Raw genomic sequence first — 57,671 nt, forward strand, 5'->3', positions numbered from 1 at the left:
GCTGAATGTTGCACGCGGCTCCCTGCTGGATGAGCGCGGAAAACGGCTCAAAGGCAAGGGCGATAGCGATGCCGAGGCAATAGAGCATGTGGCGATGGGCGGCTGGATGGTCGCATTCGAGCGTAACCACCGGATCATGTATTACGCAGATCTTGCGTCTTCCGGCACCACGGTAAACGAGAGCGAAGCGGGTGATGCGGTGTCTCTGGTGGAAAACGCTGAACCAAACGCTGGCCTTGAAACTCTCAGTTTCACAACAGATTCCTTTATCGCATGCGGAGAATGGGCCCGCCCCGGCGAGGCGAATTGCGTGCGATCAACAAACAAAGGCACTGCTAGGTTCGAACTCTCAGCCCCGCCATCCCTTGCTGAACATGGCGGCGCACCCACAGACGCGGCCTGTCTTGAGAATGGTGATTGCTTTGTCTTATTCCGCAGCTTCACTCCCGGCGAAGGCAACCGCGCCGCGGTCGTAAAGCTACCCTTTGAAGGCGAGCCTGAGACCCTAGCGGTCCTCGCACCTCCAATGACCCTCGACAATTTCGAAGGGCTCGCGGTGCGCAGTGAGGCTGGGAAGACATTCCTTTATATCGTTTCAGACAACAATTTCTCCAAGGACCAGCGCACGCTTCTCATGAAGTTCGAGATTAAGGCGCCTGAACCCGTCATCATTCCCCCGCCATCTGAGCCAGAGATTGTCTACGAAACGCAGGACGTCATACTCGAAACCAATAAAGGCGCGATCACCATCCGTCTTGAAATGGAGCGGGCACCCATCACCGCCGCCAATTTCCTCGCCTATGTCGATGAGGGGCGCTTTGAGGGCACCAAGTTTTACCGCGCAATCAAGTTCGAAGTAGAGCCTACACCCCACGGTCTCATCCAGGGCGGTACGCAATATGACCGCAAGCGGCTTCGCCCCGATATCGCGCATGAGGCCACCTCTGAAACCGGCCTTAGTCACACCCACGGTGCGGTCTCCATGGCGCGGCTGGCCCCCGGGACGGCTAATGGTGACTTCACGATTATGCTCGGCAATCTGACCAGCCTCGATGCAAAGCCTGAGGCGGCCGATCCAAACGAGCGGGCCGGCTTTGCTGTGTTTGGCTATGTGGTGGAAGGCATGGATGTGGTTGCCGCAATTCACGCCAGCGACATTGACCCGGCTGAGAATGAAGGCACGTTTGCAGGTGAAGTGCTCGCAAAACCGGTTGTCATTTTGAAAACACGGCGCGCTGATCCTGACCCAGACGCCGAAGAAGGCGAGTAATCACTTTTCTATCGCTGGACGTCCTACAGGTTGGCTTGCATCCTGCGGCATCCGAGCCTCAAGCTGGGGCAACCATTGGTCCACCCCTACGCCAATCGCGTTCTGGGGCAGCGATGCAAGAAGACGTTGCTGACTTTCCCATCCGGCGATCTGAAGCGCTGCGGCGTTGGCGGCATCCAAAAGCGTTTGCGGTTTTCGAAGCTCGCGATTGATCAGCGCGTCGCCGAAAAGCGTCCAATCGTTCTCAGGCTTGCAGCCGAATGAATTGCGCTCAGCCGCTGAAGCGGTGAGTATCGCTGTATCGCGCGCAGCGAGTGCGGGCACAAACACACCCGAATGACACGCGCTGATGATCAGAATGCGGCGTTCGATCCCCAGCTCTTCCAAGGCAGATTTAAGCCGCGCGGGCGAAAGAATGCCGTAACCGCTGTCGCCGTAATGATAGGCAAGACCAAGCTTATTGCCGTGGCTGGTGGTGTAGAGCACGAGAACGTCTTCGCCCGTGTCCATAATCTCTGAAATACGTGCGAGCGATATCAGCAAGCTTTCGATCGAGCCCTTTGGCAGATCATCGCGTGCACCGTCTGGGCCGGCAAGTGTGAGGGTGCGCCCTGCTCCATCGTATCTCCGGCCCAAAACCCGCCCTGCCTCTCGCGCTTCGCGGGCAAACACAGGATCGCTGTCGAGTGCAATGGAGATAACATAGGCATCAACGGTCCCCGGTCTTTGAGCTTGCAAATTTGCAAGAGAGTTGTCCAATCGGCGCCTCTGAGCCACCATCTCGCGAACAGGAACACCGCGGTTAAGTTCCGGCGCGCCTTCCATGCTTTGGGCAAGCTCATCTGGTGATTGGCCAGCTGCGATATTGGGCCAAGGCTGCGTGTGTTCGGGCGGCTGGTTGGGATTTTCCTGCGAAAAAGCGGTTACCGAAATCAAAAGTGACGCGCAACACAGCGCGGCGAGAGAGACGGTGCTAAACGCTTTTTTCATAAAGTAACTCATCACGAAGTGCGTTTGCCGCGTCAAGGCCCAGCATCGCCGCCAAGCTTGTTCAGCTGCACCGGTCTGCCAATCCTGCATTGTGTCGCACGGATACAATGCAAATGGCCGCGGAGGACTTACACACGCTTTGGCACGAACGCACTGGGGCCGATGTGCACGCACCATTTGGGGGAATGGTCATGAATGACGATCCACGAAACACTCACCGTGCCGCCGACCTGGCGGCACCTGCGCAAAATCTGGTATACGGCCTTTTTGGCAGAAGGATTGCGCCTGTTGGCGCGGCAAAACTGCAATCCGCTGGTTCAGATGAACCCACCGACAAAGCCGCTTAAGGATGGCTTCCGGCTAAGTTTGTGTGCCTGTTGCGGGCAAGGTCACTCGCCATTTGTGAAGGCCGAAATCCGCGCCCTGTGATCAGCCGATTGAAGTCGCCGGCATGATCAAAGTGCTGCAATTGCCGGTGGTAGTAATTGATATATTCAAGGATCGTGAGGACGGCTGCGACGGTGATCGAAACCTTGTCCGCCGTTGATGCACCAATATGAAAGAGCCAAACGGCGGAAATTAGCCCAAGCGACAAGACACTCGAGATGGCAAACGCCCGTTGGAGTTTGTGAGCCCAAGGCAAAAAATTTTTGAGAGTTTGCGGCTGCCCCTCCAACTGATGCAACTTAGCCCGCCAGTAGAGGCCGCCCAGCAGCAGAAGCCCGCACATAGGCAAACACGCTAAGACCAACCAAAGACTCGCGTCTTGTTCGAGCCAGATGCTGGCGAATACCATGAACGCTGGCACAAGCACCGCATTGCCCATCTCCATCTTCCAATAGGAAGAAAGGCGGGAGCGGAGGCGACACTTGATACTATCCATCAGAATTCAAAACAAAGTCATCTGCTCCCGTTTTCTAGGAGCACTGGGGTCATTCAATTTGCTCATCGGCATTTTTGCGAGCTTCAATTTCTGAAGTTGATCTTTACCGAGACCACCTACAAACTTTGCGAACTGCTCCCGATGAAATTTCTGTTCAGGTTCAACGTGTCGCACCCTAAGCAAGTTGGCTAACTTGCCCAAAACCTTCACCCGCTCGGGCGATTCGAGAGAGTCGATCACTCCCACTTGGATCGCGACCACATGCTTTTCTTTGTTTAGATAAACAAGAGCTTCAACATACTCATAATAGTTCACCGAATGCGCGATGTGTTTGCTGGATATGGAAAAAAAGTAGTCGTGCATTTCTAGAAATGCCTTTGCATGTCTTTCGACATCCTCCCTAGTGAGGTTCAACCTCTTCCCTTTATTAAAACATCTACGGTATCTTATCAGCGCCGAATCAAGAAGTGCACGGTCAGTATCAAGACGGCTGTTACCTTCCCTTGAGCCGTTGAAATTAGCACAGGCGACCTCTACCGCCTTCAAATCATTAGCTATTCCGACAAAGTCTGCAGCCTTATCACCGGCCCTAGACCGTACTTGATATGCATCCGCTATGACCTCGCCAGTCTCTTCGGATGTAAGGCACATGATCGGGTCTTCAATCAAATCAATAAACTCGCGCTTTCGGCTCGATATAACTCGTATCCTCAGTGAGCGTGTACTCATGCACAGGACGGTAATCGATGCGGATGTTGGAGCCTTGACCGCCCCAACCCTCGAACCATGCCACCGTGTGCTTCATCCATTCCGCATCGTTGCGGTCGGGGAAGTCCTCGTGTGCGTGTGCGCCGCGGCTTTCTTTGCGGTTTGCAGCAGAGGCCATGGTGACATTGGCTTGGCTCATCAGATTGTCGAGCTCTAGCGTCTCGATCAGGTCCGAGTTCCAGATGAGCGATTGGTCGGTCACATGAATGTCTTCCATGCGTTTATTCTGCTCAGCAAGCAGTTTTACGCCCTCATCCATCAGCTCGCTATCGCGGAAAACGGCGCAGTGTTTCTGCATCGCTTTCTGCATATCGCTGCGGATTGCTGCGGTGGGTGAACCGCCCTTGGCATAGCGGAAATGGTCAAGACGGGTGAGCGAGAAGTCTGCGCTGTCGGTTGGCAGCTCAGGCTGAGCTGCGCCCGGTGTGAGCGTCTCTTTAAGGTGAAGACCAGTTGCGCGGCCAAAGACCACAAGGTCAATGAGCGAGTTTGAACCGAGACGGTTCGCACCGTGGACCGACACACAGGCCGCTTCGCCAACAGCATAAAGGCCCGGCACAACCTCATCAGGATTGCCATCCTTGCCGATGGTCACAACCTGACCGTGATAGTTACACTGAATACCGCCCATGTTGTAGTGAACGGTCGGCGTTACCGGCAGAGCCTCTTTGGTCAGGTCCACGCCTGCGAAAATCTTGCCGCTTTCGGTGATACCCGGCAAACGCTGAGCCAAAACGTCTGGCGCAATGTGATCGAGGTGCAAGTGAATATGGTCGCCGTCCGCGCCGACGCCGCGTCCTTCGCGCATTTCGAGAGCCATCGAACGGCTCACAACGTCGCGCGATGCGAGGTCTTTTGCGGAAGGCGCATAACGCTCCATAAAGCGTTCGCCTTCGGAGTTGGTCAAATAACCGCCCTCACCCCGTGCGCCCTCTGTGATCAGCACGCCCGCGCCGTAAATGCCGGTCGGGTGGAATTGCACAAACTCCATGTCTTGCAGCGGAAGACCAGCGCGCAGCACCATGCCGCCGCCATCGCCAGTGCAAGTGTGCGCAGAAGTCGCAGTGTAATAGCAACGGCCATAACCGCCGGTTGCGAGCACCACGGATTGCGCGCGGAACCGGTGGATCGTGCCATCATCAAGGCACTGCGCCATAACGCCAACGCACTTTCGCACGCCGTCGACATCCGCCATGATCAGATCGAGCGCAAAGTACTCGATAAAGAAGTCGGCATCATACTTCAGGCTCTGCTGATAGAGCGCGTGAAGCATTGCATGGCCGGTACGGTCGGCTGCGGCACAGGTGCGCTGCACTGGCGGACCATCGCCCATGTTCTGCATATGGCCGCCAAACGGGCGCTGATAGATGGTGCCGTCTTCATTGCGGCTAAACGGAACGCCTGCATGCTCGAGTTCGTAAACCGCCTGCGGCGCTTCGCGAACGAGATATTCGATAGCATCCTGATCGCCCAGCCAGTCTGACCCCTTCACGGTGTCATACATATGCCAGGTCCAGTGATCGGGCGTATTATTGCCAAGCGAAGCCGCGATGCCGCCCTGCGCTGCAACCGTGTGCGAGCGAGTCGGGAAAACCTTGGATATGTTCGCAGTGCGCAGGCCAGCTTCGGCAGCACCAGTGGTCGCGCGAAGGCCGGAGCCCCCTGCACCAACCACCACCACATCGTAAACGTGGTCGATGATTTTATAAGCGTCGTTTGCGGGTGCAGTTGCCATCAGGCAGCTCCTGTCAATGCGAGGCGGGCAATGCTAAATAGAGCAAATGCGCCGCCGCCAAATGCGGCAAGGTTGAGAGCGGTCAGTGTGCCAAATTTCAGACCCGCTTCGTGAACGTAGTCCTCAACCAGAACCTGAAGGCCAAGCTTCGCGTGGTAAAACACGCTGATAATCAAAAGCATCATAGGTACAGCGGCAATCGGCTGAGAAATCCAGCCGCTGACCGTTTCATACGAATAATCGGTGAGAAGGACGAAGCTTGTGATGAGCCACGTCATCAAAATGAGATTGCCAACCGCTGTCGTGCGCGCAATCAACCAGTGATGCGCGCCCTCATGCGCAGAGCCCAATCCGCGAACGCGGCCGATGGAAGTGCCGTTACCCATGGCTTACGCTCCTTTTCCAAAGAGGAGAAAACCCCAAAGGGCAATCGTCAGCAGAATTGCTATGATCGGCGAAGCGATCGACCAAAACTTATTCGTATCAAGCTCGTAGCCGGCGCCAATATCGAGAACAAAGTGCCTCAGTCCGCTCATCATATGGGTGAAGAACGCCCAAGTGAGCCCGACAAGCACAACATATCCAATCGGAGAGCTCGCGGCGGCAAGAAACGTCTCATACGCCTCTGGCCCGCTCGCCAGCGCGCCAAGCCACCAAACCAGAACACCAAGGCCAACCAAAGCCATACCATCGCCAGTTGCGCGGTGAAGGATCGAAACCAGCATATGGGGTCCCCACCGCCATATTTGAAGGTGCGGCGAAAGCGGTCTTTGGGTCATACTGGTCTCATATCGATTGTTTATCCCACACTCACTTAGCGAAGTGGGCCACGGGCGCAAGCCTGCATGCGCTCGACTTTACTTGCAATTTTCCCGATAGGTGGTTGCATGAGTTACATCCTCGTCACTGGAACAAGCCGCGGGATCGGCCGCGCAGCCAAAGAAGCGCTGGAAAGCCGCGGGTTCACTGTCATTGGTCACGCCACCCGCGCTGGTGGTCCTGATACTGTCGCTGCAGATTTTGCAGACCCGCTTGCTGCACAAACCCTGTGGAATGAAGCACTTGAGATAAGCGGCGGCGACATATTGGCGGTCGTGAACAATGCTGGACTATTCGAACACAACTCGCTTGATTCTGTCCGACATTGAATGGCTCGACCGGTGGGAAGACACCATCCGCATCAATCTCACAGCCGCCGCGCAGCTCAGCCGATATGCCGTGCGCCATTGGCAAAGCCGGCTGGCCGGCAAGAGCGGAGAGCGCGGCCGCCTTGTTCATGTGGCTAGCCGGGCTGCCTATCGCGGCGACTCGCCGGCTCACTGGCATTACGCTGCGGCAAAAGGCGGAATGGTGGCGATGCACAAGACCATCGCGCGCGCTTATGCAGCAGAAGGCATCTTAAGCTATGCGATCACACCGGGCTTTACCGACACATCTATGGCAGGAGACTATTTGCAAAGCCGGGGAGGTGCTGGGCTTTTGACAGACATTCCGCTTGGCCGAGTAGCGCAGCCAGCGGAAATTGCCTCAATGATCACCTACTGCGCTCTTGACGCACCGCCCAGCATGACCGGCGCAGTTCTTGATGCAAATGGTGCGAGCTTTGTGCGGTAGATATCGCACAAAGCTCGCAAAAAGCACTTTGGTTTCATAGGCTAGTTACTTACAGTTCGCTGAGTGATGCGAGCGCCCAGTAGCTGAGATGGCGCATGCATGCTGCAATAAAGAGGAAATTCCCGTGGCTCTTTCCGCTAGCTGGAAACTTATCGCTTACGCTCCAAAGAAAATCGTTCAGGCGGCTCTTCTTGCCCATGATAAAATCGAAGACTGGGACATTAATCTCGTTATTTCGGGCCACGAAATCAGCGAAGACCGACCGCAGGATTGGGTCCTTGAAGGGTGGTGTCCGTCACGACCTACCAACACTCAAATATCAGCGATCACAGGCCTGTTTGAAGGCGTCCCCCCCGCGATAGAAGTCGAGGAAATCCCTGCAACGGACTGGGTCGCGGAGAGCCAGCGCGGCACACCGCCAATCCGGGCGGGCCGCTTTTTCGTGCACACACCCGATTATGATCCTGATCCAGACCTGATCAATTTTGCCATCCCCGCAGCTCAGGCATTTGGGACAGGTCAGCATGAAACCACCGCTGGATGTCTCGAAGTATTGAGCACTATGAAAGCGACCGGTATGCGCGTCCGGCGCATTGCGGACATAGGTACAGGCACCGGGCTTCTTGCCTTTGCAGGTGCCAAATTATGGCCGATGGCTCAGGTAACTGCATCCGATATTGACGCTGTGTGCGCAGACGTCGTCCATTTCAATGCAACGCTCAATTCGGTTCCGATCGGTCCCATGTCAAGCGAAGTCACAATGGTGATCGCCGACGGTATGGAAGACCCGCTCTTGCGCCTTCGCGGGCCATACGATCTGCTTATTGCGAACATTCTGGCCGGGCCATTGGTCGACTTGGCCCCTGACTTTGCGAGCGCGGTGGCACCAGGGGGAAGCGTGCTTCTTGCAGGTCTTCTTACAGGAAAGCAGGAAAGCGCAGTGCGCAGAACCTATCGCCGCGTGGGTTTCCGCCTAGCCGGAAGGTTGGAGCGCGGAGATTGGGCGATCCTGTGGTTCCGCCGCCGCAAAGTGATCTGAGGGCGGTCTAAGGGCCTTTGACCTCCGCTAGTTTCCGTTCAAGAAACAACCGCTCAGCCCTAGGGGGATCAAGCGCGATTGCCCGTTTGTACATCTCTTCGGCCTCTGGCGGTCTCCCAAGTTGCAAGAGCAGTTCGGCGCGCGCTGCATAGTAAGGCCGCGCGGACTGAAGCTTGGCGCCGTCGATGGCGTCCAGGGCAAACAAACCCGCCTCGGGACCCTGCGCTTTAGCCAAAGCCACCGCTCGATTGAACTCAGTGACGGGTCCAGGCCGCAATTTCACAAGAGCATCGTAGAGCCTGACAATAGCCTCCCAATCCGTCTGCCCATCAGATCCGCGTCCCAACAATCCGCGTTTGGCATGGATGAGTTGGATCGCTGCCATCAATTGATAGGGGCCAATCCGGCCAATTTGGGCTGCGTCCTCCATCCACGCCCTCGCCTGTTCAACCGCGCGAAAGTCCCAAAGCGCGGTGTCTTGCTGCGACAAAGGCACCATCGCACCGTCGCTATCCACCCGGGCAGCAGCGCGCGAATCTGCAAGCACAGTCAATGCGGCACACCCCAAGACCTCTGGCTCTTGTGGTAACAACTCCGCCACAAGCGAGGCTAAGCGTGCAACCTCTTGCCCTGCGTGGGCACCGTCGATCTGCGAGCGTTCACCGCCCGCGTCTTGGTAAGCGACCGTGTACGCCAATTCGAGCGTCAGCAGCACCGCATCCAACCGCTCACCCCAGGCAGAACGAGCGGGCATCTCAAAGGGAATACCGGCTTTAGCCACTTTTTGTTTGGCGCGTGTGATGCGCTGAAACATGGCGGGCTCGCTTGTGAGGAAAACGCGGGCAATTTCGGAAACCGGCAGCCCGCAAATCACTTTGAGCGCCAAAGCAGCCCTCGCCTCGGCCGCGATGGCTGGGTGGCAACAGATGAAGATGAGCCTCAATCGCTCATCCTGAACGGGGTCCGGGAAAGCAAGCACTTGCGCTGACATTTCGCTGATTTGCTCCCCTTCCTCGATTAAACGGGCCTCGGTCTGGCTGCGCCTGATGGTGTCGACAATCACCCGCTTTCCCGCAGCAATTAGCCACGCCGCCACATTGTCGGGAGCCACCTTCTGTTTCAGACACCGGGCTGCGCTTTCAGCAAACGCGTCTTCCGCCAAATCCAAGTCGCGGCAGTGCACGGCAAGGGCGGCGACCACTTTTGGCCGTGCATCGCTTATCGCAGTGGCAAAGGCGCGATCAGCCCCGCTCACCGGTCACCCCATTTCCTCTTCGGGAAACACAGGGCGAATTTCGACCGCACCGTTGCCGGGAATGGGAATGAGCTTCGCCCACTCGATCGCAGCATCAAGGTCGGGCGTATCGACGATGTAAAAACCGCCAAGCTCCTCATGCGTCTCAGCAAAAGGCCCATCATGCACTGCGGCCGCGCGCCCACCTTCATAACGCAAAGTGGTCGCCGTGTGCGCCTCGCGCAGCCGTTCACCCGACCATTGCACGCCGGCTTCGTTGAGCTTCTCAGCTAGCTTCATATGGCCCGCAATCGTTGCTTCCATCACGGCCGCAGCGTCCTCGCCGGAATAGGCGTCTTCGCTTTCATGGATCATCAAGATGTATTGCATTGCGTTAGTCTCCGTCTGTGGCCCACGCCGTTTCAGCGAGGCTCTGACAGGAAGACGAATGGAGCAAGCGAGTTTCGACACGCCCACTTAAATTTTTCGCTAGGAAATTGTCTTTTCCATAAAATTCAGTGCATTGCGAGTGAATGCGTACATGTTTGCAATCCGGTCATCGCTGTCAGTCTCAAGCACAGTGTGCGCAACGAAATCATCAGGCCCCGCAATCGCGACCACGCTGAGACCCGAAGGTGCGCCTCCGGGATGCTTTGATCCCCCGACTGAGCCGCTTTCCGCCAATCCCCACTCAGCGTGCATATTGTCTCTGATCGAGCGCGCCTGAAGTTCGGCATATTCCTGGCACGGCCCACGAATGCCTTTATACGCCTCGCGTGGTTGGTCGAAGAGGACATCGCGCGCGCGAAAGGAATAGACAACGCCGCCGCCTACAAAGAAATTGAGCGCACCCGGAACGGTGAGCAAGGTGGCCATGATCATCCCGCCCGTCGCCCCATCAGCCACCGCGATTTTCTCACCGCGCGCGCGCAAATGCCCCGCAATCCGTAATGCTTGCGGGTGCAGTTCGCGCAATATGTCCATCGGTGAACGTTAGATTTTGCCGTAGAAGGATGTCGCGGTTTCGCGCTCTTCGCCTTCGACGCTCGTGGCCATGCGCCAGAAAACGCCAAGGAAAAAGCCCATCAGGACGCCGAGCCCCGGATAACCGGTGGCAAGGCCAGCAGCCGCGCCTGCAAGAACGCAAAAGCCGATTTTGCTCATCAGAGCGTCGGTCATGCGATCTTTAGGCTCTGTGACTTGTTTTGCCAGCATGTAGAAAGCACCGGCGATCACGCCGTAGACAATGCCAAGCTCAAGATAGCCAGTGACCGAACCGACGACAGCGCCCCAAAGCGCCCCGTGAATAAGTTCGCTGCGAAAGAGATCGTTGTTCATTGCGTTTTTCCTTCTTACCCACTGGCCGCCTGAACAATCTCAGCCCAACCCGCTTCGTCCAACACTTCGATCCCTAAATCTTGCGCTTTTTTCAACTTTGATCCGGCGCCAGGCCCCGCCACTAGCATATCTGTCTTAGCACTAACAGACCCTGATGCCTTTGCGCCCAATCTCTCCGCCTGAGCCTTGGCTTCATCGCGGCTCATGGTTTCGAGTTTACCAGTGAAAACAATAGTTTTGCCTGCCACACGGCTTTCGACAACTTCGACCTCATAACGCGGTGGCGACACTTGCGAGAGCAGATCTTCCCATACAGCTACGTTGTGCGGCTCGTGGAAGAAGTCGCCGAGCGCCTCGACGACGCTGGGCCCGATGCCGTCAATTGCAGTAAGTTCACTTGCAGCATCCTCATCACCAGAATGCGCCTTTTGAGCGATTTCGCGCAAAGCAGGAAGCTCATTGAGGTGCTTCAACAGGTCGCGCGCCGTTACCTCGCCTACGTGGCGAATGCCTAGCCCGAACAGCAGCCGCGCCGCATCAGGTTCGCGCTTACTATCCACAGCGGCCAACAGGTTATCGACAGACTTATCCTGCCACCCTTCAAGCGCCAAGATATCCTCGCGCCGCTGCCGAAGCCGGAAGATATCAGCGGGGCTTTCAAGCCAGCCAAGCTCAAAAAACTGCGTGATCGTTTTGGTGCCGAACCCATCAATATCCAGCGCCTTGCGGCTCACAAAATGTTCAAGCCGCTGAGTGCGCTGAGCCCCGCAGATAAGCCCGCCGGTGCAGCGCACATCGACATCATCGTCCTGCGCCACAGCCTCGCTGCCGCAAACCGGGCATTGTTCGGGGAAGACAAATGGCTCGCGCTCTTCATCGCGGGTGAGGTTTTCGACCACTTGCGGGATCACATCGCCCGCGCGCTGGATCACTACGCGGTCGCCGGGGCGCACGCCGAGACGCTCGATCTCATCTCGGTTGTGCAAGGTCACATTGGTGACCGTTACCCCGCCCACCAACACCGGAGCGAGACGGCCCACAGGTGTGAGCTTGCCAGTCCGTCCCACCTGAATATCAATCGCCTCAAGCGTCGTTTGCGCACGTTCTGCCGGAAATTTATGCGCCAGTGCCCAGCGCGGGGCCTTTGACGCAAACCCAAGCCGCGCCTGATAATCGAGCCGGTCGACCTTGTAGACCACCCCGTCAATCTCATAGCCAAGATCAGGGCGCTGCTGGCCGATCTTGTCATAATGCGCGATCATCGCATCGACGTTTTGCGTGCGCGTGAGAAACGGAGAAAGCGGGAACCCCCAGCTTTCGATCACCCGCATCATCGCTTCTTGCGTTTCACACGGGACTTCGGAAGCCGCGCCCCAGCCGTAGGCCCAAAATTTAAGCGGACGCTTTGCCGTGACGCTCGCATCTTTCTGGCGAAATGACCCAGCAGCCGCATTGCGCGGGTTCGCAAACAGCTTTGCGCCCGCCTCCTCCTGCGCGGCATTAAGCGCCGCGAAATCAGCGCGCGACATATAGACCTCGCCGCGCACTTCAAAAACGTCTGGGACGCCTTCTGGAAGCTCTTGCGGAATATCAGAAACATGCCGCGCATTGGGCGTTACATCCTCGCCCACTTGCCCATCTCCGCGCGTCGCTGCGCGCACCAACTTGCCCTTTTCGTACCGAAGCGAACACGAAAGGCCGTCGATCTTATCCTCGGCGGTGATCGCCACCGGGTCATCCTCACCAAGGTTGAGGTAACGCCGAACCCGGGACACCCACTCGGCCACCTCCTCACGATTAAAGCCATTGTCGAGGCTCATCATGCGAACCTCGTGGGTGACCTTGCTCAACGGCGATGCCGCGACTTCATGCCCAACCTTCTTTGACGGGCTGTCAGGCCGAATCAGATGCGGAAACGCCTCCTCAAGCTCACGATTGCGGCGCGTGAGCGCGTCATATTCCTGATCGGTGATCTCAGGCGCGTCGTCCGCGTGATAAAGCTTGTCATGGTGCGCGATTTTCCTCGCGAGCCGCATAAGCTCATTTGCGGCTTGGGCTTCGGATATTTGGGCAGGATCAAGTGACATTCGTGGCATTCAGAAAGATTATAGCTGCAATGAGCGAAGCTATGGACTGGATCATCCATCGCTTCCACCCTCCTGCTAAAAATTCTCTAGCGCGCACGGCCAGCAAAAGGTTGAGGAGGCCCAGCACGGTGATCGCCGCCATCAAGCCAAAGTTGAGAATTGTCGTGTCTGCGAAGAACACGCTCAGCCAATCAGGCGCATCGCTCGTCCCGGGGATCATCACATCCGCTGCGCGAAAACCCCACATAAGAAGCCCGGCAAGGCCAAATAGAGTACCGCCAAGGGAAAAGACCATCGCAATCCCCACAAGCATTGCGGAGGCTGAAGTCATCTCCTTAGCTTGTCTGCCAGTCCCCATCTTGCCCCCAACAAGCTCTAATTTTCGGGGGGATTGTCGTCAGTGGTGATCTCTACACCCTCAGGCAGCTCAAGCGGTACACCGCTATCGCTGTCCCCGACGACAACACCGTCGCCGTTCACGTCGATGCCAATCCGTAGATCCTCAAACTCGCTAAAGATCTCGCGAACGCGGGCCTCTGCCTCTTCCTCGGAAAGCTCGCCGCGCTCGGTCGCCTCGCCGATTTCGCGCAGCCGCGGCAGCGCCTCGCTCCATCTCTCTCCTGCATCCTCAGGCAATTGAACCACATCGGCAAGCTCATCGCGAATATCGCTCTCGATGGAACCGTCCGCAATCGCGCCGGATATCGCCAGTCCCAAGAAGATAGGAGCGAGCAATCCGATGCCGGCTGAGATAAAGAAAACGCGTCTGAAGCTCATCTGCGTCAGGAAATGGAGCACCACCATCGACGCCAGGGCCAGTAATGCGGCAAGGCCAACACCTGCCAAGAGAACCAGCGCCGCAAACGCCGCCAAAAGCCCACCCAGAAATTCCATGCTTAGGTCCTACCTTTAGACTGTGTTTGGATTACGGTTTGAGACAAAATTCGTATCTCACGAGAAGTGAAAGCACAGGAAGTGCAGAGCACTTTCAAGCTTTTGCGACGCTGCGCGGGCGAATTTTGGCCAAATCCCTGAAGGGACGGGCCAAGAATTGGCCAGCTATGCGTCTCTCGTCCTTGAATATGCCAAGCATTTCCTACGTCCTCACTCCTGTATCTGGCCAATTCGTGGCCCGCCGTGACCGAACACAGTCTAAAGGTAGGACCTAGACGTCCTCCAGCAGCCGATCGGCCTGCGCGCGTGCCTCTGACGTGATCTCTGCGCCTGAAAGCATGCGGGCAATCTCTTCCTGCCTGCCTTTTGGATCGAGCTCAACCACGCCCGTCTTAGTGACTGTGCCATTGGACGATTTGGCAATAAGGTAATGCTGAGAGCCGCGCGCAGCCACTTGCGGACTGTGCGTGACGGCGAGCAATTGACCCTCTTCACTGGCAAGTCGTGCAAGGCGTTCGCCTATCGCGCTGGCCACCGCGCCGCCGACGCCCCGGTCGATCTCATCAAAGATAATCGTGGCCGCCCCGCCCTTTTCCGCAAGAGCCACCTTCAATGCGAGGATAAAGCGGGAGAGTTCGCCGCCCGATGCAATCTTGGTGAGCGGCGCAAAGTCGGCGCCCGGATTGGTCGAGATAAGAAACTCCACCCCGTCCATACCGGATGCGCCCCAGCGATCTTCGGCAAGCTGGGTGACGTTCGTCTGAAAGCGCGCAGCATCAAGTTTCAGAGGGGCAAGTTCACCGGCGACCGCTTTATCAAGCTTCTTCGCCGCCTTCACCCGGGCCTCATGCGTTTTCTCAGCGGTCTTAAGATAGGCCTCTCGCGCCTCAATGGCGCCCGCTTCAAGAGCATCGAGTTGTGCCTCCCCTCCCTCAATCGCATCTAACTTCCCGCGCATCTCGCGCATCAATTCTGGTAGAGCGTCCACTTCGCAGCGGTGTTTGCGGGCCAGCGCGCGCAGTTCAAACAGACGCGTTTCGGCTGCATCCAAGGCTTGCGGATCGTGCACGAGCGCAATGGCGGCCGCCTCAAGTTTTTCCTCCGCCTCGCCTGCCTCGATCACCGCACGGTCGAGTGACGCCAGCGCTTCGGTCAAAAGCGGATGCTCCTCGGCAATCCGGTCGAGCTTTCGCGCCGCTACGCGCAGATTGGCCAGCGGACTATCGGAACCTTCCCATAGGTGGCGCAGCTCCTCAAGATCGCCCGAGAGCTTCTCACCTTTTTGCATATCCGCTCGGGTGGCGGCGAGCCGTGCCTCCTCACCTGCCTGCGGTTCAAGCGAGGTCAGCTCCGCCAAATGCGCAATCAGGAGATCCTGATCCGCCTTTGCTTGCTCCACCTCGCCGCGCGCTTCTGCCAATTGCGCCTCAGCCTTGGCCCATGCTTTCCAGCGGCGGTTCAGCGCATCAAGATCAACCTCTGCGAACCGATCAAGCAGTGCCAAATGCCCGCGCGGGTTCACAAGGCCTCGGTCATCGTGCTGTCCGTGCAGTTCGACCAAGGACGCGGCAAGCTCGCGCAGCAAAGCAACGCTGGTGGGCTGGTCATTGATAAAGGCTTTGGAGCCCCCGTCTGCTTTGACCTGACGGCGGATAATGAGCGGTTCGCCCGGCTCAATCTCAATATCCGCATCATCAAGGGCAGCGATGATACCGCTTGGCAATTGCGCAAACTCAAAGCTGGCCGAAACGCTCGCCTTTGGTTCACCTGCACGAACCAAAGCGGTCTCTGCTCGGTCACCCAGAACAAGACCCAGTGCATCCAGCAGGATCGACTTACCCGCGCCCGTTTCCCCAGTGAGCACGCCAAGCCCGCGCCGGAAATCCAGGTCAAGCGCTTCGATCAAAACGATATTGCGGATGGAAAGGCGGGTTAGCATTGTTGCTGTCTTTAACCTGTCGCGCTCACCGCGTCACTCCGCACACCTCACATTTTTGACGACAATCGCGTCATTCTCAATTGCAACATCAAGGCAGTTTAACGAAAACATCACGACCAAGCCCGTAATATTCTCAAGTATCTGATGATGGGAGCTATTCTTGGTTCAATATCTACACAAAGCAAAATTCGCACTCTACTGCACCCCTTGTGCAATTGTTCTGAGCTTTTCGCACACAGCAATTGCCCAAACAGGTCTGCAAAATGAACCTCTGCAGAATATTGCACAGGAAGACATTCCGGCTGAGATATTGATGCAGGGAATCCGCCGAAATAGCGCTCGCGAGCAGTACATCTCGAGCATGGTTCGGCCGTTAAGCGATTTGGACAAAGACAACAGCGGCCTAACGCAAGCCGATATCGACCGTAATGAGACGATAGCGCAAACACGCGATCGGGCGCAGAATGCCAGCCGCTTGCTTGGCAATGACTACAATGGCGACCTCAAAATCGATGTAGACGAGATTCTCCAGTTCGCGGGGCAAGAAAACCAAGATCAGGCCAGGCACCAGGCCGAAAGAACGGTTCAGCGGTTTGACGCAAATGCGGACGGTATCGCGACGTTGGAAGAGGCGATGTCGATTACTCCTTCGTATCGTCGCAGAAATCGCCAGAACAACCAGCTCAAACAACTGCTGGCGTTAGACCCAGACGGCGATGGCGCTCTCACTTCACAAGAGTTGGTCACCATGGCGGGCGATACGTTCGACCGTTTCGACCAAAACGCCAATGGCGTGATCGACGAGAACGAGGAAGCGCCGCTTAAACAGGCGAGGCAGATTGCTTCGAACCGCACCCGCTTGCAGGAGATAGGATGCAACTTCCCGGCTGCCTCTCCACAAGCGGAGTTTGTCGCATTTGGCACCTACGCGGCAAGCGTGCATTCCACCACCTATCTTGGCCAACCTGATTTTGTGACGGGGGTTGCAGAGGTCGAAATCGAGCAAGCCAAGGGACCGGTTTATCTCTTACTGGGCAGCTTTCGTCCGACGATATGGCGTCTTTCGGGCGCGACCGAGCGCGTCGAGCATGTCATCGTTGGATCAGAGAAAACAATTACCATGGATCAAGCCTCCGGCGCCCGGCGAAACGATGTCCCTCGCACTTCGGCGGCGGGTGTGATCGGCCTCGATGAAACCAAGGTTTCCATCGCCCCCGTCGGTTGCTTAGGCGATATCGGTCGGGCGTCTGAAAGCGGGCGCCAAGGGGCTGATGCCATCGCCTTTTCGGTAGGCAAACAGCGTGCAGATAAGATTGGGGCAGAGGGCAATGTCTATCACGTCTCGTTACCATCACTGACCACAAAACGCCCTTTGGACGAACGTCCCGCCTCGATAGTTCCGCCTCGTTACGGATCCCGCCTTTGGAATGATGTGCTCCGCGGCGATCTGTCCAATATTGCCGAGATCGACCCGGATGAGATCGTCAGCGCTGAGCCCGCGGCAACCTATGATGTGCTGCCCTATCATTATGGTATCGCGCAGCTGGTAAAAGAAGGAGTCCTGGAACCTGACGATCAGAACCGCATGGTCATCAAGAAGAGCTTTGCCCATTGGCCCGCCCAGATTGCATTCGGCCGCCCCGTTGCCTTCATCCAAAGCGATGGTGTCACACCGCCAAAGGCTAGGCCTGGGCAAGCGTGTATCTTGACACCAACCGAGGCAGCGCACGAGGGGTGGAAGACCATTTGTGATACGAAATTGCGACCTCCCCCACCCGTAGCCCCCAGGATGAACAATACCGTTGGACAATCTGCACCGCAGAGCCAAGCCCGTGCTGCGGTCCCTCGTAATGAGGCGCGCTGGATCATGAGAATCCTCGATATCTACCCCTCAACGGCGAAGCGTGAGGGCATCGAAGGAACCGTTGGTATAAGTGCAACTGTCACAGAGAAAGGAAGAGCGACCAATTGCCGAGTCGTATCATCTAGCGGTAGCAAGCTGCTCGATGAGGCTGCCTGCAAAGGGTTGCTCCGATCTCGCGCGTTTCGAACCTGCTCGTGATAGAAACGGCATTCCTACAACGGGGACATACGGCACCCGAGTGAGCTACGAAACCAAAGAGTAACGGCCTACTTCGCCGTCACCATAACCTCTCAACTCGGCGTCACGTCGCTCGCGTGGTCACCGACAAGCTCGAAGGCTTTCTCGTACCACTCGGTGCCTGGATAGTTCGCGCCGAGCACGGCTGTGTATTTTACCGCTTCCTCGCGGATACCCAGCGCCAAACTGCTTTCGGTCAAGCGATAGAGCGCCTCTGGCGTGTGGCTGGTGGTTTGGAAGTCGTCGACCACATTGCGAAACCGCAGTTGCGCTGCGAGCCAGCGGCCCGAGCGCTGATAGAAACGGCCGATTTCCATTTCCTTGCCTGCCAAGTGATCAGCGACAAGGTCAAGCTTCAAGCGTGCATCGGCCGCATATTCGGTCTGCGGGAAACGGCGGTTGACCTCGCGAAGCGCGGTTTGCGCCTGCCCTGTGATCGACTGATCGCGGTTCACGTCAGAAATCTGCTCGTAATAACACAGCGCAATCAGATAATAAGCGTATGGAGCGTCTTTATTGCCCGGGTGGATCGACAGGAAACGCTGAGCGTTCTGGATCGACTTGTTGTAATCGCGCGAGATGTAATAGCTGAAAGCACTCATGAGCTGAGCACGGCGGGCCCAAGGTGAATAAGGGTGCTGGCGCTCTACCTCGTCGAATAGGGCGGCAGCGACCTGAGTGTTTCCGCCATCAAGACGGCGCTGCGCCTCGGCATAGAGCGTCTCCACATCGCGTGCGACATAGGCCACATCTTCATTGGCAGAGCCACCACCGCAAGCGGCTGTTGTGAGGATTACAGCGCCCAAAAGGCCTGCGCGGGTGAGTTTAGAACGAAGCGTGCTGGTCATAACGGCGCGATATAGCCAGCCTCTTGGTGAACGCCAAGTGAAGTTCGCAAGGTTTTGCGCGATCAGTTTGCAATGGCGTTCAAAAAGAACGTGATCAGCTCTCAAGCTCGGCGATTTTTTGCATCACCTCCGGGACCTCGCCTGCCTCGCGCACAAAGCGGCGGTAATTGTCGAGCGCCAGGCCTTTATTGCCGAAGGCTGCTTCGATCTCGGCCATAAGCAGTATGAACTCAGGGTTCTCTGCAAATTGGCGCTCAACCCGGTCTTTAGCATCCCGCGCGCCTTGAATGTCGCCTTTGGCAAGGTTGTAGCGTGCCAACTGCCATTGCAGGAATGGATATTTCCCGTGATTATCAAGCGCGATTTTCAGAACCTTGCCCGCTTCATCCGTTTGCCCAAGATCAAGATGCAAGCCCACCACATTGGCCAGCGGAAGAGCATTGTTCGGATTGATCTCGTTGGCTTTGGTATAATGCTCAATCGCAAGTTCTAGGTCGCCCTCAAAAATTGCTTTGCGCCCTGCAACAAGGCGCGCTTCGAGCACCTCGGGGCCGGCCTCTACCGCTTTGTCGGCATATGCGCTGGCTTTCGGTGCAAGGCGGCGGTCGTAAAAGTAATCGGCGGCAAGCGCGTTGAGATGCGGGCTACCGGGATAGCGCGAAAGCGCATCATCCATTTCGCGCTCAAACCAGTTATTCTTGCCCATATCGCGCAGTGCCCACAACCGCATGCGCAGGTCCTGTTCTGCATAGTCTTCAAATGCGAGCGGCTCAAACATCTCGAATGCTTTCGCAGCCGACCCTTGCAAAATGAGTGCGTGCGCTGTTGCGATGCGGCGCTCTGCATCACCAAGCGCATCTTCAGGAAGCAGCTCAATCGCGGCCATTGCACGGTTGCCATTGCCGAACTTGAGCATGAGGTCCAACTGAAGCTTACGCACCCTTTCATCGACTTCGCCGGTGCGAAGGATTTCAGTGAGATGCGCATTAGCAATGCGATACTGCCCTTGATCATAGGCACGCTGAGCATCCTCGTAGGTCGAAGACGTGCTCAGCATTTCGCAGCCGCTGAGCGATACGGCCAAAACCAGGGCGAGAGCACATGATAGCGATTTTGAGCGCAAATTCACCATGCCGAGGCCTTAGCGCAAAAGGCCCTAAAGTTTTGCTAAAGCAGGCAGCCGTTTGTCACGATGCAATTGCGGCCTGGTTGGGGTGTACGTTCACTATAATCCCGTTGAGAACGGCATTGCCGGTGAGCACGTCAAAACGCTGCATTCCGATGAGATCATTCAGAGAAACACCTGCATTCTCGCTTGCCGTTTTCCAGCTCACTCCATCGCGGTTATGCCCCCACCCGTGAGGCAGAGAAACCACGCCCTGCATGACGTCTTCGGTGATCTCAGCGGCGGTTTGCACCGACGCGATATCCGATTGAATTGTAACGCTTTGCCCATCCAATATGCCGCGCTCTTCGGCATCGGCAGGATGGATCATCAAGGTACACCGATCCGGCCCCTTCACGAGGCGACGTGAATTATGGAGCCAGCTGTTGTTTGACCGGATATGGCGCCTGCCAATCAAGCGGAGCCCACGTTGAGGCTCTTCTGCCATGCTTTGTAAGAAGCGGTCCAGATCAGCTAACAGCTCTGGCGGGGCGGTGTGGATTTTGCGGTCGGGCGTTTGCAGTCGATTGGCGATACACACCTCCAACGCACCAAGGTCGACCCCATCTGGCATAGCTTCAACCTCGGCAAGGCTCATACCAGCAGGTGAGGCCTTTAGCAGACCATCCAATTGGTCACGCGGATGCTGAATATTGGGAACCGCACATCCCTTTGCCGCGTGCACCGCAATGGCGAGTTCGGACACAATCTCCCAGTCGGCTTTGGCCCCCTCCTCCATCGGCAAGGTCGGCGAGGAATAGGCTCCGAAATTGCGCACGGATAAAGGCCCAAAGAACATTGTGAAGTGGTCTTTTTCCAGCGGTCCGCAAGGCGGCAAAATATAGTGCGCATGACGCGATGTCTCAGTGATGTGCGGATCGAATGCGACCATTAGGTCGAGCTTTGCCAAGCCCTTTTCGGTTTTGCGGCCATCTGGCGCTGACAAAACCGGATTGCCCGATTGGACGAAGAGCACACGGATGCGGCCCTCATCCTCGCGCAGCATCTCATCAGCAAACGCCACCATCGGCGTCTCCCCCATAACAGATGGCATAGTGCCGCGCACAGTCTCCACCGTGCTCACCCCGCCCGGACCATAGAGCCCAACAAGGTCGAACAAGGGCTTCGGAAACATTGTTCCACCTGGCCGATCAAGGTTGCCGGAAACAAGGTTGATGAGCTGCACAAGCCAGTTATTGAGCGCGCCAAATTCGCAAACGGAAACGCCCATACGGCCATAGATCGCTGAGGGTTCCCCTGCGATAAAGGGGGCCGCAATGGTGCGGATTTCGTCTTCGCTCACCCCGCAATAGGCGACCAGTTGCCCCATACCGAACCCCTCAAGCGCGGCGCGAACATGCGCAAGCCTTTCATCGCAAACCTCGACGAGTCCCTTCCTCAAGGCGTTTGTCGTCTCAAGGATGGATTTGAGGATAGCGATCAGCAGCGCCGTGTCCGTTCCAGGCTTTACCGGGATCCATTGGTCCGCAACCTTTGCGGTTTCGGTTTTGCGCGGATCGACAACCGTAAGCCTACCGCCGCGCGCATGCAGCTCTCTCAAGCGCCCTCGAAAATCGGGAACGGTCCACAAACTTCCGTTTGATGCCATAGGATTGCCGCCGAGAATCACGAGGTGCTGTGTCCGATCAATATCTGGCACAGCGGCCAGGCTGACATGGCCGTACATCTGATATTGCACATAATGATGCGGCATCTGGTCGAGGGTTGAAGCCGAATAGCTTCGCTTTGAGGCAACGGCGCGCTGGAGATGGCGTGATTGCAGCACAAGTGCGTAGTCATGCGCAGATGGATTACCCCGGTAGAATGCCGAGGCCGTCCCTTCAGGATCGAGCTGGGCAATCTTACCCGCTATCTCACGGTAAGCCTCGTCCCACTCGATCTCTTCCCAGCCATCCGCAGTGCGCTTCACCGGCCTTCTCAGCCGGTCTGGATCGTCCTGAAGATCGGCGATAGCCGTCGCCTTCGGACAGATGTACCCACGGCTTAACGGGTTATCCCGATTGCCTTTGATCGAGAGTACGCGGCGGCCCTCAACCTCAACCAGAACACCGCAATTGGCCTCGCAAATATGGCATGTGCGCTTGTGAATTTGTGTCATGTCTCGTGGTGCCTCTCTCCAGCCATAGTGTGGACGGCCTCAGGTGACAGCACAAGGCCTGCGCGGCGCTAATCGCGGCGAAGGCGGCGCGCGGGCTTAGAAAGAGAGAGGCGAATTGAGCGAGATAACCGGCTAAATCACGGGCACCGGTGGCAACCTCAGATACCTTTGAGCAGGCGGGCAGAAGGTCACTCTTCGCCCATTCTCAGCGCTGCAATGAACGCCTCCTGCGGAATACTCACATTGCCATATTCGCGCATCTTGGCTTTGCCTTTTTTCTGCTTTTCCAAGAGCTTTTTCTTACGGCTAATGTCGCCGCCATAGCACTTTGCGGTCACATCTTTGCGCATCGCTGCAATCGTCTCGCGGGCGATGATTTTGCCGCCGATAGCCGCTTGCACGGGAATCTTAAACAGGTGACGCGGGATCAGGTCTTTGAGGCGCTCACACATCCCCCTGCCCCGCTCTTCGGCTACCCCTGAGTGGACGATCAGGGACAGAGCATCCACGGGCTCTGCGTTGACGAGGATGTTCATCTTTACGAGGTCGCCTTCGCGAAGGCCGATTTGCTCGTAGTCAAAGCTGGCATAGCCGCGCGAGATTGACTTGAGACGGTCGTAGAAGTCGAACACCACCTCGTTCAATGGCAGCTCGTAAGTGACCTGTGCGCGGCCGCCAACATAGGTGAGATCGGTCTGGATACCGCGGCGGTCTTGGCACAGTTTCAGGATTGAACCCAAATATTCATCGGGGGTGTAGATCACCGCCTTGATCCACGGCTCCTCAATCATCGCAATGCGGTTGATATCGGGCCAATCGGCCGGGTTATGGAGCATGATCTCCTTGGCATCCTCAGTCTTCGATTTGCTGAGTTGCAAACGGTAGACCACCGAAGGCGCGGTGGTGATGAGGTCAAGATCGTATTCGCGGCTCAGCCGTTCCTGAATGATTTCAAGGTGCAAGAGCCCCAGAAACCCGCAACGAAAACCAAAGCCCAATGCCGCGCTCGATTCCATCTCGAAGTAGAAGCTGGCGTCGTTCAGGCGCAGTTTGGCGATGCTCTCGCGCAGCTTCTCAAAGTCGGCGGCGTCCACTGGGAACAGGCCGCAGAAAACGACGGGTTGGACTTCCTTATAGCCCGGCAGCGCCTCGGTCGCCCCGCCCTTCACCGTGGTGATGGTGTCACCGACGCGGGCCTGTTCGACCTCTTTGATTTGCGCTGTGATAAAGCCAATTTCGCCGGGGCCAAGTTCGGGGAGCTGCTCGATCTTGGGGCGCATACAGCCGACGCGGTCGACGAGATGATGGGTGCCACCTTGCATGAATTTGATCTGTTGGCCCTTGGTGAGCACGCCTTCGATGACGCGCACAAGGATGACAACGCCGAGGTAGGGGTCGTACCATGAGTCGACGAGAGATGCAGACAGCGGTGCGTCGCGGTCCCCTTGCGGGGCCGGGATTCTGGCGACAACGGCTTCGAGCACATCTTCGATGCCGATACCGGTTTTGGCAGACGTCATGACAGCATCGGACGCATCGAGGCCAATAACCTCTTCAATCTCTTCCTGCACGCGCTCTGGTTCGGCGGCGGGCAGGTCGACTTTGTTTATGACGGAGACGATTTCGTGGTCGTGCTCGATCGATTGGTAGACGTTAGCAAGGGTCTGCGCCTCAACCCCTTGGGCAGCATCCACCACCAGAAGCGCGCCCTCGCATGCGGCAAGACTACGTGAGACCTCGTAAGCAAAGTCAACGTGGCCCGGTGTGTCCATCAGGTTGAGCTGATAGGTCTCGCCGTCTTTCGCGGTGTAATTAAGACGCACGGTCTGCGCCTTGATAGTGATGCCCCGCTCTTTCTCAATATCCATATTATCAAGGACTTGCTCAGACATTTCACGTGCGGTGAGGCCGCCAGTGAATTGGATCAAACGGTCAGCCAATGTGGACTTTCCGTGATCAATGTGAGCGATGATAGAGAAGTTGCGGATTTTTGAGAGATCAGTCATTTCACCCGCCGTCTAGCGGGCCTTGACCTCCATGTCATTTAAGAAAAATGCAACTGATCCGGCTGCGATTTCGAAGAGCAGTTTATGCCGCCTCGAAACGGGCTTGGGGGGCGTAGGTGAATTGAGGAACACTGTGATGCCCCAGACCGCCGCCCTGCATCTTGTGATAGCTGCCCGGTGAGAGCGCTGCGAGGGGAGCACCGGCGGCGGAAAGCGCATAGGGCGAGACACGGTTGCGCGTGCACAAACCGCCTGAACCATCATCAATTAAGGGCTGCTCAAATTCGAGTCCTTGCGTGTCGCCATTCGAGCGGATCACGGTCGCAACTGCGAGCTGGCCGCCGCCAAGATCAACGACGAACTGCGTACCCTTTGGCACCTCATCTAGACCTTGAATCAATGCGCCTGTTTTCGACAAATTGCGCAGCACCACCTCATAGGAATGGTCGTCATGTATGACACTAATCCGGCGATAGACTGTACGCCGTTTAGACCGCTTAATTCGGTCACCGCTCGGCGTGATATTCCAGTTTTCTCCGGTCAGCTCTTTGTTGACCACTTCGAGCCCAACGGGATCTGAGTAAATCGGGCCTTCCATGCGTTTAACACCGCATTTCTTTAGCCGCTTGAACAGCTGCGTGCTCTCTATTCCGTTGGCAATCGTGTCCATTTCAAGAGCGCCCGCAAGCGCCACAATTGCTCGGACTAAACCAAGCTCATTGCTGTCATGTTTGTCCGCTTCTGCGATCAGTTTCTGGTCAATTTTGATGGCGTCGAACGGTGCGCGGCGCAGGTAAGCGAGCGAGGAGTAACCGCTGCCAAATTCGTCAAGAGTAAGGCGAACACCCAACTTGAACAATTGACCAAGGGTGCGGTCAACCGCGTCAGTATCGCCGAAGAACACCGCCTCGCTCACTTCGAGTTCAAGACGGTGGGCGGGTAAATCGGCTGCATGAAGAGCATCTGAAACCGCATCCACAAACCCGTTAGATGAGAAAAGCACCTCAGACACATTGACCGCCACCCGGACAGTGTCGGGCCATTCGGCTGCATGCGAGCAAGCTTGTTCGATTGCCCATGTGCCGACCTCTATTACCTGGGTAGAGCCCTCTAGAATTGAGGCAAATTCCTCCTCGTCGATTTCGCCGCGTTGTTCGTGCATCCAACAGATATGGGTCTCAAGCGCGCGAACGGCTTCGCTATCTGCTTCCACGATGGGTTCGTATTTGAGGAAAAGCTGCTCTTCGCGAACTGCCTCGCCGAGGTTCTCTTCAAGACGGCGGCGGAAAATGGCCTCGTTTTCGAGCTCTCCGGAAAAAAAGCGATATTGGCCGCGTCCCCCGTTCTTGGCAGCATATAGTGCAAGGTCCGCTGAACGCACGACCTCGTCCATGGTCACCCCGTCGTGAGGGGCCACTGCTATCCCGACCGAGCATCCGATGACGCAGCGACCTTCCTCAAGCGTGTAAGGCTGCTTGAGCATCGTGATGATTTTCATCGCGATCTCGGCCAGCTCGCCGCGATCATCAATATCGGGCAGGAAGACTTGAAATTCGTCTCCCCCAAGCCTGCCAATTTCGCACTCGACCTCAATTGACCGGTTCAAACGGTCTGTCACTTGTTTCAAAAGCTCATCACCGGCGGCATGGCCTAGCGTATCATTGACGTGTTTGAACTTATCAAGGTCCAACATCATCAGGCCGCAGCTGCGTCTTGCCGCTTTGAACGCCGTCAGTGTTGTCTCAATCAGGTGCTTCATCCGGTGCCGGTTGGAAAGACCGGTGAGGGAATCGTATTTTGCCAGACGCGCGGTTTCTTCCTCGCGGTAATATTCGTCCGTAATGTCCCAGCCCGTCCCTCGGAAACCCACAAAGGTGCTTCCTTCAAAAGCTGGCTGCCCGGAAAGCCGCAGGACAACGCCGTCGGGGCGCTTTTCAGCGCGAACCGCAAATCCGGAAAAAGACTTGTGAGCGCCCAGCATCAAGGCGAGCGATTTGGTGCGTCCCTCGTGCTGCGCTGATACGAAAACGCTGGAAAGCGGCTGTCCAACTATTTCATTAAGCGGGAGGTCCAATCTCTCTGAAATCGTGCCGGAGAGGTATGTTAAATTGCCCTTCTCATCGCTTGCCCAGAACCAACCGAGGCCGGATTTCTCAAGATCATCGAGCATGGCAAGCTTCTCTCCATCGGAGAGCTTGCTTATGGCTTTGCGCGAGGCGCTGTTACCAATCGATGACAAGAAACCCTTCAGGGGCACCTCTCACCTGTCCTTTCCCTATGAGCACATGCACAAAATCACGCATCGCAGTGTTCATCAGGCGTAAACTCGGGTGGTTATTTTTTCGCTAAGACACAAAGTTAATTTGCGCAGAGGCGATTGCGCAACGGCGGCTGTTCGGAGCTGCAAGCGAACTGTTTGATCAGCTTTTGATTTGAGCGCTTATGTCGACTTCGACAAATGCTTTGTTCGCAGATTGCATACCGCCGGTGTAGGCGACCACAGCCGAATTGGTGAGCGCGCCCAGCGGGCGTCCAGCGGCTTCGATCTGATAGGGGGACACACGGTGCCTTGTGCACAGACCTCTATTGCCGTCGCTGATTAGCTGAGTCTCAAATTCAACGCCTTGGCAGAAACCATTGGAGCGTCTGACGGTCGCAATCGCCAACTGACCATCGCCAAGGTCCAGAACGAACTCGGTTCCAACTGGCACATCCAGCAAGCCTTCAATGCGCGCACCCGTTTTCGAGATATTGCGCAAGAACACATTATAGCGGCTATCGCCGTGAATAAGGCCGATCTTCCGGAACTCAGTTCGCCGCTCAGCGCGATACTTCTCCGGCCCGCGCGGTTTGAATTCAAGTTCCTTATTGTTAAAACGTGTAAGCAAATCTTCAAAGAAGATTGGGCTTGAGAACAGGTAGCCCTGCAAGTGAGTGGCGCCGTGCCCAGTCACCATGGCTAGCTCATCCTGGGTCTCAATACCCTCGGCAACTGTTTCCATCTTGAGAGCCTTTGCCATGCTGACAATGGCTGATACCAGCGCGCTGTTGTTGTTGTCTTCGACTGTACAACCACGCACAAAGCTCTGATCAATCTTAACTTTATCAAACGGCGCATCGCGAAGGTAGCTGAGGGAAGAATATCCTGTTCCAAAGTCGTCGAGTGACAAGCGCACGCCTCGCCGCTTCAACTGCTTGAACAGTTTTATCGTCCGGTCCAGATCACCGACAAACACACTTTCGGTGATCTCCAACTCAACTCTTGATGGGTCCACCCCGCTTTTCGTCAGGATTCGATCGACCGCTGAATAAAAGTCATCTGAGGCGAACTGGGTAGGCGACACATTGACCGCGGCCCGGATTTCAGGAGGGCAGCGGCCCAATTGAGCGCATACCTCTTCGAGCACCCACTCGCCGATCTTGTTAATAATGCCAAGTTCTTCGGCGACCGGAATGAAATCGGCTGGCGAAACCCGGCCACGCTCAGGATGCTCCCAGCGTAAGAGCGCTTCAAGTGACGCAACCTTGTGCGTTTTGGCATCTACAATAGGCTGATATTGAATGAGAAACTCGCTCTGCGCTAAAGCATCGCGAAGGTCGTCTTCAATTCTCTGGCGGAAGTGCGCGCTTTGACTGAGGCTGCTCGAATAGAAACGATAGGTTCCGCGGCCAGCATCTTTCGCGGCGTAAAGGGCCAAATCCGCTGCCTTGACCAGTTCGCTCACCTCAACGCCGTCATAGGGCGCCACAGCAAGTCCGATGGAACAACCGATAATCGCACGCGCGCCCTCGACCGAATAGGGCTGCGAAAGCATTTGGACGAGACGCTTTGACAAATCACCAAGTTCACCGCGGTCATCCATATCGGGGAGCAAAATCTGGAATTCATCACCGCCAAGGCGGCCGATTTCCCCTTGATCGCCGACAAGCTTCTTAATTCGCACAGCAACTTGTTTGAGAAGCTCGTCTCCAGCCGGGTGACCAAGCGTGTCATTGACCTTTTTGAAACGGTCAAGATCGAGCAACATGATTGCACAGGATCGTTTGGACCGCTTAAAGCTTGTCAATGTCTGCTCAAGCTGGCGCGCCATGCGCAAACGATTGGCAAGGCCGGTTAGCGAATCATATTGCGCCGCACGTTCTGAATCGCGGGTCCGCGCAAGGCTTCGTGTCACGTCTCGCGCTGTGCCGTAGAAGCCATGGAAATTGCCAGTGTCGTCGAGGCGCGGCGTCGCTGATATTTCCCACCACACTTCTTTTTGGTCGTCGCCCAGCACCTTCACATTAAGGCGTGAGATCGGACTGCGAGATGCAAGACGAAATTTCAGTGGGCGGGACGTGTAATCGTATTCGTCTGAATCTCCGGTCGCGAAGATTTCTGTAAGCTCACAGCCAATCAAGCTATCCTTGCCGAACGAAACTGACGACATCGCAGCGTCAGTAAGATATGTGAGCCGACCTGCGGCATTGCTTTCCCAAAACCACCCAAGGCCGGCATCTTCAAGACCTGCAAGCAGAGCTGCGCTGCGCCGGGAATCAAATGGAGTATCTGCGCCGCTTCCCAGCGCAGAAGCCTTCTGGTCTCCCCCCGACAATCTAGACAGCAATCGGCTCATTAAAATTCATGGTCCTCATTCACACGCCGTGATCCTAGTCAAAATGAGTGAAAGAAGACTAAATTCCCAGCTCATCTTCGGTGCCGGTGTTGAAGGCTGTAAATAAAGCAATTTTTGAAAGGGTTTAAGAGCATCACCTTGCAAATATGCGCAGTTCTCGCCATCAAGAAAATATATATGTTTAGGCGGGAATTCCGGCCCATCATGAGGGGACACATCAATGCCTGAGTCGAAAGTGACACTGGAAAATGAAGCTGCGCAGTCAACCAATGCGCTCGGGCCGCTTGTTGGCCTTGCGCGCGAGGATTTTGTGGGCGCGGTGGCCGTGTTGCTGCGCGAGACAGCTTCTGATCCGAAGCGTTTGATGAAGCATGCGCAATCTATGACCGAAGATATGGTCAAGATCGTCACAGGCAAAAGCGACCTTGCGCCCCACCCTAAAGACAAACGCTTCATGGACCCGGCCTGGCAATTCAACCCGTTTTTCAGGGCTGGTGCGCAATATTACCTCGCAGTGCAAAAAGGCATGAACAATTGGCTTGAAGACCTTGAGCTTGATGAGCTTGAACGCAACCGCGCCAATTTCATTTCGAACATCATCATCGACAGCCTCGCCCCGACAAATACCTTGGCTGGCAATCCTATCGCCCAAAAACAGGTGATCAATTCAGGCGGGCTTAGCCTCATTAAGGGCCTGCAAAACGCTTACAATGACATCGTCCATAACAAGGGTATGGTCAGCCAAGTCGACAAGCGTCCGTTCAAACTGGGCGAGAATATCGCGACCTCTAAAGGCAACGTCGTCCACCGCACTGAGATGTATGAGCTCATCCACTACGCACCGACAACAGACGAAGTGTACGAGGTTCCTCAGCTCACCATCCCGCCGCAGATCAACAAGATGTATATCAATGACCTCAGCCCTGAGAAGTCGATCATCAAGTGGCAGGTCGACAACGGGATGCAGACCTTTGTGATCTCATGGCGCAATCCGTCCAAGGAACAGGGCGCTTGGGGCATGAACGAATACATTGCCTCATGCGAAGAGGCATTGGAGATTGTCTCGGAGATTTCAGGTTCGAAGACCGTCAATGTGTCAGCAGGGTGTTCCGGGGGCCAGACGGCGTCTGTGCTTGCCTCAAAGCTGGCTGCGAAGGGTAATCCGGTTCTGGGCACTCTCACGCTGATGGTCTGTGTGCTCCACCCCAAAGCCACCGACATTGAAGCGGGATCTTTGGTAAGCGAAAACGGCATGGAGATCGCCAAGAAGCGTGCAGCGAAGAAAGGGATCATCAAAGCCGACGATCTGGCGCGCGGCTTTGCTTGGCTCAGGCCCAATGACCTTATCTGGAACTATGTGATCAACAACTACCTTCTCGGTATGGACCCGCCTGCGTTTGACGTCCTCTACTGGAACTCGGACGCGACCAATTTATCAGCAAGCCTGATGGGTGATTTCTTGAGGCTGTATGAGACGCTTGCCTTCTCAACGCCCGGTGAGACCGAAATGGCCGATCACAAGATAGACCTTACCAAAGTGACCGCAGACCTCTTTATTCTCGGCGGGGTCACTGACCACATTACGCCGTGGAAAGCGACGTATCGTTCGACCCAGCTGTTTGGCTCGAAAGATGTCACATATGTGCTTTCGCAGTCAGGCCACATGCAGGCGATCTTGAACCCGCCGACAAACCCCAAGGCCAAATATTTCGTCCAAAAGAAGAAAGGCGCTCTGCCTGAAACCGCTGACGAATGGCTGCAAGGCACTGAAGAGGTCAAAGGCAGCTGGTGGCCTTATTGGATTGAGTGGATTCAGAAGCGTTCCGGCAAGAAAATAGCGGCACCGGAGGCCGTGGGCAGCAAGGCTCATCCGCCGCAAGAAAGCGCACCGGGACTCTACGTTGTCGAAGAGGTCTGATAGTAACCTCATGGAGAAAAGCGCCGAACAGCTTATGGGAGGCACAGCCCGCACGGGATCTGCGAGCCGTGTCTCCCACCCTCTTCGCCAAATAAGGCGCGATCTGAAAGGTTAGGACGGGCGTGAGTGATATGATGAAAGATGCGCAGGTCACAATGGAAGAGGTGGCCAGGCGGACGCTACGGGTTGCTACTTGGAGGCTTGATAAGCCTTCGGAGCATCTCCCCGTTCTTTTCTTCAACGGTATTGGTGCAAATATTGAGGCGGTCGCACCTCTGGCTGACCAGATGAGTGAGCGCCCTTTCATCATGTTCGACATGCCGGGAGTGGGCGAATCGCCTGATCCGATAATGCCCTACAACCCCTTTACCATGAGCTGGACGGCGGCTGAGCTTCTCAAAAAGCTTGGCGTGGACAAGGTCGACGTGATGGGCATCAGCTGGGGAGGCGGCATGGCTCAGCACTTCGCGATGCAGCATCCCGGTCTTGCACACCGCGTGATCCTTATCGCGACGAGTGCGGGTATGCTGATGATGCCGGGAAGCCCTAAAGCGCTTACCAAGATGGCCAATCCGCGGCGCTATGTCGATGCGGACTATATGCTGAAGAATTTTGAGACACTTTACGGCGATGGCCTAGGCAAATCGAAGGGTAAAGGCGGGCATATGTCGCGCCTAAAGCCGCCCTCCCCGCGCGGATATATGTATCAGCTCCTTTGTATGCTCGGCTGGACCAGCGCGCCTGCTTTGCCGTTTCTATTAAAGCAAGAGACGCTGATCATGATGGGCGATGGCGATGCGATTGTGCCGCTCGCGAACGGCAAGTTCCTCGATATGCTGATCCCGAACTCAGAGCTTGTGGTGATGAAGGGCGGCGGACATCTGTTCCTGCTTAGCCATGAAGAAGAGAGCGTTGCTGCTATCCGGGGCTTCCTCGACCGGCCAGACGCAGGCGAGAAACAGCACGCCGCCTGAGTGTGCCCCTGAGGGGCGTCATGTGAGGCCGCTTGCCAGCTTGGCTTTGCCGCCCTACGCTTTCACCTAATGGCGGGAGAGAGCGCAGCAGCAGGTTCGACGCATGTCGGCATAGGCGGAGCGCTTGACCGGACAGGTTTCGCCTGGGCCGTGTTCGAGTGGGCCCGCAATCCCTACTACATCCTTGTCGTCATCTATATTTTCGCGCCCTATTTCGCGCGTGACATTATCGGTGCCGATGTGCTGGCCAGCGGCGCACTGGATCATCTGCCTCCTGAAGAGGCGCGAGCCTCTGCGAACGCACAAGGCCAGGCGGCAATCGCCTCTGTCACGAAATGGGCCGGAATAATCGCCGCACTAAGCGCGCCTGTATTGGGTGCAGCGCTTGATCGCGGCGGGCGGCTTAAACCTTTACTCGTCCTATTCTTTTCGCTGATTGCGCTGTGTTCTGCGCTCTTGTGGTTCGCACTGCCGGGCGGCGAAGGCCTGCCAATTTGGGCGATCATGACGCTGCTGGTTGTTGCCTATGTGAGCTACACATATTCCGAAGTGACGCACAATGCGATGCTGCCCGCAGCGGGCGCTCCATCCAGCCTATCGTCTATTTCGGGTCTGGGACTTGGCCTAGGCAATCTTGCGGCATCGCTCATTTTTCTGGCGCTCATCGGTTTATTCATCTTGCCTGCCATCGCCGGCTGGCCTTTCGAGAAACCCCAATTCGGGATCGACATGGCTGCGTTTGAACATGCGCGCATTGTCGGGCCTATTTGCGCTGTGTGGATCGCGCTCTTCTCGGTCCCCTTTTTCCTGAACGCACGCGATCCCGGCACACCGGGCGCAAGCTGGATCACGGCGGTGCGCGAAGGGCTAAGAGGTCTTGTCCAAACCTTCAAAGAGGCGGCGCGTTACCGCGAGCTTCTCAAATTCCTAGTCGCGCGCATGTTTTATGCCGACGGAATGGCAGCGCTCTTGGCCCTATCGGCGGTTTATGTCTCGCTCTTCCTTGGGTGGGGGATTTTGGAGCTTACCATCTATGCGATTTATGCCAGCGTTCTGGCTTTTGCAGGAGGACTGATCGGGGGCTGGCTCGACAATAAGCTTGGGGTCAAGACCGCCCTGTTTGTCGAGATTACAGGCATGGTGATCGCCTTCGGCCTGCAATTGTCGATCACCACCGATGCTCTTGCATTTGGCCTTATTGAAAACAGGCAGGTCTGGGACGGCATCGCCTTTCAAACCCTTTCAGACCTCACATATCTGGGTTTGATCGGCGCGGTGGCCATCACTGCCACAGCCAGTATTTCTTCAAGCCGCGCGATGCTTGTGACGCTTGCCCCGGAAGGGCGCAGCGGGGAGTTTTTTGGACTTTACGCTATCGCGGGCACGATCACAGTGTGGATGGGACCGCTGTTGGTTGAGGTCTTTACCTTGTGGTTCAACGATCAACGCGCAGGAATGGCGTCGATCAATCTGCTCTTTGCGATTGGCGCTGCGACATTGCTCACCGTGAAAGTCAAAAAAGCGGCCTAAGCGGCCAATCAAACTGACGGCAGCCATTCATCGAGGATGGCATTCACTTTGTCAGGCGCATCCTGCTGAACCCAGTGGGAAACACCGGGCAAGCGTTTCAGTGTGAGATCGCTCACCCATTCCTCGGTCCCTTCGGTGCAGTGAATGTTGAGCGCCACATCCTCCTCGCCCCAGACCATGAGGGTCGGCACATCGACGCGCCCGTTGCCTAAGTCGATGGTGTCGTCATGGCGCAAAAGAGCGCGGTAGTAATTAACCATCGCTGTTCGCGCACCAGGCCTCCTGCTCGCATCGCTATAGACAGCGCGCTCTTCGGGCCCGAAGGCATCGGGATTGCAAGAAGTGCGCGCGATAAGATCGCCGACCGCATTCCCGCCATTGCGCGCAAGCATCTTTTCCGGAAGCCACGGCAGTTGGAAGGCGAAGACATACCAGCTCTTCTTGATCTGCCGCCATTTCCGAATTTCACGCCGAGCCACCATCGGGTGAGGCACATTCATTATCACCAATCTGGTGAGCGGGCGAAGCTTCGTGATTGCAAAGGCCCAAGCGATAATCGCTCCCCAATCGTGGGCGAACAAAGTCACCTGTTTGGCACCGCTTGCATCAATGAGGTCGGCGACGTCCTTCGTTAGTCGGTCGAGCGCATAATCGCGTACCTCTTGGGGACGATCCGTCGCGCCGTACCCACGAATATTGGGCGCCCACACCCGGTATCCCTTGGCCGCGAGCAAAGGCATTTGATGCCGCCACGAATAATGCAGCTCGGGAAAACCGTGGAGCATGAGGGCAAGGTGATCGCCGCTAGAATTCTTGGCACCCGCCTGCGCCACTTCAAAGGTGAGGCCATTGGTCTCGACAAATTCGATCGCAATTCCGCTGTCCGCGGGCGGGGTCCAGCTTGGAGTGCGGGCCGCTTCACTCACCGCGTGTGATGCCGCAGGTGCCCGGCGCCGGAAGGCGCTCAGCCTTGGCCAAAGCGCTTGCGGCCTCACGCGGACGGTCGGTGGCGATAATGTCCACCCCGCCTTCGCCAAGCTCGGCATAGCGCTCATCGGTGCCGAAACGCTCAAACACGCCGTCTAGCGAGCGGTCTGGCCGGCCCAGTGTGCCAAAGATCACTTCGACATCCTGTTCGTCCAGCGCCGAATAGAGGTCAGGCCGCGCCACCCGTGTACCTGTGAAAGCAACGATATTCTCAGCCGGGATACCCGCCTCAACAATCTCATCAAGCTCCCCGGGAGCATTGACCGAATAGGAGATCAGCATCTCTGGCGCGAGTTCATAAAGCTTCAATGCCTGCGCCTTGGTGTAGGCGATCAGGATCACCCCTTGCTCCATCTCAGCCAAGCGGATTTCGGCCACAACGGTCTCAAAATCGGCGGTGCGCTTAAAGTCCACTTGAAGCACAGTCTTGCCCTTTGCCCACCCAAGGGTCTCAGCAAATGTCGGCACACGGTAAGGTGTCACCCATCCCGCTTCATCGACCAGCTGGAGCTTGGAGACGACATCCCAAGGCACATCCGTAACCGCGCCCTCACCCGTGGTCGTGCGGTTCAGGGTGCGGTCGTGCATCAGATAGTGCACACCCTCAGGGCTCGCCGCGACGTCGATCTCCATCATCGCAGGCGCAGCATGGAGCACCGCGTCCATCGTCGGGATAGCGTTCTCAGGAAGCCCCGGCGAAGGCCCGCCCCGGTGCGCCGAGATGATGGTCACGCCCTCAGCTTCAAGGCAATCGAGGGTCACGGATAGGTTGTTGGCAGGATCAATCCTGTAAACGCCGTCTTCCACCTGCGCGAAAACCGGAGCTGAGACTAAAAGTCCAAACCATATCGGCGCTTTGATTTTCATAGAATCATCCCCTTCAAGCCCGCCAAACTAGCGCCCTCACCCATCTGGACAAGACGGTTGCGATATGAGACCTTCCGTAACAGGAGACAGGAGAAAGATCATGCCAGCATTCGACCTTATAATCAGAGGCGGAACCATTGTTGATGGGACCGGCCAAGAACGCTTTATGGGCGATGTGGCGATCAAAGACGGCCTGATCGCGCAGGTCGGCGAAGTGCGCGGCGATGCGGCGCGCGAGATTGATGCGGCGGGCAAGGTCGTCGCCCCCGGATTTGTCGACATCCACACCCACTATGACGGCCAAGCGACGTGGGATCAGGAAATGGCTCCTTCGAGTTGGCACGGCGTCACTACGGTTGTCATGGGCAATTGCGGCGTCGGCTTTGCTCCAGCGAAGCCTGACCGTCACGAATGGCTGATTAGCCTTATGGAAGGGGTCGAAGACATTCCCGGAACTGCCCTCGCAGAAGGCATCACATGGGATTGGGAGACCTTCCCCGAATATCTCGACGCTCTCGAAAAGCTGCCTCGCACGGTCGATGTGGGCACGCATGTGCCGCACGGCGCGGTGCGCGCTTATGTGCTGGGCGACCGCGAGCAACCCGGCGCTGTCCCGACCGAGGATGACATCAAGGCTATGTCAGACATCGTCGAAGAAGGCGTTCGCGCAGGAGCCCTCGGCTTCTCAACCTCTCGCACGGTCCTTCACAAATCGGTCGACGGCGAGCTTGTCCCCGGCACGACCGCAACGGCAGAAGAACTGGTCGCAATCGGGCACGGTATGGGCCGCGGCCGAGACGCTGGCGGTTATGCAGTGTTTGAGATGGCGAGCGACCTTAAGCGCGAATGGAACGAGTTTGAATGGATGGGCAAACTCAGCCGCGAGGCGGGCATTCCTGTCACCTTTGCAGCACTCCAATCTATCGCCAAAGAACAGCCGCTTGACGAACAAATCGCCAATATGCGCGCCGAAAACGACAATGGCGCAAACATTGTCGCGCAAATCGCGCTGCGCGGAAATGGTATCATCATGGCGTGGCAGGGTACGGTTCACCCCTTCGTTTACCGCCCAAGCTGGATAGCGATCGCGGATCTTCCGTGGGAGGAGCAAAAGGCGAAACTCTTGGACCCTGCGTTCAAGGCGCAGCTCCTTTCAGAGACCAGCGATTACACCGATGCACCGCAGGACATCCTCGAAGTCGTCGCTGTCATCACCATGGGCTGGGCCTTGCAGTATGAGATGGACGATGATTTCGACTACGAACCCGAAGCCTCGGCTAGCATCAATGCGCGCGGCCAAGCGGCCGGCGTAGACCCTCAGGAATACGCCTATGACCTGCTGTGCCGCGATGATGCGAAGGGTTTCATCTATCTGCCGATCCTGAACTACGCAGACGGAAACCTCGATTTCCTCCACCCACTTCAGCACTCAGACGACACGGTGAACTCACTGTCTGATGGCGGCGCGCATTGCGGCACAATCTGCGACGCGGCCTCGCCCACCTTTATGCTTGAGCACTGGGTGAAGAACCGCAAGCGCGGCGACCGGATCACGCTGGAGAACGCGATCAAGCGCCAGTGCCGCGACACCGCCGTACTCTACGGCCTCGAAGATCGCGGTGTCATTGCGCCGGGTTATATGGCCGACCTCAACGTGATCGACCTTGAGCGCCTTAAACTTGGCCGCCCGTGGCTCGCCTTTGACTTGCCAGCAGGCGGCAAGCGTCTCCTCCAGAAAGCGCAAGGCTATGATTACACGATCAAAAACGGCGCTGTGACGTTTGAGGCTGGCAAATGGACCGGCGAGGCTCCCGGCGGCCTTATCCGTGGCCCGCAGCGGGCAGAACTGGCGGAAGCGGCTGAGTGAGCGCTTACACCCCTGCTCCGGGCGACTGGGCGGTTATCACAGGTGCCGGACGCGGGATTGGACGTTGGCTCGCGCAGCACTTTGCCGCCAAGGGCATGCGTATCTGCGCGCTCGATATTGACGCTGATGAGGCCCAAGAAACCGCGCGGCTGTGCGGCGAAAGCTCATCTGGCTATGGCTGCGATGTCTCTGATCCAGACGAAACCGCGCGGGTTGCCAAAAAACTCATCGCGCAAGGGATCGAGCCATCGCTGCTTTGGATCAACGCAGGGGTTGGCACAGCAGACACAGTTGTCGGGACAAAATCGCGCACGCTTGATTGGTTGATGGGTGTAAATGTCATGGGGCCGATGCACACCGCTCGCGCGTGGTTGCCAGCGCTAAAAGCACGCGGCGGCGCGCGCCATGTTGGGATCACCGCAAGCTCTGCATCCGTGACGCCGGTGAGCGGCCCCTTCACGCTCTACGCCACTACCAAGCAGATGACCGCATCCATTGGCGAAGCGCTTACGGCGGAGCTTGCCGAGGATGCTATTGGCGTGACCATCCTATGTCCCGGCATCCTCAACACCCAGATTTGGAACGCAGCTCAAGCCCGGCCCGAACGTTTTGGCGGGGCTCGTAACGCTCCCGAAAGCCTCGGCGACCACTGGCGCTCACAGCCCGGTCCTGAAGTGCTCGAACGCGGGGTTGATGAAACGCTCGCCAAAGGCGGCGGCTGGTGCATTATCCCTACCGAAGGCGATACCGCCAGCAAAATGGCCGTGCGTCATGAAGCACAGCGTACCGGACTGTTCGACTATGCCTCTAAGGGCGGCGAATAATCGAACCGCTAAAGGCTCGACAACGATAACCTTGGCAGAAGCAATCTTGCCTGTGATCACCTCCGGTTAGGCCACACGCGCCGCATCGAGGCCCTTGTAGGTCTCGATGGAGACGGCCCCTACCTTTATGACAAAAACCGCGACCGGGGTGTAACCTTCACTCGTTTTCGCGCGAAGCTCCGGATGGACGAGATATGCGATGGCGGCGATGCAGTTGCGGCGCTGAATTGAACTCTTCACGGTTCATTCGGTCGTATTTGCACCTAAGGCCGCGACAGAACTGGCGAGACGACGATGAAATTCAAACCCCTTTTAATTTTGTGTTTTCTGCCCGCAGCGGTTGGCTGCACAAGCTTGGAACGGTTGGCCATTCCAAGTTCCGAACTCGTCTCCTCTCAGTTCCAGGCAGTCGGTACTCAAGATCCCATTTCAAACGAGGCCTGGGACAATTTTCTCACGAGTTACACAGCGCTCGGTGATGACGGCATTGTGCGCGTAAACTATGGTTCGGTAAGCCAGGAGGACAAGCAAAGGCTCGATAATTATGTCGACTATCTTACCAGTCAAGACGCCACGCAGTTTACCCGCGACGCGCAGCTTGCCTATTGGATTAACCTCTACAATGCGCTGACCGTGAAGGTCATTCTCGACAACTATCCCGTTGATTCCATTCGCGACATCTCAAGCGGCCCGCTGGATTTCGGCCCTTGGGGTGAGAAACGTATCGTAATCAACGGCCGCGAACTTGGCCTGCATGATATTGAACATGGTATTGTTCGCCCTCTCTGGAGCGAGGAGCCACGCATTCACTATGCGCTGAACTGCGCCGCGGTCGGCTGTCCAAATCTTGCGCAGACCGCATACACGGCCGCCAACCTTGAGCAGAAGCTTCAGGAAAACTCCGCGAGCTATATCAATGACCCGCGCGGCGTAAGCGTAGGGGAGGACGGGGAAGTCACGCTCTCCAAGATATTCAGTTGGTACCGCGAGGACTATGGAGGATCGACACAGACGATTCTCGCGCATGTGCGTCAATATGCGGAGCCGGAATTGCTTGCCGCCTTAGACCAGCCCGATGTTACGATAAACTACGCCTATGATTGGTCGCTCAACGACACGGCCACCGCAGCGCGGGAAGGCCAGTAAAAGCTCACTTGGCCGATCAGGTTTAGTTTAAGGCTGGACCACGATACCCTTTGCAGGGTCGATCTTACCGCCGAGCATTTCGAGATAGGTCGTGCGCGCCGCATCCAGCCCGTTGCGGGTTTCGATTTCGACCGTGCCGCCTACCGCGTCCAAAAAGGCGTGCCACGTTCTGGCGACCATCTTGCCGCCTTCGGCCGGGCCATGCTCTTTAAAGAAGGACACGAAATGGTCAGGTGCGAAGAATAAGGTCGGCTTTGCCCCCGGCAGATCACCGGCGCCCCCGCCCATTGAACTGCGCGCCTCGATATGAGTGGCACCCACGAGGCAGGAATATTTGAGTTGATCGGTGAAGTGGTGATGCAGCTTGGCCAAAACGTCGGCATTGCCCGCAAAATCGACCGTCACGGTCTCAGTGAGCGGCAAAGTGCCAATCGCATCATACGTGAGAACTTGATCGTAAAGCCCGGTTTTCTCGACAAATTCCACATTACCAGCTGAAGTAAGGCCAATCCGTTTCACGCCGGGCGAGTTTTGTTTCGCCACATTTGCCAGCCCCATTGCGGTCTTGGAAGAGGCGCTGGTGAGGATCACTTGGCCCGCCCCAAACCAATCCTCTGAGCGCATAAAGTAGTCTATCACATAGCCAGTTTTGAACAGCGGGCCATAGATCATACGCTCATTCTCGCGCGCAGGATCATGTTCAGGATCAGCCGCCAAACGGTTGTAATTGTTGTACACCGGGCTCATCGGCTGACGATAATCGGTCATGTCGGAGAAGCTTGCATCGCTCACATTGCCCGGGACCACATCAAACTGCGTTCCCATGGGCAGATAGCCATAGACCCGCTCGCCTACCTCAAAGCCATCGGCCTTGCTTTCGGTCACCGCGGCATGCCCCCACATGGGCACTATTCCAAACCCGTCTTCCTCGGTTTTCGGAGGGAAGAAATTCCAATAGCCAAACCCATCGCCCACCACTGCGTAGGTGATGTTGTTGGCCGTCACCGAAAAGCTCTCCACCTTGAGGCGGATCGAACCATCGGCAAGCTCTCCTGATGGCACCTCTACCAGCGCCGCCTTAGTGAGCTTTTCTTTGCGAACATGGATTTGGGCTACGGTCATTGGTCTAGGCTCCTCAACACTTGCGCCGAAGGCTAGCCTATCCCTTTTCGATTTCCCAGCGCGTTGCGGCGATTGAAGGACGATTTTTGAGCGTTTCGAGCCAAGCTTTGATGTGATCACACTGCGCAATACCCACCTCACCTTGCGGCGTCAGCTCCAGTGAGCGCAGGACCGGGTACAAAAACACATCGGCCAATGTGATGCCAGTGTCGCCAGCAACGACAGTCCAGGCGCCGCCGGTCTGTATCTCCGTTTCAACGAAGCCCAAAGCGCGGCTGATCTGGGGCAAAGCGTTGTTTATCCGTTCTGGATCAATTGGATAGCCCGCCACCCGGTGCATTATCCAAGGCATCACCAATCCCTCTTCAAACAGTGGGAAGAGGTAGTTGTTGGCAATTGCGATCCATTTATCCATCACAGCGCGGTGTGACGGTATCCTCGGCTGCAGGGCACTTTGACCGTGTGCATTGTCGAGGTAGTGGGCGATGGCAACACTCTCGATCAGCTCAAGTCCATCGACTTCCACTACAGGCACTTTGGAGAACGGGTGCCGGTTTTGCGCCGAGCGTGCGGGCGTTGCAATCGTTTCGTGAGAAAGCTCGGCCTCGCGCGCGGTGATTTCAACAATGCGCGTATAGGTCGAAATGACAGTTCCGAAAATTCGGACCTGGGCCGGATGGTCGCTCACTGGTGAACTTTCGGCCATGGTTGACCTCTTCGCCGCTTAAGGCTCTTCGCTGTCAGCTTCGGGCTCGGTCTGAACTTCGGCCATCACCCGGCCCACTAGCTCCATCCGGCGGCCAAACCCCCGAGCCCGGAGCCCGCAGGTCTGCTCAATCTGACTTGAGTCCTGTTCGAGAAAGACCGGATAACGCTCTGCCAACGCGACATTAATGGGAGTGCCGCGCTGTGCTTCGAACCGACCTAGGAAATATGTCATCGAACTGACAAGCGCCTGTTTGGAATCAGGGGTCATCACCCCATCATCGGAACCGAGCAGCCCGCCTATGAATAGAGCACAATCGAGATCGTCTTCAGGTGAGAAGCCCTGTCCACTCTGCTCGTTATTCTCTTGAGCTGAAACAGAAATTCCGCCTACCAAGAGCGCGCCAGCGATGATCCCCCCAAGCGTCCTCATTATACGCGCATCGGCATGAGGACATAGAGCGCAGCGCTTGCATCATCCTCGCGGATTAGGGTCGGAGCGCCTGCATCGGCCAAGTGAAGCTCCACCTCATCGGAATCGAATTGGCCAAGAATGTCTTTTAGGTAATTGGCATTAAAGCCGATTTCGAAACCGTCGCTGGAATAGGTCGCCGCAAGTTCTTCCGACGCATTGCCGTTATCAGGTGACGTCACCGATAACGTCACGCGGTCTTTATCAAGCCCCATTTTGACGGCGCGCGTCTTTTCAGTGGCGATTGTGGCCACCCGGTCAACACCTTGGTGGAAGGCCTTGGGGTCAACGCGAAGGATCTTGTCATTGCCGGTTGGAATAACGCGGCTGTAATCCGGGAAGGTCCCGTCAATCAGCTTGCTGGTCAAAACCACCCCGCCTTCACCGCTCAACGTGAACCGAACTTTCGAGGCCGAAAGATCAATCATAACAGCGCCATCAAGCGCTTCTTCGAGAAGCTTTCTAAGCTCGGCCACCGCTTTGCGAGGAACGATCACATCAGGCATTCCGTCCGCACCATCAGGCTGCGCAATGGTGAAGCGGGCCAAACGGTGACCATCTGTCGCAGCCGCTTTCAAAACCGGCCCGTCATCATCGCTGACATGCAGGAAGATGCCGTTCAAATAATAGCGCGTTTCCTCGGTCGAGATCGCAAAACGCGTCGCATCAATCATTTGCGCCAAAGTGCGAGCAGGCAGTTCGAAAGACGTGGGCAGATCCCCCTCGACAATCACTGGGAAGTCATCGCGCGGCAGGGTTGGTAGTTTAAACCGGCTCCGGCCTGCTTTGATCACCATCTGGTTGTCGGAAGCTTCGAGCGACACCTGCGACCCGTCAGGCAGCTTGCGTGCGATATCGAACAACAGGTGCGCGGACACTGTGATTGCGCCGGGCGTGTCAACAGAGGCGGCACTCATGGTCTCAACCACCTGTAGATCGAGGTCGGTCGCCATCACCTTCACATTACCGCCCTCAGACGCCTCAATCAGGAGGTTCGAGAGGATGGGGATGGTGTTGCGGCGTTCAACCACCGATTGAACATGGGAGAGACAACGCAAGAGCGTCGCGCGTTCGATCGTAGCCTTCATCAGCGTAACCTATCGTCTTCGTGTTTTATGGCGTCTCGTGAAGGCTGGAATCGCCCTACCGCCGCCTAAGAATCGAAGAAAACCTTAGCGCGGCTGTGACGCTGGGCAAGTTCGTAACCTGTGCAGGCACGATTCCCTTGGGGATAAGGGCCATAGGATTGCTTCGAAGCGGCCTTCATTCCGCCCAAGAGCCCCTTACAGCATCGCCATGCCGCCATTCACGTGCATGGTCTCACCGGTGATGTAACCGGCCTCGCGGCTTGCAAGGAAGGCGCAGGCAGAGCCAATGTCATCGCCCTCGCCCATTTTGCCCATAGGTATCTTGGCGTTGATGGTCTCGGTTTGCTTCTCGTCAAGCGCCGTCGTCATAGCGGTGCGGATAAAGCCGGGAGCCACGCAGTTGGCGGTAATGCCGCGGCTTGCGACTTCCTGCGCGAAACTCTTGGTCATGCCGGTGAGGCCCGCTTTCGCCGCGCAATAGTTCATTTGACCCGGATTGCCTGTGTGGCCGACAACGCTGGTGATGTTGATGATACGCCCAAAACGCCCTTTCATCATCGGGCGGGCGCTGGCGCGCATAAGGCGGAATGCGGCCTCGAGATTCACCGAAATCACGCTGTTCCAGTCATCATCCTTCATCCGCATTGCAAGACCGTCGCGCGTAATGCCAGCATTGTTCACGAGGATGTCGATCCCGCCAAGCGTGTCCACTGTCGCAGGGATAAGCTCATCCACCTGCGTGCTATCCGAAAGATTACAAGTAATCTCAACGTGATCGCCTGCCTCTGGTGAGCCAACTTCTGAAATGAGCTGTTCGCGGAACAGGCGCAATTTGTCGCCATTGGAACCCGATAGAGCAACCCGAGCGCCTTGCTTAGCCAAGGCAAAGGCAATCGCAGAACCGATCCCGCCGCTTGCGCCTGTCACCAAAGCGTTCATTCCATCCAGTCGAAACATGTCCCGGCTCCTCACCAATCAAAATAATAGATAACGGCGTCTTCACGCTCGTGCTTAAACCCTTGATAGAGACCGTTTGCCTCAACATTGTCCGGCTCGGTCCCCAACCAAATTTCTTCGATATCTTCCTCATCGGCTCTGTCAAAAACAGCCTGCATGAGCAAGCGGGCAATGCCCTTGCGACGCCAATCGTCGCCCGTGCCGATCTCGTCAAGGAAGAGTTCGGTTGGTTTATCGGGATGATTGTGGATGACCGTCATGACCATGCCGACGACTACGCCGTCATGGAGCGCCAGGCACATCCAATTGGCGGATTGCGCGAGATAGGCAGTCAGGCGGTCTGGGTCGATCGCATGATCGAATACGCCCGGCGCCACATTGCTTAGAAGATTTGCGTTCTGCGCATCAATCCAATGAAGTTCTGGAATCAGGGGCAAAGGTGACCCTGCGCACTTCCCGGATTCGGCCATCAGACATGTCTCCTTCGACAATCTCATAACCCATGAGAGCAAAAATGCGCGAGCCCATAAAGATCGGGCGCGCATTACCGTACCAATCCACGCAAGACGCAATACAGGCATCATCGACGGCATCTTCGGTGCGTGCAGCCAATTCGCCGGCAGGTTTAAGCTTGCGCGCATCGCGGCGAAGAAACGCAATAGCAGAGCCACTGCCAAGGAATTCTGACCCATCGCGCGTCAGACGCCGCGTGACTGGCAAGCCTAAGGTGCCAGAAAGCCCTTGTGCGCTGCCACGGTCAGGTTTGAAGAAAAACGCCTGGCTCCGGGTTTCGCCCTCGCCTGCTGCTGCCAGCATGTAGGTGTCCTCAAGCGAAGCCTTGCGCGCCAGTTTGAGCGAACTGAAGCCCAATGCGCCATCGCCAGCCGGGCCGACAACAATGCCATCATTGCCCATTTTATCAAAGCGGGTGACACCGTGCGGCATGGCAATCTGCTGAACATCGCTGCCATTGAGAGGCACGGCGTAGACCATCGCGGTCTCGTCTTCGCGGCCATAGGCTCCGGCAGCATAGAGCAGGTAGTCACCGACAAAACGGTTGTGCAAGCGCCAGCCTTTGGGCTCTGGCAACTTCCGGTAGTTTTGACGCACCAGTGCTCCGCCCCCGCTGCCAAAGGCATCGAACGGAATGTTTGCTAGCGACACTTTGCCAGCGGAAAACTCGCTTGCCCACATGCCCTGACCATTGCCGACAGAACGAAGAAGGACGCGGAGCATGCCGCCTTCTGCATCTTCAGCAAAAGAGAACTGATCAATCGGAGAACCTGCAACCTGAACCGCGCCGGGGCGCGATCCGTCTAGCGGAATGCGGTAAAGTTGACCGGGTGTAGTCGCAGCCCTGTCGCGCCAGTTGGTACGCGCAGCCCCAGTCCAAGCGTAGACCGCCTCGCGCGAGACGTAGAACGCATGGCTCCAAGTGCCGGCAATCGCCGTTGCCGAACAGTCAAGATCCTCAGCCCCAACATCGCACCGGGTGACGGTGTGGAGTACGTTCACAGGGAATCGCCCAGAGCGGTAAGGCTTGGCCACAAGGAAATCCTCAGGCTTGACCAAAACTTCGCCCTCACCCTCGCCCATTTCGCGCATGGCCGGAAGGGATGCATCAAGGTCACCCCAATTGGCATAAACCGGGGTGTAAAAGATAAGCTCATCCCCAATCAGGCGCGAGGCGTAATTGGATGAGGAATAATAGTCACCAGACCGCATATAATGCGTGTCGCGGTAGGTGAACTTGCCTTCATCTGAGATATCGAAGCGATTGATTTCAGTGCCAAAATCGCCATAGGAATAGCCGATAACGATCACCTGATTGCCGCGCACCAGCATTTCGTCATACCAGGTATTGGCGGGGTTTTCCTTGCTGGGAGGGAAGGCATTCGCGGTGTCGATCGGCTCTAGAGCCCCGCCACCAGTTCGCACCGTGAACAAGCGTCCGCGCCTCAGCACGACGAGGTAATCGCCAACGTTCTTGACGATACCTCCCTCGTCGACGCCCGCTTCTTGAGTATTGGTGATGCTCTCGTTTTCAGCAGCGCCGAAATCCTCGGTGGCCGCCTCTGTGACGGGCGCTGGCGTTATAGCTCCCATACGCCGCCGGTTGCGCTTTTCGAGGTCCTGCATTTTCTGAACGAAGATGGAAAGCTCTCGCTCGCTGGCGAAACCACTTAAACCTTGCGCATCGCCTTTGGCGCTCAATTGCAACTCACGCGGTGCGTCGTCTGCCAAGGCGACCGTGCCGAACGCAACCGCGCCAACACAGCCAAAAATCAAACAAAATGCCGCGGTTGAAGCTTTCTTCAGCATGAAACCCCTCCTTGGTTCAAGCAAGAAGGGCAAGGTTGTAATGGGTTAGCTGAACGCAGCGTTACGCTCAGCCTTTAGCAAAGCCCTCAAGGTCTTCCATGGTGATGAGGCTAGTGGTTTCCGCCTCGCCAGCGATCTTGCGGATCATGGGGCTGAGCACTTTGCCGCCCAGTTCAACGAAATGCCCAACGCCGTCTGCATGCATGGCTGCAACGCTCTCACGCCAGCGCACGCGGCCGGTGACTTGCTGGACCAGCAGGCTTTGCTCCTCAGCAGGGTCGGTCACTTTGCTTGCGGTGACATTGGCATAAAGCGGCAGAGCCAGCGCGCCCGGAGGCGTTTCGCCAAGCGCCTCAGCCATGCGGTCGGCGGCTGGCTGCATGAGAGAGCAGTGGAAGGGCGCCGACACGGGCAGCAATACGCCGCGTTTGATGCCGTGTTCTTTGACGAGAGCGACCGCGCGTTCAATCGCGCCCTTGTGGCCTGAGATCACGACTTGGCCCGGATCATTGTCATTGGCGACTTCGCACACCTCACCTTCGGCGGCCGCTTCGGCAAGTGCGGTGGCTTTGGCGATATCAGCGCCGAGAAGCGCCGCCATAGCGCCCACGCCCACCGGCACAGCCGCTTGCATCGCAGAACCGCGCAGCTTCAAAAGACGCGCCGTGGCCGAAAGGTCAAAGGCTTGGGCAGCGCAAAGCGCGGTGTATTCGCCCAAAGAGTGTCCAGCCACGCAGGAGCCAGCCTCGGTGAGTTTCACTCCGAACTCAGCCTCAAGCACGCGCAAGGTCGCAATCGCATTGGCCATAATCGCAGGCTGCGCGTTTTCAGTAAGGGTCAGTTGGTCTTCCGGCCCTTCGGCCATGATCGCGGAAAGTTTAAGGCCAAGCGCCTCATCGACTTCTTCAAACACTTCGCGCGCGGCGCTGCTGGCGGCGGCGAGCTCGGTGCTCATTCCGACTTTCTGGCTTCCCTGTCCCGGGAACACGAACGCTTTCATGTGAACTCCTCTTGGCTTTGGCCGTCTGGGTTTTGGCGGTCTTGGCTTTGGGGGCGCGGTTAAGAGGTGCCAGCCGGTCCTGCAAGCCCAAAGGGCACCACCTTGTTGGCAGCTGTGTGCCCTATCTCGGCGCGTCCAAGATAAGGAATACCCGCCCTTGCGCACCAGAACTTGGCGATTTCTACCTCGTCTGAGCCGAAAGGAATATCGTTTTCCGGAATATCTGTCACCGCGCCAAGCCTAAGCCCAGCGACACGCGGCAGACTGCCAGCCAGCGCGAAAAACACGCGGTCGATGGCGTAGTGCGCCTCCGCGACCTCTTCGACCATCACCACGTGTCCGGTAAGGTCCGGCATCAAAGGCGTCTTGGCCAGCATTGCCAAAGTGATGAGATTAAACGCGGCCATGGGCGTTGTTCCGTCAAGGCTTGGCTCTAACCCCGAATTGTCTCCGCTAAACCACCTCAGCACCCGGCGCGCCGATTCAGGGCCGCTCGATGAACTCGCGCTAATCGGCATGGAGCCGTGGGCGCATTGGCCGATCCCGGCTTTATAAAGAGCACCCAAAAGATAACCGCAATCCGAATATCCCACATAGGTCTTTGCCTTGGCCGCCGCGTTCATCCGCGCAATTGCCGCCTCTGCTATGCGGTTGGAACCGTAACCCCCGCGCGCAAACCACACCGCATCAAATGCGGGATCATTGGCGCAGTCGAGCAAACCGCCCAGCCGCGTCAGATCATCGCCCGCAAAATGCCCGGAACGCTCAAAGCATTGATCATGGAACGTCACCGAATGATCGGGAAACTCAGCAGCAACCAAAGCCTCCAACGCGGCGGCGTGGTCTTTGGTAATGGCTCTTGCCGGTGCACAAATGGCGATATTTGTCATGAACCCAGCCTAGGGCGCTTGTAACTCGCGTGGCAAGCCCATAACCATATCCGCTATGAGTGGATCAGTGGACGACGCGCCAGAAGAGCGCCCTTTCTTTTGCCATTACTTTTTTTGCGGCATCGGCGGCTCAGGCATGCTCCCGCTGGCACAATTGGCGCAGGGGTTTGGTCATGAAGTGGCAGGCTCCGACCGTTCCTATGACCAAGGGCGCACGCCTGAGAAATTCGCGTGGCTGTCAGGCAATGGCTTTACCCTATTTCCGCAAGACGGGAGCGGGATTACCTCCGAGAACCAAGTTCTGATCGCAAGCGCCGCAATCGAAGACACCGTACCCGAGGTTGCGCGCGCGAGGGAACTTGGCTGCGAACGGATGACGCGGGCTGAGCTTTTGGCGGAACTTTTCAATGGCGCGGGCTATTCGGTCGCGGTCGGCGGCACGTCTGGCAAAAGCACTGTTACCGGCATGATTTCGTGGATCATGGCAGAGGCAGGCCACGACCCTACCGTCATGAACGGTGCGGTGATGAAAAACTTCGCCGATGAGGCCAACCCCTTCGCCAGCGCGCGCGTCGGCTCTCCGCATGTGTTTGTCAGCGAAGTCGATGAGAGCGACGGCTCAATCGCGCTTTACCGGCCTACAATCGGTGTGCTTTTGAATGTCAGCCTCGACCACAAATCCATCGAGGAACTGCGCGTTTTGTTCGGCGATTTCATCTTCGAGGCAGGCTGCGCCGTTATCAATATGGATGACGAGGAATCGCGCGCACTCGCCCCGCGCGCCTCGCAACTGGTTTCTTTCGGGATTGAGAATCAAACAGCTGATATCGTCGCCGAGCCTGATAGCATTGAGCACCGGCCTTTGAGCATTCGCGCAGTGCTGATCGACAATCGCTCAAAAGAGGTGTTCCCGCTCGACCTTCCGATGCCGGGTTTGCACAATCTTGCCAACGCCATGGCCGCGATTGCAGCGATGAGCGCGGCAGGGATCGAGCTTAGCCGTTCGGTCTATGCACTCAGCCGCTTCAAAGGCCTTGCGCGGCGGTTTGATGTGGTCGGGACTAGCCCAAGCGGCATCAGCGTCATCGACGATTTTGGCCATAACCCGGAGAAATGCGCGGCGACCTTGCGCACTTTGAAAGCCACCGAAGGCCGCGTGATCGCCTTCTTCCAGCCGCATGGATATGGACCGCTTCGCCAAATGGGGGATGAGCTTGCCGAGACTTTTGCGCGCGAGCTGGACGATGATGATGTGACCATCATGTGCGACCCGGTCTACTACGGCGGCACGGTGGACCGCAGCGAGGGGACCGAGCGGATTATCGGCCTGATCGAGCAGAACGGTGGTTCAGCCAAGCATATCGCGTCGCGCGAAGAATGCGGGGATGCCATCGTAGAACTCGCAAAGCCCGGCGACCGCATTGTCATCATGGGCGCGCGAGACGACACTTTGAGCAGCTTTGCAAAAAGCATTTTCGAGCGGCTTACATGACGATTTACCGCCTTGCTGTGCGCCATATGCAAATGATGCTGTTTGCGACATTGGCCGCGTTTATGTTTGTTATCACGATAGACAAATGGATGGGCCATTCGACTTGGGCCTTTGCGGCGGCTGTGCTGATGCTGATTTTGGTCAACGCAAGGATGCGGCAATTCAACTGCCCCCAATGCGGCAAGAACCTGTTCTTTCGCGGATTTATTATTGTACCCTGGCCCAATAAGGTCTGCGGTAACTGCGGCACGCATTTGGATGCGGGGGTAGATCCAATCGTCATTGCGAGCCGCGAAGCGGCGCGGCAATCCAGTACGGTTTCGCGAGACGGCTCTGGATTGCTTCGCCTATCGGCTCGCAATGACGAAGGGGCGCTAGGGCGCGCCTGCTTTTTCCTTTGCGACTGCGGCTTGGTAGGCCTCGCGCGAGGTCAGTCGCTCACGGTAAGCCTTGAGGCTATCAGGGATGCGCTCGTCCAACCCAACCGCCTTGGCCAAGACCAGCGCATAACCCACGCAAATATCGGCAACCGTAAAGCGCTCACCGACGAGATAATCGCGCGTCTCCAATCGCCGTTCAATCTTCACAAGCCGCTTTTCAAACCAGTCGGCATAGGCATGGCCCGCATCCTCCCAGCCCTTGTGCTTCTCGAACACGGCGAAACGCATATAGACCGTTTGCGGGAAGGTGATCGTGGCGTCCGCATGAAAGGCGTAGTCGAGATACTCGCCATAATCCGCCTCACCCGGCCCCACGACTAGCGCGTCCGCCCCGCCCATCACCGCTAAATAATGCGCAATCGCGCAGCTTTCGGTCATTTGCGTGTCGCCATCAATCAACATCGGGATTGTGCCCAGCGGATTGGTCTCCAAATACTCCGGCGCTTTATGACGCGGCGGAAATGGGAGCATGCGCAGGTCCAGCTCAACGCCTGCCTCTTCGGCGGCCCAAGTGCAGCGCTGACCTCGCGACCCGGCGCAAGTGTAGAGGATGGGAAGAGCCATCAATGCGCCCCCTCATAGCCAATGACCTTATGCAAGACGAAGGCGATAATCGCGCCCAGGATCACCCCGATCACCGCCGAAATTGCCGCATAGGTGAACCAGCCACCGACCCCGCCAAGCACACCTGCCACCGCGTATTCTGCGCCGTGCGCAAGATCATAAAGCAGGTGGAAGCCGATCTCATGGGTGCCGTGGATGATAATCCCGCCGCCGACCCATAGCATCGCGACAGTGCCAATCACCGAGAGCGCCGTCAGCAACTTAGGCACAAAGGCCACCAGCCCTGCCCCAAACTTTTGCGCAACTTCGCTCTCGCGTTTGGTCATCGCAAGGCCAATGTCATCAAGCTTCACGATGATCGCGACCGTGCCGTAGACCACGACGGTCACCACAAGCGCGACAATCGCGAGCGCTGCTCCCTTTTGCCAAAGGCTTTCCGCGATCACTGCGTTCTGCGTCAGCTCATTGAGCACAATAGCCATGATCTCAGCCGACAGGATAAAGTCTGTGCGAACCGCGCCCGAGATGCGCTGTTTCTCAAAAGCGACCGGGTCCTCGATCTCGTCCTCAACCGTCTTGCCGTGCTTTTCGCCGCCCAGCCATTCCATGACCTTCTCCGCGCCCTCATAACAAAGGAACGCGCCGCCGATCATCAGCAGGTAAATGACCAGCCACGGGGCAAAATAATCGAGCAGCATGGCAATGGGCAAAAGAACAATGAGCTTGTTGAACAGGCTCCCCTTGGTGATCGCCCAGATAATGGGCAGCTCGCGCGCCGGGGACAGCCCGGTCACATAACTCGGCGTCACAGCTGCATCGTCGATCACAACGCCAGCGGTTTTGGAGCCAGCACGGCCCGCTGCCGCCGCGATATCGTCGACCGAGGCCGCCGCCGTCCTTGCAATCACTGCCACATCGTCGAGCAGTGCAACCAATCCTGATGGCATGTGTCATTTCTCCGCTTGTGTGTCTTGCGCCATGCCTGAGGCGTCGGGCCTCGCCAAGCGTTCAAGGCTTGCATTCACCGACAAAAACGGTATGTGCCCGCAACCGTTCCGAAATAGGAGCGAGAAAAGAAAGCCGGAGGGGCCCTGCAATCCCGCAGACAAGCCAGCGATCGGCATTACAGTGTAAGGACAAGAAGTATGGCTCTTTATGAGCACATCTTCCTCGCGCGTCAGGACCTGAGCCAGGCTCAAGTTGACACGCTGGCGGCCACGGCGACCGAAATCGTCGAAGCGAATGAAGGCAAGGTTGTGAAGACCGAAACCTGGGGCCTTAAATCCCTCGCTTACAAAATCGAGCGCAACCGCAAAGCGCACTTCGTCATGCTCAACATTGATGGCCCGGGCTCCGTGGTCGCAGAACTTGAGCGTCAGACCCGTATCAACGAAGACGTCATCCGCTACATGACCATCCGTGTCGAAGAGCACGAAGAAGGTCCAAGCGTTATGATGCGCAAAAACGAGCGCGACCGTAAGCGCCGTTCAGACCGTGAGGAGCGCGACTGATGGCCCGTCCTTTCTTCCGCCGCCGCAAGTCTTGCCCGTTCTCAGGCAAAGACGCCCCCACAATCGATTACAAAGACGTGCGTTTGCTCCAGGGCTTTATGTCCGAGCGTGGCAAAATCGTGCCTTCGCGCATCACCGCCGTCTCAGCCAAGAAGCAGCGTGAACTCGCCAAAGCGATCAAGCGCGCACGCCACATTGGCCTGCTTCCTTACATCGTGAAATAGGAGAGAAAACATGGATATCATTCTCCTAGAACGCGTCGAGAAACTCGGCACGATTGGCGATGTCGTCACCGTAAAAGACGGCTATGCCCGCAACTTCCTTCTTCCGCAAAAGAAGGCCCTGCGCGCAAACGACGCCAACAAAGCGGTCTTCGAAGCAAACCGTGAGCGTCTCGAAAAAGAGAACGCCGAGAAGCGCTCGGTTGCTGAAACATCCGGTGAGAAGGTTGCAGGCGCTGAGGTTATCCTCATCCGTGCAGCATCGAACACAGGCCAGCTTTATGGTTCGGTCAACGTTCGCGATATGGTCGCTGGCCTCACTGAACAAGGTCACGAGATCGACAAGAAACAAGTCATCATGGGCGCGCCGATCAAAACCATCGGCATGCACGACGTGACCGTTGCTCTGCACCCTGAGGTGCACGTGACGGTTAAGGCAAACGTTGCCCGCTCTGACGATGAAGCTGAGCTTCAAACTCAAGGCGTCGATGTTCTTGCGCAAATGTTCGAAGATGAACAGCGCGAGATCGAAGAAGCTGCCGCAACGAACACCCGCGACCCAAGCCTCGAGCCCGGCGAAATCCCCGAAGAACTCTTCGAAGACGGCGCAGCGCCTGAAGCAGGCGATGAAGTTGCCGAGGAAACGCCAGCAGCTGAGGACAACGAAGGCTGAGCCCTTCGCTTCTCATAAAAGCCAATCAAAAGGGCGCGAGAGTCACACGACTTTCGCGCCCTTTTTGTAAACGGCCTGCAAAGAGCCTAAATAAAGTCGCAACCAGAACAGAAAGATGTTTATGACACCCATCCCCACCATCCTTGAACAATTGCAGCAGCACTATGACAGCGCCGTCCAGACCTTGCGCCGGGATGTCATCGCCTTTGGGAAAGACGGCACCATCCCGCCAGAGCGCAAGCGCCAGGACGGCTCTTATGCCTATCCCCAGCTAACATTGCATTATTCAGGAGTGGGCGACCCCCAAGATCGGACCCGCGCCTTTGGCCGGTTGGAGATTCAAGGGACCTATACAACGACTATCACGCGCCCGGACCTGTTTGCAGGATATCTTAAAGAACAATTGGGGCTGATTGCTGAGGAGTATGAGATCGACGTGACGGTGAGCCGCTCACGTCAGGAAATCCCCTTCCCTTATGTGCTCGATGGCGAGGCAGGGGCTGCGATGCAAGGCATTGCTCCCCAAGACATCGCGCAGTATTTCCCATCCACTGACCTCTCCCTCATCGGAGATGAACTGGCTGATGGTATCGAGTTTGACGAAAATGCCGACATGCCGCTGTCGATTTTTGATGGTCTGCGCACTGACTATTCGCTCGCCCGCCTCGCCCACTACACCGGCACTAAGGTCGAGGATTTTCAAGACTTTATCCTCTTCACCAATTACCACCGCTATGTCGATGAATTCGTGAACTGGGGCGCGCAGCAGATCGGCCCAAACGAAGAAGAAGCCGGCTATACCTCGCTTAAAGGGGCAGCGGGCCTCCACATCGAGGAAAGCACTGACAACGCGCAAGCCCAGCTCAACGACACCGCATGGCGCAAACACCAAATGCCCGCCTATCACCTTATCCGCGAGGACGGCAAAGGCATTACCCTCGTCAACATCGGCGTCGGACCCTCAAACGCAAAGACTATTTGCGACCACTTGGCAGTTCTTCGCCCCCATGCGTGGATGATGATTGGTCACTGCGGCGGCGTGCGTTCAAGCCAGAAGATCGGCGACTTTGTGCTCGCTCACGCCTATCTGCGCGATGACCATGTGCTTGACAGTGTGCTTCCTCCAGAAGTGCCCATTCCGCCGATTGCCGAGGTGCAACTCGCCCTTGCGAGCGCTGCAGAAGCGGTTTCCGGTGTGCAAAGCGCGAATATCAAACAGCGCATGCGCACAGGCACCGTTGTCACCACCGATGACCGCAATTGGGAGCTTCTTTACGCCAGTTCAGCGCGCCGTTTTTCACAAAGCCGCGCTATCGCGGTCGAGATGGAGAGCGCGACCATCGCGGCCCAAGGGTACCGCTTCCGAGTACCATATGGAACGCTCCTGTGTGTCTCCGACAAACCCTTGCACGGTGAGATCAAATTGCCGGGGCAGGCGAATAAGTTTTACGAAGAGGCAATCGCTGCCCACCTTCAGATCGGCCTAGAGGCGTGCAAGCATCTTCGTGATGAAGGAGACCGCTTGCACAGCCGTAAGCTGAGAGCCTTCAACGAGCCGCCTTTCCGCTGATGCGCGCGGGCGATAAGGCTTTTTCCTAGGGATAGAACCCGCAAAGCTACGCAGCGATTGGAAGAGAAGCGCTAACCAAAAGCGGACATACCTCCTTAGATGCCGCACACCGCAAACCCTGTGCAAACGAAAAGGGCCAGCTCGCCAATCGGTTTTGGGCTGCTTACCTATGCGCAAGGACGCCCACTGGCCGGCAGAAATTGGCCCGCGCGGTGAACGTCTCATTAAGCGAGCTACGCAAACAGACCATGCTGGTTTTGGTCGCCGGTGGCTGGATCATAACATTTTCGCTCGCCGCGCTGAGCATGCTCGTCCCGCAATTCGCTGTACCTGCGACCGTAGCCGCAGTGTTCACCAACCTCGTCCCCACTCGGATGCTGGTGCAAGGCCGCACTGATCGGACCGCGCGTTTGTGGTTCGGCATTCAGATTGGCATTCTTCCAGCGCTGCTGTTTTACGCGCTTCAGGGCACTCAATGGCAAACTGAGCTTTTGTTATTGATAGCAGGCGGCCTTGTTGCGCTGGTCCCACTGTGCGATCCCCGGCCCCTTGTGACGGCGTGCATAGTGCTGGGGATCCAACTTATTGTCCTGGTTATCTTTGCCCCGCATTGGATCGCCTATGAACAGTTGCACTGGGGTCTGTCTTCCCTGCGGCTTGGGATCACGATTGGAGGCGCGATACTGCTGAGCTGGGTGACAAACTTGCTCCGGCAAGGCTTTACCAAAGCCGATGCGCTTTCCCGGCAGCTGGAAGAGAATGTCGGCACTATCACCGCGCAATCGGCAGAAATAGAGGAGCTTCAAAAGGCTCTGGGCGCTGAGAAAGCCGGGCGAGCAAAAGCGCTGGATGCAGCCATCAAGCAGCGTAACTCAGAACACGAAGAGATCGCAGCAGCCTTTGAAAAGTCGATGAACGGCGCCGCAATGACGCTTACAAGCACCGCCGATCTCCTCGTTCGAAGCGCGCAGCAGCTCAAATTGAATGCAGATCAAACCGGTGATGAGGTGAAGCATGTGCTCAGCTCTGCCGAAACAGCTTGCAAAGCCGCAAACACCGTTGCCGCCGGCGTTGCAGAACTTTCCGATTCAATCGCAGAGGTCGCGTTCAACGCCGGGCAGCAATCAGAACTCAGCAAGGAGGCAAGCGAGCGGTCGGGCGGCGGAAGCGAAGCTATCCAAATGCTTACTGAGCAGTCTCAAACAATCGGCGAGGCAACACGCTCAATCGTTCGTATTGCAGAGCGTACCAATCTGCTTTCACTCAACGCAGCAATAGAAGCTGCATCAGCTGGGTCAGCCGGGCGCGGGTTCAGCATTGTGGCCAATGAAGTCAAACAGCTCGCAGCCCAAGCAAGCGATGCGGCGATCCGTATTCAAGCGTTTCTCGGCGGGGTCCATTCGGGGACAGTCGAGGCGGAGCGCAGTTTCAAAGAGATCGAGAACTCAATTGAAGAGCTGAGCAGAAACGCAAGGTCCATCCGCGATGACGTGGATAACCATCGCCAGTCAGCAGACACGATAGAGAATTTCGCGCGCGGTGCGGCCAGCGAGACCGACGAGATGGTAGAACGCAGCCGGAACCTGTCGCATTGCGCGGACCAATCGCGGTTCCTATCAGACGAGCTGGATCAAGCCGCCAACGATCTTGCAAGCCAGGCGCAAACTCTCGAAACTGCGAGCCGCGATTTTCGCGCAAAACTCGGCGCTGCTTAGGCAGGCCGCGCTTGAACACGGTCAAAAACCAAAGCCAGCACGATCCCGGAAAAGGAACCGAGAAAGGCAGCGATCTTGATGGGCTGCATCATTGCTGCCACGCCCGCCATTTGGTCGCTTCCCGCATCGCAGAGCAGCTGGATGAACTGCAAGATGGTCTCAGTGTAATCGGTAACACCAAACACGATTGCTGCCCCGGAAACGGCAAAGCCAAGGTTTTTCAGAATTCCGCTGCGTTTGGTTGCAAACTCTCTACCCGCCAAAAAAGCGCCAAGCGCGTAGATCCAAATCCAGCCAAGGTCGCATATCATCGCGATTATGGCGATACCGCGCACACCGTTTGCCTGCCATTGCGACTGGATCTCGCCAACTTTTTGTGCGGTCGCGGCTGCTTGGTGATCGACTATACCGTAGGTCACGCCGCCCTGCTCGATCGCAGCAGAAACGGCTATTACGCCAAGAAAAAGGACAACTCCAATGAGCCATACTTTAACGTTCACCTTCTCGCGCACAGCTGATCCCTCCGCACCGATTTGTGACTATTCGGCAAAGAACGTCACCAAGGCATCGCCAAACGCGCTGTGGGCAACACTGCTCATGTGGGTGCCCGGAATTTCCCGGTATCGACCATCGTAAAGCTTTGCTGCCAAGTCCTCGGCCGAGCCATTGTCTTGGTCTGTGTCACCGCAAATAAGGGCGGTCGGCATTGTGATTTTGGCCAAGTCCTCAAGCGCTACATCGTCAACCGCTTCCAGCAAAAGCCGCGCAGCCTCGCGGTCTATCCCCATGGTTTTCATAAAAGACTTCGCCATGAACGCGCTGTCTCCGCGCTTGATGTCATCGAAGCGGTCGATGGCGTCGATAAAGAACGCAGACCGGTTTTTCCAACCCGATAGCCCGGTCAAGCCCATCCCGCAAAGCGCAAGACGGCGCGGGCTGAGACCATCAATGACGCCTTTCGCCGAAGTGCGTGCGCCTAGGGAAAATCCGGCAAGGTCATAGTCCTCAAGGCGAAAATGTCCGGCGAGCGCTGCAAGGTCCTTGGTGAGCACCCCAATAGGATAGTCGCCCGCGTGATGTGACTTGGCGCTTGCCCCATGCGCACGAAGGTCGGGCATGATCACCTGGAACCCAGCGTCCGCCAACTTGGCAGCATGGCCAAACTTCACCCAGTTCATCTCAGCGGAAGAGAAAAGGCCATGGACCAGAACCAGCGGACGCCCCTCACCCATTACTGTGACAGCCAATTCGGCCCCGTCAAAACTCGCGAAAAATCTCGAAGCTTTCACATCATTCACCGTTCTACAATCCCTAGTAACTCGGCCCATTCTTGCGATGTTACAGGGGCTTCTTCCAAGGTTTTCGCGCCCTTTGGAAGGTCGAGCCAGGCCTGCTTGCTTTTGACCCATATGTGCGCAGCCAGTTGCAAATCACAGCTTTGGTCCAGCGTACCACAACGCAAGCTTCCCATTCCGGGCCGCGAGGGGTTCTCTGCGTAAATGCGCGCTTTGCACTTAGGGCAGCCGGTAATTGTGGCCTCGATCCCGCTTGGCATAGTATAGCGGCCACAATCCGTCTCGCCGTCGATTGCTAAGTCCGGGAGGGCAAAAAACATGTGCTCGCTAAAGGCTGAGCCGGTGCGATTCTGGCAGTCAGTGCAATGGCAGGCGTAAGGGTTGAGGCGAAAGCCCTCCGCAAGCCGGTATCTCACCGCGCCGCAAAGACAGCCACCTGTGAGCGGGCCTTTCACCGCCTAGCCAGCCCCTTTTGCTCCAAGCGCCATTTGGCCATATCCACGCGGTCTTGCCCGAAGAACGGCTCGCCATCGACCACAAGCGTTGGCACGCCCCAATGGCCTGCTTTGTGGAGTGCGTCAGTATTGCCCGCGATCTCCGCATCAAGCGCATCGGCATCTGAAACGGCTTCGTCTTCTAGGTCAGCAAAGTCGAGCCCAGCCCGCGCCGCAGCGCCAGCCAGGTGGTCGCCCTCGTGCCAGTTTTCGGTCGAGCCATCCCAGATGATCGGGGCGACTTCGGCGGCAAATTCGATGCCTTTGCCCCGGCGTGTGGCGGCCTGTCCTAATCGGCAAATTCGATAAATATTGGGTTGCTCCTCAGCGATCTTGCGCGTCGCGAAATCCTGGACAATGGGATCAGGACGCGGCCAGCTT

54 protein-coding genes and 1 pseudogene (2 of these 55 cut by a window edge) are annotated in these 57,671 nt (G+C 56.8%); 17 read left to right on the top strand and 38 right to left on the bottom strand.

The window, feature by feature from the left end:
- Positions 1–1,270: the 3' portion of an esterase-like activity of phytase family protein gene (locus AC0V60_RS06750; RefSeq protein ID WP_486177730.1), read on the top strand. 308 nt of this gene lie to the left of the window's left edge; 1,270 of the gene's 1,578 nt are visible here — the last part of the coding sequence; its start codon lies off the left edge, out of view; its stop codon occupies positions 1,268–1,270.
- Here AC0V60_RS06750 and AC0V60_RS06755 read toward each other — a convergent pair whose 3' ends face one another.
- Positions 1,271–2,260, bottom strand: a complete 990-nt coding sequence (locus AC0V60_RS06755) for a C13 family peptidase (protein ID WP_486177731.1) — start codon at positions 2,258–2,260, stop codon at positions 1,271–1,273.
- Between the two features lie 191 nt (positions 2,261–2,451).
- On the opposite strand from AC0V60_RS06755, the gene AC0V60_RS06760 reads away from it, so the two are divergent.
- Positions 2,452–2,607: a hypothetical protein gene (locus AC0V60_RS06760; protein WP_486177732.1), complete on the top strand. Its 156-nt coding sequence runs from the start codon at positions 2,452–2,454 to the stop codon at positions 2,605–2,607.
- Here AC0V60_RS06760 and AC0V60_RS06765 read toward each other — a convergent pair.
- From AC0V60_RS06765 to sdhC, 5 genes are read right to left on the bottom strand one after another with little or no spacing between them, the layout of a single operon-like run.
- Positions 2,604–3,143 (bottom strand): hypothetical protein, encoded by a 540-nt coding sequence (locus AC0V60_RS06765; protein WP_486177733.1) that lies wholly within the window; start codon positions 3,141–3,143, stop codon positions 2,604–2,606. The two genes, AC0V60_RS06760 and AC0V60_RS06765, sit on opposite strands and share 4 nt — an antisense overlap.
- A gap of 6 nt (positions 3,144–3,149) precedes the next feature.
- Complete coding sequence (locus tag AC0V60_RS06770; RefSeq protein WP_486177734.1) at positions 3,150–3,812, bottom strand: hypothetical protein; 663 nt, start codon at positions 3,810–3,812, stop codon at positions 3,150–3,152.
- Position 3,813: 1 nt separating this feature from the next.
- Positions 3,814–5,646, bottom strand: coding sequence for a succinate dehydrogenase flavoprotein subunit (sdhA, locus tag AC0V60_RS06775; RefSeq protein WP_486177735.1), 1,833 nt, complete (start codon positions 5,644–5,646; stop codon positions 3,814–3,816).
- Positions 5,646–6,032: a succinate dehydrogenase, hydrophobic membrane anchor protein gene (gene sdhD, locus AC0V60_RS06780; RefSeq protein ID WP_486177736.1), complete on the bottom strand. Its 387-nt coding sequence runs from the start codon at positions 6,030–6,032 to the stop codon at positions 5,646–5,648. The genes sdhA and sdhD overlap by 1 nt, the downstream gene beginning before the upstream one ends.
- A gap of 3 nt (positions 6,033–6,035) precedes the next feature.
- Entirely contained in the window at positions 6,036–6,425 is a 390-nt protein-coding gene (gene sdhC / locus AC0V60_RS06785; RefSeq protein ID WP_486177737.1) for a succinate dehydrogenase, cytochrome b556 subunit, read from the bottom strand.
- A 108-nt stretch (positions 6,426–6,533) separates the two neighbouring features.
- Between sdhC and AC0V60_RS06790 the strand changes: the two are divergent.
- Positions 6,534–7,260: pseudogene (locus AC0V60_RS06790) on the top strand (SDR family NAD(P)-dependent oxidoreductase).
- A 124-nt stretch (positions 7,261–7,384) separates the two neighbouring features.
- Positions 7,385–8,299, top strand: a complete 915-nt coding sequence (locus AC0V60_RS06795) for a 50S ribosomal protein L11 methyltransferase (protein ID WP_486177738.1) — start codon at positions 7,385–7,387, stop codon at positions 8,297–8,299.
- A gap of 7 nt (positions 8,300–8,306) precedes the next feature.
- Here the strand turns inward: AC0V60_RS06795 and AC0V60_RS06800 are convergent, their stop codons facing one another.
- The 8 genes from AC0V60_RS06800 to recN all read right to left on the bottom strand — a co-directional run bounded on the left by AC0V60_RS06800 (position 8,307) and on the right by recN (position 15,791).
- Entirely contained in the window at positions 8,307–9,554 is a 1,248-nt protein-coding gene (locus tag AC0V60_RS06800) for an RNA polymerase sigma factor (RefSeq protein WP_486177739.1), read from the bottom strand.
- A gap of 3 nt (positions 9,555–9,557) precedes the next feature.
- Positions 9,558–9,923 carry a YciI family protein gene (locus AC0V60_RS06805; RefSeq protein ID WP_486177740.1) on the bottom strand — a complete coding sequence of 122 codons (366 nt, stop codon included), beginning with the start codon at positions 9,921–9,923 and terminating at the stop codon, positions 9,558–9,560.
- A 99-nt stretch (positions 9,924–10,022) separates the two neighbouring features.
- The gene (locus AC0V60_RS06810) at positions 10,023–10,517 is read right to left on the bottom strand and encodes a CinA family protein (RefSeq protein ID WP_486177741.1); all 495 of its coding nucleotides are present in this window, start codon (positions 10,515–10,517) and stop codon (positions 10,023–10,025) included.
- A gap of 9 nt (positions 10,518–10,526) precedes the next feature.
- Complete coding sequence (locus AC0V60_RS06815) at positions 10,527–10,871, bottom strand: hypothetical protein (protein WP_486177742.1); 345 nt, start codon at positions 10,869–10,871, stop codon at positions 10,527–10,529.
- A gap of 14 nt (positions 10,872–10,885) precedes the next feature.
- A complete protein-coding gene (ligA, locus tag AC0V60_RS06820) occupies positions 10,886–12,958 on the bottom strand; it encodes an NAD-dependent DNA ligase LigA (RefSeq protein ID WP_486177743.1) in 2,073 nt (690 codons plus the stop codon).
- Positions 12,948–13,289: a hypothetical protein gene (locus AC0V60_RS06825; RefSeq protein ID WP_486177744.1), complete on the bottom strand. Its 342-nt coding sequence runs from the start codon at positions 13,287–13,289 to the stop codon at positions 12,948–12,950. Before AC0V60_RS06825 ends, ligA begins: the two co-directional genes overlap by 11 nt.
- A 44-nt stretch (positions 13,290–13,333) precedes the next feature.
- Positions 13,334–13,852, bottom strand: a complete 519-nt coding sequence (locus AC0V60_RS06830; RefSeq protein ID WP_486177745.1) for a hypothetical protein — start codon at positions 13,850–13,852, stop codon at positions 13,334–13,336.
- A gap of 271 nt (positions 13,853–14,123) precedes the next feature.
- Complete coding sequence (gene recN, locus AC0V60_RS06835; protein ID WP_486177746.1) at positions 14,124–15,791, bottom strand: DNA repair protein RecN; 1,668 nt, start codon at positions 15,789–15,791, stop codon at positions 14,124–14,126.
- Positions 15,792–16,173: 382 nt separating this feature from the next.
- Here recN and AC0V60_RS06840 point away from each other — a divergent pair, with 382 nt between their 5' ends.
- On the top strand, positions 16,174–17,853 hold the full coding sequence (locus AC0V60_RS06840; RefSeq protein ID WP_486177747.1) for a TonB family protein: 1,680 nt from the start codon (positions 16,174–16,176) through the stop codon (positions 17,851–17,853).
- Positions 17,854–17,945: 92 nt separating this feature from the next.
- Here the strand turns inward: AC0V60_RS06840 and AC0V60_RS06845 are convergent, their stop codons facing one another.
- The 6 genes from AC0V60_RS06845 to AC0V60_RS06870 form a co-directional block, all read right to left on the bottom strand.
- Positions 17,946–18,740: an outer membrane protein assembly factor BamD gene (locus AC0V60_RS06845; protein ID WP_486177748.1), complete on the bottom strand. Its 795-nt coding sequence runs from the start codon at positions 18,738–18,740 to the stop codon at positions 17,946–17,948.
- 94 nt (positions 18,741–18,834) lie between these two features.
- On the bottom strand, positions 18,835–19,797 hold the full coding sequence (locus tag AC0V60_RS06850) for a tetratricopeptide repeat protein (protein WP_486177749.1): 963 nt from the start codon (positions 19,795–19,797) through the stop codon (positions 18,835–18,837).
- 130 nt (positions 19,798–19,927) lie between these two features.
- A complete protein-coding gene (locus AC0V60_RS06855) occupies positions 19,928–22,024 on the bottom strand; it encodes a molybdopterin-dependent oxidoreductase (RefSeq protein WP_486177750.1) in 2,097 nt (698 codons plus the stop codon).
- Positions 22,025–22,212: 188 nt separating this feature from the next.
- On the bottom strand, positions 22,213–24,030 hold the full coding sequence (gene lepA, locus AC0V60_RS06860; protein WP_486177751.1) for a translation elongation factor 4: 1,818 nt from the start codon (positions 24,028–24,030) through the stop codon (positions 22,213–22,215).
- Positions 24,031–24,112: 82 nt separating this feature from the next.
- Positions 24,113–26,287 carry an EAL domain-containing protein gene (locus tag AC0V60_RS06865; RefSeq protein ID WP_486177752.1) on the bottom strand — a complete coding sequence of 725 codons (2,175 nt, stop codon included), beginning with the start codon at positions 26,285–26,287 and terminating at the stop codon, positions 24,113–24,115.
- A 163-nt stretch (positions 26,288–26,450) separates the two neighbouring features.
- A complete protein-coding gene (locus AC0V60_RS06870) occupies positions 26,451–28,646 on the bottom strand; it encodes an EAL domain-containing protein (protein ID WP_486177753.1) in 2,196 nt (731 codons plus the stop codon).
- Between the two features lie 220 nt (positions 28,647–28,866).
- Between AC0V60_RS06870 and AC0V60_RS06875 the strand changes: the two genes are divergently transcribed.
- The 3 genes from AC0V60_RS06875 (at position 28,867) to AC0V60_RS06885 (ending at position 33,068) form a co-directional block, all read left to right on the top strand.
- Positions 28,867–30,564, top strand: coding sequence for an alpha/beta fold hydrolase (locus AC0V60_RS06875; protein WP_486177754.1), 1,698 nt, complete (start codon positions 28,867–28,869; stop codon positions 30,562–30,564).
- A gap of 131 nt (positions 30,565–30,695) precedes the next feature.
- Positions 30,696–31,538, top strand: coding sequence for an alpha/beta fold hydrolase (locus AC0V60_RS06880; RefSeq protein WP_486179458.1), 843 nt, complete (start codon positions 30,696–30,698; stop codon positions 31,536–31,538).
- Positions 31,539–31,607: 69 nt separating this feature from the next.
- Entirely contained in the window at positions 31,608–33,068 is a 1,461-nt protein-coding gene (locus AC0V60_RS06885; protein ID WP_486177755.1) for an MFS transporter, read from the top strand.
- An 8-nt stretch (positions 33,069–33,076) separates the two neighbouring features.
- On the opposite strand, the gene AC0V60_RS06890 is transcribed toward AC0V60_RS06885, so the two are convergent.
- Complete coding sequence (locus AC0V60_RS06890; RefSeq protein ID WP_486177756.1) at positions 33,077–33,994, bottom strand: alpha/beta fold hydrolase; 918 nt, start codon at positions 33,992–33,994, stop codon at positions 33,077–33,079.
- Positions 33,987–34,922: a glycerophosphodiester phosphodiesterase family protein gene (locus AC0V60_RS06895; RefSeq protein WP_486177757.1), complete on the bottom strand. Its 936-nt coding sequence runs from the start codon at positions 34,920–34,922 to the stop codon at positions 33,987–33,989. The genes AC0V60_RS06890 and AC0V60_RS06895 overlap by 8 nt, the downstream gene beginning before the upstream one ends.
- A gap of 100 nt (positions 34,923–35,022) precedes the next feature.
- Between AC0V60_RS06895 and AC0V60_RS06900 the strand changes: the two genes are divergently transcribed.
- Complete coding sequence (locus AC0V60_RS06900) at positions 35,023–36,789, top strand: N-acyl-D-amino-acid deacylase family protein (RefSeq protein WP_486177758.1); 1,767 nt, start codon at positions 35,023–35,025, stop codon at positions 36,787–36,789.
- Entirely contained in the window at positions 36,786–37,613 is an 828-nt protein-coding gene (locus tag AC0V60_RS06905) for an SDR family NAD(P)-dependent oxidoreductase (protein WP_486177759.1), read from the top strand. The genes AC0V60_RS06900 and AC0V60_RS06905 overlap by 4 nt, the downstream gene beginning before the upstream one ends.
- 66 nt (positions 37,614–37,679) lie before the next feature.
- Here the strand turns inward: AC0V60_RS06905 and AC0V60_RS06910 are convergent, their stop codons facing one another.
- A complete protein-coding gene (locus AC0V60_RS06910) occupies positions 37,680–37,853 on the bottom strand; it encodes a hypothetical protein (protein WP_486177760.1) in 174 nt (57 codons plus the stop codon).
- Positions 37,854–37,907: 54 nt separating this feature from the next.
- Here AC0V60_RS06910 and AC0V60_RS06915 point away from each other — a divergent pair, with 54 nt between their 5' ends.
- A complete protein-coding gene (locus AC0V60_RS06915; protein ID WP_486177761.1) occupies positions 37,908–38,759 on the top strand; it encodes a DUF547 domain-containing protein in 852 nt (283 codons plus the stop codon).
- 27 nt (positions 38,760–38,786) lie between these two features.
- Here AC0V60_RS06915 and AC0V60_RS06920 read toward each other — a convergent pair whose 3' ends face one another.
- The 9 genes from AC0V60_RS06920 to AC0V60_RS06960 all read right to left on the bottom strand — a co-directional run bounded on the left by AC0V60_RS06920 (position 38,787) and on the right by AC0V60_RS06960 (position 47,315).
- Positions 38,787–39,881: a DUF2855 family protein gene (locus tag AC0V60_RS06920; protein WP_486177762.1), complete on the bottom strand. Its 1,095-nt coding sequence runs from the start codon at positions 39,879–39,881 to the stop codon at positions 38,787–38,789.
- Between the two features lie 37 nt (positions 39,882–39,918).
- Positions 39,919–40,587, bottom strand: a complete 669-nt coding sequence (locus AC0V60_RS06925; RefSeq protein ID WP_486177763.1) for a glutathione S-transferase family protein — start codon at positions 40,585–40,587, stop codon at positions 39,919–39,921.
- A gap of 18 nt (positions 40,588–40,605) precedes the next feature.
- Complete coding sequence (locus AC0V60_RS06930; protein WP_486177764.1) at positions 40,606–41,019, bottom strand: hypothetical protein; 414 nt, start codon at positions 41,017–41,019, stop codon at positions 40,606–40,608.
- Positions 41,019–42,146, bottom strand: coding sequence for a DNA polymerase III subunit beta (gene dnaN, locus AC0V60_RS06935; RefSeq protein ID WP_486177765.1), 1,128 nt, complete (start codon positions 42,144–42,146; stop codon positions 41,019–41,021). The genes AC0V60_RS06930 and dnaN overlap by 1 nt, the downstream gene beginning before the upstream one ends.
- Before the next feature lie 195 nt (positions 42,147–42,341).
- Positions 42,342–43,103: a 3-oxoacyl-[acyl-carrier-protein] reductase gene (gene fabG / locus AC0V60_RS06940; RefSeq protein ID WP_486177766.1), complete on the bottom strand. Its 762-nt coding sequence runs from the start codon at positions 43,101–43,103 to the stop codon at positions 42,342–42,344.
- An 11-nt stretch (positions 43,104–43,114) separates the two neighbouring features.
- Positions 43,115–43,540 (bottom strand): GNAT family N-acetyltransferase, encoded by a 426-nt coding sequence (locus AC0V60_RS06945; RefSeq protein WP_486177767.1) that lies wholly within the window; start codon positions 43,538–43,540, stop codon positions 43,115–43,117.
- Complete coding sequence (locus AC0V60_RS06950; RefSeq protein WP_486177768.1) at positions 43,509–45,425, bottom strand: beta-propeller domain-containing protein; 1,917 nt, start codon at positions 45,423–45,425, stop codon at positions 43,509–43,511. The genes AC0V60_RS06945 and AC0V60_RS06950 overlap by 32 nt, the downstream gene beginning before the upstream one ends.
- Before the next feature lie 67 nt (positions 45,426–45,492).
- On the bottom strand, positions 45,493–46,425 hold the full coding sequence (gene fabD, locus AC0V60_RS06955) for an ACP S-malonyltransferase (protein ID WP_486177769.1): 933 nt from the start codon (positions 46,423–46,425) through the stop codon (positions 45,493–45,495).
- A 59-nt stretch (positions 46,426–46,484) separates the two neighbouring features.
- On the bottom strand, positions 46,485–47,315 hold the full coding sequence (locus tag AC0V60_RS06960; protein ID WP_486177770.1) for an LD-carboxypeptidase: 831 nt from the start codon (positions 47,313–47,315) through the stop codon (positions 46,485–46,487).
- Positions 47,316–47,370: 55 nt separating this feature from the next.
- Between AC0V60_RS06960 and AC0V60_RS06965 the strand changes: the two genes are divergently transcribed.
- A complete protein-coding gene (locus AC0V60_RS06965) occupies positions 47,371–48,807 on the top strand; it encodes a glutamate ligase domain-containing protein (RefSeq protein WP_486177771.1) in 1,437 nt (478 codons plus the stop codon).
- Positions 48,808–49,181: 374 nt separating this feature from the next.
- On the opposite strand, the gene AC0V60_RS06970 is transcribed toward AC0V60_RS06965, so the two are convergent.
- Both AC0V60_RS06970 and AC0V60_RS06975 read right to left on the bottom strand, forming a co-directional pair.
- A complete protein-coding gene (locus tag AC0V60_RS06970; protein WP_486177772.1) occupies positions 49,182–49,811 on the bottom strand; it encodes a glutathione S-transferase family protein in 630 nt (209 codons plus the stop codon).
- Positions 49,811–50,758: a DUF808 domain-containing protein gene (locus AC0V60_RS06975; RefSeq protein ID WP_486177773.1), complete on the bottom strand. Its 948-nt coding sequence runs from the start codon at positions 50,756–50,758 to the stop codon at positions 49,811–49,813. Before AC0V60_RS06975 ends, AC0V60_RS06970 begins: the two co-directional genes overlap by 1 nt.
- A 198-nt stretch (positions 50,759–50,956) precedes the next feature.
- Here AC0V60_RS06975 and rpsF point away from each other — a divergent pair, with 198 nt between their 5' ends.
- From rpsF to AC0V60_RS07000, 5 genes are all read left to right on the top strand, one after another.
- Positions 50,957–51,322 carry a 30S ribosomal protein S6 gene (gene rpsF / locus AC0V60_RS06980; RefSeq protein ID WP_486177774.1) on the top strand — a complete coding sequence of 122 codons (366 nt, stop codon included), beginning with the start codon at positions 50,957–50,959 and terminating at the stop codon, positions 51,320–51,322.
- Complete coding sequence (rpsR, locus tag AC0V60_RS06985; RefSeq protein WP_247271356.1) at positions 51,322–51,546, top strand: 30S ribosomal protein S18; 225 nt, start codon at positions 51,322–51,324, stop codon at positions 51,544–51,546. Before rpsF ends, rpsR begins: the two co-directional genes overlap by 1 nt.
- Before the next feature lie 10 nt (positions 51,547–51,556).
- Positions 51,557–52,216, top strand: coding sequence for a 50S ribosomal protein L9 (rplI, locus tag AC0V60_RS06990; protein ID WP_486177775.1), 660 nt, complete (start codon positions 51,557–51,559; stop codon positions 52,214–52,216).
- 115 nt (positions 52,217–52,331) lie between these two features.
- Positions 52,332–53,786, top strand: coding sequence for an AMP nucleosidase (locus tag AC0V60_RS06995; RefSeq protein WP_486177776.1), 1,455 nt, complete (start codon positions 52,332–52,334; stop codon positions 53,784–53,786).
- Between the two features lie 212 nt (positions 53,787–53,998).
- The gene (locus AC0V60_RS07000; RefSeq protein WP_486177777.1) at positions 53,999–55,501 is read left to right on the top strand and encodes a methyl-accepting chemotaxis protein; all 1,503 of its coding nucleotides are present in this window, start codon (positions 53,999–54,001) and stop codon (positions 55,499–55,501) included.
- Here the strand turns inward: AC0V60_RS07000 and AC0V60_RS07005 are convergent.
- The 4 genes in view from AC0V60_RS07005 to AC0V60_RS07020 are tightly spaced (at most 39 nt apart) and all read right to left on the bottom strand, a layout consistent with a single transcriptional unit that may run on beyond the window.
- On the bottom strand, positions 55,498–56,001 hold the full coding sequence (locus AC0V60_RS07005) for a hypothetical protein (protein WP_486177778.1): 504 nt from the start codon (positions 55,999–56,001) through the stop codon (positions 55,498–55,500). The two genes, AC0V60_RS07000 and AC0V60_RS07005, sit on opposite strands and share 4 nt — an antisense overlap.
- Before the next feature lie 39 nt (positions 56,002–56,040).
- On the bottom strand, positions 56,041–56,799 hold the full coding sequence (locus tag AC0V60_RS07010; protein ID WP_486177779.1) for an alpha/beta fold hydrolase: 759 nt from the start codon (positions 56,797–56,799) through the stop codon (positions 56,041–56,043).
- Positions 56,796–57,251, bottom strand: coding sequence for a GFA family protein (locus AC0V60_RS07015; protein WP_486177780.1), 456 nt, complete (start codon positions 57,249–57,251; stop codon positions 56,796–56,798). Before AC0V60_RS07015 ends, AC0V60_RS07010 begins: the two co-directional genes overlap by 4 nt.
- A protein-coding gene (locus tag AC0V60_RS07020) for a DsbA family protein (protein WP_486177781.1) crosses the window boundary here: on the bottom strand, positions 57,248–57,671 show its 3' portion. 227 nt of this gene lie beyond the right edge of the window; the window shows 424 of its 651 coding nt (coding positions 228–651); the start codon falls outside the window, past its right edge — the gene reads right to left on this strand; it ends in the stop codon at positions 57,248–57,250. Before AC0V60_RS07020 ends, AC0V60_RS07015 begins: the two co-directional genes overlap by 4 nt.

The organism is Erythrobacter sp. S259, assembly GCF_057364965.1.

Excerpts from the sequence above, each read along its gene's own strand:
- AC0V60_RS06850 (WP_486177749.1), bottom strand. The coding sequence starts at position 19,797 with ATGCTGAGCACGTCTTCGACCTACGAGGATGCTCAGCGTGCCTATGAT.
- sdhD (WP_486177736.1), bottom strand. The coding sequence starts at position 6,032 with ATGGGTAACGGCACTTCCATCGGCCGCGTTCGCGGATTGGGCTCTGCG.
- sdhC (WP_486177737.1), bottom strand. The coding sequence starts at position 6,425 with ATGACCCAAAGACCGCTTTCGCCGCACCTTCAAATATGGCGGTGGGGA.
- AC0V60_RS06995 (WP_486177776.1), top strand. The coding sequence starts at position 52,332 with ATGTTTATGACACCCATCCCCACCATCCTTGAACAATTGCAGCAGCAC.
- lepA (WP_486177751.1), bottom strand. The coding sequence starts at position 24,030 with ATGACTGATCTCTCAAAAATCCGCAACTTCTCTATCATCGCTCACATT.
- rpsF (WP_486177774.1), top strand. The coding sequence starts at position 50,957 with ATGGCTCTTTATGAGCACATCTTCCTCGCGCGTCAGGACCTGAGCCAG.
- AC0V60_RS06925 (WP_486177763.1), bottom strand. The coding sequence starts at position 40,587 with ATGGCCGAAAGTTCACCAGTGAGCGACCATCCGGCCCAGGTCCGAATT.
- AC0V60_RS06805 (WP_486177740.1), bottom strand. The coding sequence starts at position 9,923 with ATGCAATACATCTTGATGATCCATGAAAGCGAAGACGCCTATTCCGGC.
- AC0V60_RS06830 (WP_486177745.1), bottom strand. The coding sequence starts at position 13,852 with ATGGAATTTCTGGGTGGGCTTTTGGCGGCGTTTGCGGCGCTGGTTCTC.
- dnaN (WP_486177765.1), bottom strand. The coding sequence starts at position 42,146 with ATGAAGGCTACGATCGAACGCGCGACGCTCTTGCGTTGTCTCTCCCAT.
- AC0V60_RS06765 (WP_486177733.1), bottom strand. The coding sequence starts at position 3,143 with ATGGATAGTATCAAGTGTCGCCTCCGCTCCCGCCTTTCTTCCTATTGG.
- fabD (WP_486177769.1), bottom strand. The coding sequence starts at position 46,425 with ATGAAAGCGTTCGTGTTCCCGGGACAGGGAAGCCAGAAAGTCGGAATG.
- AC0V60_RS06875 (WP_486177754.1), top strand. The coding sequence starts at position 28,867 with ATGCCTGAGTCGAAAGTGACACTGGAAAATGAAGCTGCGCAGTCAACC.
- sdhA (WP_486177735.1), bottom strand. The coding sequence starts at position 5,646 with ATGGCAACTGCACCCGCAAACGACGCTTATAAAATCATCGACCACGTT.
- AC0V60_RS06900 (WP_486177758.1), top strand. The coding sequence starts at position 35,023 with ATGCCAGCATTCGACCTTATAATCAGAGGCGGAACCATTGTTGATGGG.
- AC0V60_RS06950 (WP_486177768.1), bottom strand. The coding sequence starts at position 45,425 with ATGCTGAAGAAAGCTTCAACCGCGGCATTTTGTTTGATTTTTGGCTGT.
- AC0V60_RS06825 (WP_486177744.1), bottom strand. The coding sequence starts at position 13,289 with ATGACTTCAGCCTCCGCAATGCTTGTGGGGATTGCGATGGTCTTTTCC.
- AC0V60_RS06870 (WP_486177753.1), bottom strand. The coding sequence starts at position 28,646 with ATGAGCCGATTGCTGTCTAGATTGTCGGGGGGAGACCAGAAGGCTTCT.
- AC0V60_RS06965 (WP_486177771.1), top strand. The coding sequence starts at position 47,371 with ATGAGTGGATCAGTGGACGACGCGCCAGAAGAGCGCCCTTTCTTTTGC.
- AC0V60_RS06810 (WP_486177741.1), bottom strand. The coding sequence starts at position 10,517 with ATGGACATATTGCGCGAACTGCACCCGCAAGCATTACGGATTGCGGGG.
- AC0V60_RS06845 (WP_486177748.1), bottom strand. The coding sequence starts at position 18,740 with ATGACCAGCACGCTTCGTTCTAAACTCACCCGCGCAGGCCTTTTGGGC.
- AC0V60_RS06930 (WP_486177764.1), bottom strand. The coding sequence starts at position 41,019 with ATGAGGACGCTTGGGGGGATCATCGCTGGCGCGCTCTTGGTAGGCGGA.
- AC0V60_RS06855 (WP_486177750.1), bottom strand. The coding sequence starts at position 22,024 with ATGACACAAATTCACAAGCGCACATGCCATATTTGCGAGGCCAATTGC.
- recN (WP_486177746.1), bottom strand. The coding sequence starts at position 15,791 with ATGCTAACCCGCCTTTCCATCCGCAATATCGTTTTGATCGAAGCGCTT.
- AC0V60_RS06755 (WP_486177731.1), bottom strand. The coding sequence starts at position 2,260 with ATGAAAAAAGCGTTTAGCACCGTCTCTCTCGCCGCGCTGTGTTGCGCG.
- AC0V60_RS06880 (WP_486179458.1), top strand. The coding sequence starts at position 30,696 with ATGATGAAAGATGCGCAGGTCACAATGGAAGAGGTGGCCAGGCGGACG.
- AC0V60_RS06915 (WP_486177761.1), top strand. The coding sequence starts at position 37,908 with ATGAAATTCAAACCCCTTTTAATTTTGTGTTTTCTGCCCGCAGCGGTT.
- AC0V60_RS06975 (WP_486177773.1), bottom strand. The coding sequence starts at position 50,758 with ATGCCATCAGGATTGGTTGCACTGCTCGACGATGTGGCAGTGATTGCA.
- AC0V60_RS06815 (WP_486177742.1), bottom strand. The coding sequence starts at position 10,871 with ATGAACAACGATCTCTTTCGCAGCGAACTTATTCACGGGGCGCTTTGG.
- ligA (WP_486177743.1), bottom strand. The coding sequence starts at position 12,958 with ATGTCACTTGATCCTGCCCAAATATCCGAAGCCCAAGCCGCAAATGAG.
- AC0V60_RS06895 (WP_486177757.1), bottom strand. The coding sequence starts at position 34,922 with ATGAAAATCAAAGCGCCGATATGGTTTGGACTTTTAGTCTCAGCTCCG.
- AC0V60_RS06885 (WP_486177755.1), top strand. The coding sequence starts at position 31,608 with ATGGCGGGAGAGAGCGCAGCAGCAGGTTCGACGCATGTCGGCATAGGC.
- AC0V60_RS06920 (WP_486177762.1), bottom strand. The coding sequence starts at position 39,881 with ATGACCGTAGCCCAAATCCATGTTCGCAAAGAAAAGCTCACTAAGGCG.
- AC0V60_RS06960 (WP_486177770.1), bottom strand. The coding sequence starts at position 47,315 with ATGACAAATATCGCCATTTGTGCACCGGCAAGAGCCATTACCAAAGAC.
- AC0V60_RS06760 (WP_486177732.1), top strand. The coding sequence starts at position 2,452 with ATGAATGACGATCCACGAAACACTCACCGTGCCGCCGACCTGGCGGCA.
- AC0V60_RS06970 (WP_486177772.1), bottom strand. The coding sequence starts at position 49,811 with ATGGCTCTTCCCATCCTCTACACTTGCGCCGGGTCGCGAGGTCAGCGC.
- rpsR (WP_247271356.1), top strand. The coding sequence starts at position 51,322 with ATGGCCCGTCCTTTCTTCCGCCGCCGCAAGTCTTGCCCGTTCTCAGGC.
- rplI (WP_486177775.1), top strand. The coding sequence starts at position 51,557 with ATGGATATCATTCTCCTAGAACGCGTCGAGAAACTCGGCACGATTGGC.
- fabG (WP_486177766.1), bottom strand. The coding sequence starts at position 43,103 with ATGTTTCGACTGGATGGAATGAACGCTTTGGTGACAGGCGCAAGCGGC.